Source organism: Variovorax rhizosphaerae (assembly GCF_037889975.1).
Classification (GTDB): Bacteria; Pseudomonadota; Gammaproteobacteria; order Burkholderiales; family Burkholderiaceae_C; genus Variovorax; species Variovorax rhizosphaerae.
This window is the reverse complement of the sequence record NZ_JBBKZT010000005.1, coordinates 340,336-397,650: the sequence shown is the minus strand read 5'-3', so window position 1 is coordinate 397,650 and position 57,315 is coordinate 340,336. Positions and strand designations below refer to the sequence as shown.

The window sequence follows — 57,315 nt, the reverse complement described above, 5'->3', positions numbered from 1 at the left end:
CCAGCTCCACACGGCGCACCAGCGCATCAGGCGCGGCCCAGCTCGCCGCGATGTCGTCGTAGCCGGCCGGCGAACCGGGGCGCCAGACGGGCTGGCCCAGTTGATTGAGCAACTGCGCACCCTGGGTGTTCGCCCGGAGTTCGCGACGGCCCAGGGCGCGCAGGGACGACAGTGTCCAGTCCCAAGGCGTCTTGAACTTGCCGGACCCCTCAGCCCAGGCCTCTGGCGATTCGACCAGCGCGCGGTACACGGTGGGCAAGTCGCCGCCGCTGCGCTGGAACGCGATTGCGAGGCGGTCGACGACGGCCCGCGGCGGATCGTCCGCAATGAAGTGGCGCGCCAGCTTGGTCGCCACATGCCGCGCCGTGGCCGGCGCGGCGGCAATGTCGCGCAGGATGGCGATGCCCTGTCCTTCGCCATCGTCGGCAAAGTTGCAGCCCAGCACCGTGCGCGAACCCGGCTCATGCACCGCGGGCCGGAACTGGAAGCCGGACGGCTGAGTGCCGCTCATGCCCATCGCTGCGACCGGTCCGCCCTGCCCCGCGACCGCCTGTCCCGCCAGGCTCCAGCCGGTCAGCGCCCGCGCCAGTTCGGTCACGTCGCCTTGCGTATAGCCGCTGCGTACGCCCATCGTGTGCAGTTCCAGGATCTCGCGCGCCAAGTTCTCGTTCAGGCCGCGCTGACGCTCGGGGTTGCGCAGGGCGAGGCGGCGGGCGGCGATGCTCTCGGGTCCGACCGACTGCGCCTGGTCGAGGTAGACCAGCATCGCGGGATGCCGCACCGCGGCGAGCAGCATGTCTTCGAAACGTCCCAGCACGTGCGGGCGGATCGCCTCGACCTCGTACGCGCCGGCCATGTCGAGCACCAGCGGCTTCTCGACGGAGATCGCGAAGTGATTGGCCCAGAAATGCACCAGCCGCTCGACGAAGGGTGTGGGTGTGTCGAGCGCACTCGACAGGCGCGCGTTGACGGCCGCGAGGTAACCGTCCCGTGCGCCGCGGCGCAACGCCTGCCGTGCGGCCAGCTTGTCGGCATCGGAGGCATCGCGAATCTCGCGCTGGCTGGCCTGGTAGCTGGCCAATAGCGCATTGGTGTGCTGTTGGGCCGACCAGGCGGCAGGCGATGGCTGGTAGCGGTCGAACTGGCCCAGCAACCAGCGGCGCGGATCGGCAGGCGCGGGCTCGTCCGGTCGGGCGCCGAGGCCGAAGCGGTTCAGGGCAATTGCGCCGGGGGTCATGGTCGATGCTTCCTCGTCAAGGCGCCAGGCCGGCTCCTTTGGACATCAGCTATCGACAACATTTGAACGGGCCAAGTTCCGGTAGCCGTCGCCATGCCCGCGCCGAGCCAATTCCCGGCCGCTTCAACGGCGGCGCAAATCGGCGAAGCGCCTTGTGGGCTACCTGCTGATGCGGATCATGTTCCACGACGCCGGCGCCAGCGTGGCTTGCACGCGATCTGTCGCCAGCGTCACGCCGGCCAACGGCGCGGGTGAGACGTTGTCGGGCTGGTCCTTCGTGTTGACGGCCTTCAGGTCGGCGTGGCGCAGTTCCAGCGCCTCGATCAGCACCGGCACGCCGAAGCCGCGCAGCGCGACATCGAGCGGCATCGGCTCCTCCAGGTGCCGGTTCAGCGCAAAGATCGTGATCGCGCCCGACGCGGGGTCTTCGACCGCGGCCATCTTGAGGTACGGCACGGCCGGCAGCGGAAAGTACAGGTCGGCCTTGCCGCGCGGGTCGTAGTAGTTGGCCGCATAGGTCGGCGAATCGATTTCCGCCCGCAGCACGCGCCCTCTTCCATAGTTGCTCATCTGCGCGAACGGATGAAAGATGGTCTGGCGCCAGGCCGGTCCACCGGTCTCGGTCATGATCGGCGCGATCACGTTGACCAGTTGCGCGAGGCAGGCCGTCTTCACGCGATCGGCATGGTTCAGCAGCGAGATGCACATGCCGCCGAAGGCCAGCGCATCCTGCATGTTGTAGATCTCCTCGAGGATCTCCGGCGCGACCGGCCAGCCGGGCTTCACCCGCACGTCGGCATTGCGGCGCGTGCGGTACCAGACGTTCCACTCGTCGAAGCTCAGCATGATGCGCTTGCTCGAATGGGCCCGCGCAGCCACCGAATCGGCGATCGCCACCACCTCCTCGATGAAGCCGTCCATGAGGTCCGGGCTCGCCAGCAGCGCGGCGGAATCGTCGGCGTAGTTGTTGACGTAGGTGTGCAGGGAGATGTACTCGACGTGCGAGAAGGTGTGCTGCAGCACCGTGTCTTCCCAGGCGCCGAAGGTCGGCATGTTGCGGCCCGACGATCCGCAGGCCGCGAGTTCGATGCGCGGGTCGATCCACTTCATCATCTTGGCCGCCTCGATCGCGATGCGGCCGTACTCCTCGGCCGTCTTCATCTCCATCTGCCACGGGCCGTCCATCTCGTTGCCGAGGCACCAGAACTTGACGTCGTGCGCTTGCTCCCAGCCATGCGCGCGCCGCAGGTCCGACCAGGCCGTGCCGCCCGGATGGTTGCAGTACTCGAGCAGGTTGCGCGCCGCATCGCCGCCGCGCGTGCCGAGGTTTACCGCCAGCATCGGCTCGATGTTCGCGAGCCGGCACCAGTCGATGAACTCGTTGGTACCGAAGGTGTTGGGCTCGGTCGACATCCAGGCCAGGTCGAGCCGGCGCGGGCGCTTCTCGGCGGGGCCGACGCCATCCTCCCAGTTGTAGCCGCTGACGAAGTTGCCGCCGGGGTAGCGCATGATCGTCGGCGCCAGTTCGCGCACCAGTTCCAGCACATCGTGGCGAAAGCCATGGGCGTCGGCCGTGGCATGGCCCGGCTCGTAGATGCCGCCGTAGACACAGCGGCCGAGGTGCTCGACGAAGGCGCCGAACAGGCGCGGATCGGTCTCGCCGATGACGGCTTCGGGGTTCAGGGCAACGGATACCTTGCGCATGGATGGGGCTCCTCGGGGGGTCAGGTTCAGGGGCCTGTGTCGGGCGACAGCACGGCGTTCTTCAATTCGATCGAATAGGGGTGTTGCGGGTTGTCGAGCGTGGCGCGCGCATCGCCCGCCTCCACCACCACGCCGCGCCGCATGATGACCACGCGGTCGCTGATGCTGTAGGCCGTGGCCAGGTCGTGCGTGATGTAGATGATCGACACGCCCATCTCGTCCCGCAGCTTGCGGAACAGGTTGACGATGGCGGTACGCAGCGAGGCATCGACCATCGACACCGGCTCGTCGGCGACCAGCAGGAGGGGCGATGCGATCAGGGCGCGAGCGATCGCCACGCGCTGCAACTGCCCGCCCGACATCTCGTGCGGGAAGCGCCCCTTCACCTCGGCCAGCGACAGGCCCACCTTGCGCAGCGCCGCGTCCGATGCCGCCTCCGCCGCCGTGTCATCGCGAGCGCCGGCAAAGTGGCGTGCGGTCATGAACAGGTAGCGGTCGAGGCGCTTGAGCGGATTGAAGGCCTCGAAAGGGTTCTGGAAGATCGGCTGCACCTGTCGCATGAAGTCCATGCGCTGGCCGCGGCCCTTGATGTCCGCGAGGTCCATGTCCTTGAAGCGGATGCTGCCGCCGCTGGCGCGCACCGTGCCCAGGATCATGCGTGCCAGCGTGGTCTTGCCGCTGCCGGACTCGCCGATGATCGCGAGGATCTCCGGACCGCTTCCGCCCACTGAGAAGCTCACGTCGTCGACCGCACGCGCGCTGCGGCCGAACAGCCCGCCCTTGGCATAGGTGCGCACGACATTGCGCAGTTCGAGCAAGGACGTCATCGAGAAACCTCCGCGCTGCGCGCTGCGGTGCGAGCTTGCTTGGGGCGGCCCGGCGCTGCGAACTCATGCCCCCACGCTCGGCACTGCGTGTCCTCGCTGCCCCCCGAGGGGGCGTGAGCTTGCTTGGGGCGGCCCGGCGCTGCGCTCATTCCACAGCCACCGGGTTGACGGCAAAGCACGCCACGCGATGCCCCGGCGCCACCTCGGCGAACGCAGGCACCTGCTGCCGGCACACATCCATCGCCAGCGGGCAGCGCGGATGAAAGCGGCAACCCTTGGGCGGATCGGCGAGGTTCGGTGGCGCACCTTCGAGCGCCTTGATGCTCGCGGTCTTGCCGATGCGCGGCAGGCTCGCGATCAGGTGCGTGGTGTAGGGATGGCGCGGCCGGCTGAAGACATCCTTCGTCGCGCCCTCCTCGATCAGCCGTCCCGCATACATCACGCCCAGCCGGTCGCACAGGTGCGCATGCACCGCCATGTCGTGCGTGACGAAGATCAGGGACGAACCCAGTTCGCGCTGCACCTCGCGGATCATCCCCAGCACGCTCTTCTGCACGATCACGTCGAGCGCCGTAGTGGGCTCGTCCGCGATGATCAGTTCGGGCTTGCACACGGTCGCCAGCGCAATCGCCAGACGCTGGCGCATGCCCCCAGACAGCTCGTGCGGGAACGCCTGCAACACCTCCGGCCCCAGCTTCACGCGGGCCAGGTGCTGCGTCACCGTCTCCATGAACGCCGGCATCGGTTGACCGATGTGGCGGAAAGCGAAATCGATGAACGAATGGCGCACGCGCCGCACCGGATTCAACACGCCCATCGAGCCCTGCATCACGTAGGACAGGTGCTTCCAGCGGATGGACTGCAGGGCTTGCGGGCCGGCCTTGTAGAGGTCCAGCGACTGCCCGGCGAAGTTGAAGACCACACTGCCGCCCTGCACCGTCAATGGCGGACGAATCGCGCCCGCAATGGTCTTGATCAAGGTGCTCTTGCCGCAACTCGATTCGCCTGCCAGGCCGTAGATTTCGTTCGGCATGACTTGCAGGCTCACATCGTCGACCGCGCGCACGTCCCGCTGCACGCCGAACTGCTGGGTCTGGTAGTACGCCCGCAACTGGTTGACGGCAACGACCGGCGTCATGGGGTCCCCCTGCCCAGGCGGCTGCGCGGGTCGATGAATTCGTTCATCGACACCGCCAGCAGGAACAGCCCGATGAAGGTCATCACCACCAGCGCCACCGGGAACGCGATCCACCACCACACGCCCGCCACCATGGCGGTGTGCTGGTTGGCCCAGTAGATCATCGAGCCGATGGTCGGCGTGTTGATGTCGGTGAAGCCCAGCACCGACAGCGTGACCTCCAGCCCGATCGACCAGTTGATGTTGTTCATCGTCGTTGAGAACACGATCGGCATGACGTAGGGCAGGTGCTCTTTCACGAGGATCTGCGGCATGCTCATGCCCGAGAAGATGCTGGTCTCGGTGAACTCGCGCGTGCGCAGGCTCATGGCCACGGCACGGATCAACCGGGCGTCGTACGCCCAGCCCAGGCAAGCCATCACACCGGCCAGCGCGGCCCACGACATCTTGTCGCGCATCACGAAGTAGAAGAGCACGAGGATCGGGAACAAGGGGATCACGATAAAGGTGTCGTTCACCGACATGAGCACCCGGTCCACCCAGCCGCCCGCATAGCCGGCGACAAGCCCGATCGTCAGCGACAGCAGCCGGCTGATCACCGCCACCAGCATCCCGAAGGCCAGCGTGTTGCGGATCGCGAAGGTCAGCAGCCAGAACACGTCCTGCCCGCGCGAGGTGGTGCCGAGCACATGCGGCCAGCCCGGCGGCATGTCCGGCGCAACGACGTAGCTGTCGATCGGCGAATACGGCGACACGAAGGACAGCGCGCCGATCACCACGACGAAGCCGAGCAGGAACACGCCGACCGCGAAGCCCCGGTTGTGTTTCAGCAGGTCACGAAGGATCTTCCACATATCAGTTTTCCACCACCCTATCGCGCGACCCGTGATGTATGAAACCCGGGCGAGCAATGCCTGTTCGTGGGCACCCGCGGAACCGGCTTTGCCGGGCCGCTGGGTGCGCCCCCTTGAGGGGGAGCGCCGCAGGCGCATTCGGGGGTGGGTTTCATTTCAGCTGACCTTCACGCGCGGATCAAGCAGCGGGTAGAGCATGTCGATGAGCAGCACCGACAGCGACACCGCCACGATCGACACCGAGGTCAACCCCAGCACCAGGCTGTAGTCCCCCGCATGCACCGCGTCGATCAGCAACGCGCCGATGCCGGGATAGCCGAACACCTGCTCGGTGATGATCGCGCCGTTGAAGATGCCGCCCAGCGACATCGCCAGCCCCGTCACCTGCGGCACCAGCGCATTGCGCATCACGTACGAGCGCAGGATACGGCTTTGCGGTACGCCGCCAAGCTCCGCGTACACCACGTAGTCCTCGCTCACGATGTTGGACACCAGCGAACGCATGCCCATGAACCAGCCACCCAGGCCCACCAGCACAAGCGACAACACGGGCAGCACCGAATGCTTGACCACGCTGGCAACGAAGTCGAGATTCCAGCCGCGCGCGAGGTTCATCTGCGCCCCACCCGTGATCGGCAGCACCGGCCAGACATAGCCGAACACGATGAGGATCAGCAGCGCCACGATGTAGTACGGGATCGGGTGGAAGCCCATCACCAGCAATCCGGTGACGCGCAGTGTGCGGTTGTCCCGCAGGTAGCCGGCGAGCCCGCCGAGCAAATTGCCCAGCACCCAGGTGATGGTGGTCGAGACCAGCAGCAGCCCGGCGGTCCATGGCAATGCGCGCCAGATCAGCGAGGACACCGGCGTCGGGAAAGCTGACAGCGAAGGCCCGAAGTCCAGCGTCACCACGCGCTTCCAGAACCCGATGTACTGCTCCCACGCCGTGCCCTTGAGCCCGTACAGCTCGCGCAGCGATTCGCGCATGAGGCCGATCGCTTCCGGACTGGTGCTGCCGAAAGCCGTGGCCGCCGCGATGCTCTGCTCGACCGGGTCGATCGGTGTGGCGTGCGTCACGATGTAGGCGATGTTCATCCCGATGAACACCACCAGCACGAACTGGCCGAAGCGGCGAATCAGGTACGCCGCGTAGGACTTCATGAAATGCCCGCCTGCTCGCTTACTGCTTCGGCTTCAGCTTGACCATCATGTACTTGGTGTTGGCCCAGTTGGGCACCGGGTCGGTGTAGGGCGCGGTCGCTGCGTTGGGGTAACCGGTCCAGTAGGTGTCGTCCATCACGGTGAAGACGTTGTACGACATGAGCGGGATCGATGGCATTTCCCGCACGGCGAGCTTGACGTAGTCGCGGCCGAGTTCGACGCCCTTGGGGTCGTCGAAGCCGACGCCGCGCACCTGCTCGATGATCTTGTCGAGCTCCGGATTCGTCCAGCGTTGCCAGTTGCGTGGCGGCTGCGGCTGGCCCGGCGGCGCGACGAACTGCGAGTGCCAGCTGTCGAGGAAGTACGACAGGTCGGGGTGCCCGCCCCATGTCTCCACGCTCCAGCTGATGATGGCGTCGAAGTCGCCGGCCGCGCGCCGGTCGGCCAGCGTGCCCTGCGCGACCACGGTGCCGGAGTCGATGCCGAACTGGCGCCACTGCTGCGCGACCATCGAGCCGGCGCGCGTCATCACGGGGCGAGATTCGCCTTCGACGGTGATCTTGACGCTGAAGGGTTTGCCGTCCGGCGTCATCCATTGGGCGCCGACCTTCTTGAAGCCGGCGCGTTCAAGCAGCTCCGTGGCGGCCTGCGGATCGGGCTTCCACCAGCCCATGCCGAAGGCCTTGGCCACTTCCTCCGGCTTCGTCGGGATCTGGTCGCCCAAGGTAGGCCGCAGCATGTCGGTGACCTGCTTGCCAATGCTCGGGTCGTAGGGCTTGATCTTGCGCTTGCCGGTGTCGATCTCGAAGGTCTTGAGCCATGGCTCGATCGGGCCGTGGTAGTACTCTGGATGCGTGCCGGTGGGCGGCACGCCGATGGCCGAGATGGTCGCCGCGCCGCGGTACGAGGCCATCGACACTGCCTTGATGTCGACCAGCAGTGCCAGCGCCCAGCGCACGTCGCGGTTCTTCAGGTACTCGTTCTGCGTGTTGAAGATCACCGCGGCCAGCGTCGGGTCCGGGTGCGCATACGGGAAGCCAGAGAACCAGCCGTGCGAGAACTTGGCCTGCTTGGCCATCGTGAACATGCCCTCGGGCGAGGTGTCGTGGATGATGTCGAGCTGGTGGTTCATCTGCGCGATCACGCGCTTGTCCGGCGGGCCGGCATCCACATAGGCCACGTACTTGGGACCGGGCTCGCCGAAGCGGGCGAGCGTGGTGCGCTTCCAGTCCTCGCGCTTCTGCCAGATGAACCACTTGCCGTTCGGGTCGAAGCTGTTGAGCGTGTACGCGCCCAGCGACACCGGCGGGTTGAACGCGAACTTGAGCGGGTCGCCGGCCTTCTCGAAGACGTGCTTGGGCATCATCCACATCGCGTTCCAGCGAACGGTGAACAAGGCATGGAAGCGCGAGTTGGGCTTCTTCAGCTTGAACACGACCGTGTACGGGTCGGGCGCGGAAATGCTCGCCACGTTGACCTGGATCGGCGCGCTCCAGCGCAGGCCCTTGGTGTCGAGGTGCGTCTGCACGGTGTAGACCACGTCGGCCGCGGTGAACTCGACGCCATCGCTCCAGAAGATGCCCTTGCGCAGCTTCACCGTCATCTCGGTGAAGTCCTTGTTGTAGATCGGCTTGTCGGAGGCCAGCGAGTTGTCCCAGACGCCGTCGATGCCGCGCTCGGGGTCGATGTACCAGAAGGCGTCCATCGCGAGCTGGTGCAGCCCGGTGGACTGGCCGCCCGCGTTGATGGCCCAGATGTTGAACCAGCCGGCGTTCTTGATCGTGCCCTCCGGGTTCTCGACGATCAGCGTCTCCTTGCGCGGGACGTTGGAAATCAGTTCCTGCGCTTGCGCCGTGCCGAACATCGGCAACGCGGACGCAGCAAGCAGCAGGCTCATCAGGATGCGCTTCATCGAACTTGTCTCCTCGTCAAGGACTCGTTTCGCGATCTTCTGCGGTCACCGTCGAGTCGGGCGGCAATGTAGTCATACTAAAAGACGATATTTGCAGCGGTGCATAGGGAAACTACCCGCGCCACACACGAATAAAGGCTTACTTAATCCGGCAATGAAGGTCACTCAGGGTCATCGCGATTACCGCCAGCCGCCCGATCGCAAAAGCATGCATGCGCGCATCGTGCGCGACCTCGGCATGCGCATCGTGGCGGGCGAATTCGCGCCCGATGAACGACTCCCGCAAGAGGCCGCGCTGCTGTCGGAATACGAGGTGAGCCGGCCCGTATTGCGCGAGGCGATCCGCGTGCTGGTGGCCAAGGGGCTGGTGTTGTCCAGGCAGCGGGCCGGGGCGATCGTGCGGCCGCGCGGCGAATGGCACCTGCTCGACCCCGACGTGCTGTACTGGTTGATCCAGAGCAAGCCGCAACCCGAGTTCGTGGAGACGCTGCTGACGGTGCGGCGCGTGTTCGAGCCTGCAGCCGCAGCGATTGCGGCCAGGGCCGCCAGCGACGAAGACCTGCGCAGCATCGCCGAGGCCTATGCACGCATGGAGGCGGCGCAAACTGCCGGGGACCTGCTGGAGCCTGACCTCGCCTTCCATCGCCGCATTGCCGAGGCCACGCACAACGACCTGCTGGCCTACATCGGCACCATGCTGTCGCTCGCGCTGCGCGAGTCGATCAAGCTCAGCAGCCGGTTGCCCAACACGCATGCGCTCTCGTTGCCGCGCCACAAGGCCATCCTCACGGCCTTGGAGAACCGCGATCCGCTGGCGGCGCAGCAGGCCACGCTGGTGCAATTGAAGGAGACACGCGAGGACCTGGACATGATCCTCGAATGGACAAATCAGGTCGCCACGAAGCGCGCGGCTGACTAAACTGCGCGCACCTCGACAGGATGGCAGGGCAACCGATGTACGCGCAAAGAACTCTCCAAGGGGCCTTTTTACTGGTGCTCGCGGCGGCGGTCTGCCTGCTGGGCGCCTGCGCCACCAAGTCGCCGCCGATCTCGCGGGACCAGATCGTTGCCATCCTCTCGAGCCCCGACCGCACCGGTCCGGACCGCATCAACGACCTGCGGCGCAAGCCCGACCAGATGCTCGCCTTCATCGGCGTGCGCCCCGGCATGGTGGCGCTCGACGTGAGTGCCGCCGGCGGCTACACCACCGAGTTGCTGGCGCGCGCGATCGGGCCGACGGGCGTGGTCTACGGGCAGATGCCGCAGCGCGACCCCAATCGGGCAACGCCCTCGCCCACCGCGCCGGAGGGCAATGCCAGCGGTGTGGCCCCGGCGCCAGCCCCTGCAGCTGCAGCCGCCGCACCGCGCCCTGCTTCCGCCGCCTCGCTGGCTGAGCGCAATGCCCGGCTGAAGGGCGCCAACATTCCTGCCGCGCCGATCATGGCCGTGCCACAGCGCTTCGAGGACCCCGCACCCTCCGCGGTGGCGAGCGGCGGACTCGACCTTGTCACGCTGATGTTCAACTACCACGACCTGGGCTTCATGGGCGTGGACCGGGCGCAGATGAACCGCGCCATCTTTCGCGCCTTGAAGTCGGGCGGGGTGTTCGTTATCGCGGACCACGCCGGGCGGCCGGGTACCGGCATCTCGGAATCGGGCACGCTGCATCGGGTCGAGGAATCGTTCCTTCGCGGCGAGGTCGAGGCCGCCGGGTTCAAGCTTGCGGCCGAAGGCAACTTCCTTCGCAACCCGAACGACCCGCGCGACAAGAACACGCCCGAGCCCTTGCAACCCAAGGACGAATTCGTCCTCAAGTTCATCAAGCCATGACCATCGAAATCCCGCGCGAGGCACGGCAGCAGGCCGTCGCCTCCATCGAACGCTACTTCAACGAGCACATGGAAGAGCGCATCGGCAACATCGCGGCCGGTGCACTGCTGGGTTTCTTCCTGGAGGAAGTCGGGCCGCTGATCTACAACCAGGCCGTCGCGGAAGTGCAGGAGCGCTTGCAGGCGCGCATCAGCGAGATCGACATCGAGGTGCACGAGGAACCGTTCCTGTACTGGCAGAAGTACGAGAAGGCGAAGAAGCCGAGGTAGGCGGGCCTATCGCACCTCGCCGGACAGCCAGCGCAACAGCAACGCGTTGATCTCCTCGGCCCGCTCGTACTGCGTCCAGTGGCCGGCGCCGTCGATCACCACGCCCTCGCGGTTGGCATGACCCTTGACCAGCGACGCCACCACCGGCCGCGGATCCGCCGTCACATCGAACTCACCCCACACCAGCAACTGCGGGCACGCGAGCACATCGAGCGCCGCCTGCAAGCCGCCTGACAGCGACACGTCCTTGCTGCGGAAGCGCGTGCCGTGGCAGGAGATGTCGTGGATCTCGAAGGCCAACGGATCGAAGGCCTTGTCATGCAGCATCAATGCGCCGAGGTTGTGTTGCAGCGCCGCGCGTTCCGCCTCGCGGTCCACGGACTTCTTCCAGTTGATCATCTCGATGCTCAGGCGCCGCAGCGTGGCATGGCCGCCGCTGCCGACCAGGAACAGGCGCTCGACCGCACCGCGTTTCACCGCGAACTTGGCAGCGGTCAAACCACCGAAGGAAAAACCGCCTAGACAGATCGGCGTACCGGCACCGATGAGCGAATCGAGCGTGCCGCCCAACGCCCTCAGCAGAGGATCGATCGCGGCCTCGCCGGGCGCGGGCTTTGGAGGCGTATCGGACTCGGCAAAGCCCGGCATGTCCGGCACCCAGACGGATCGTTCGGCCGCCAGCGCCTCCACGTTGCGCAGCCAGTGCATCCAGCTGCCATGGCCGCCATGCAGCAACACCAGCGGCGCCTTGCGCGTGTCGTTGCCGAAGCGCCGCCAACGCACCTGCACGCCTTCGTGCACCGGGTCATGGTGGGTGGAGAGTGCATCGATGCGCTCGATGGCAGCACGCGCGCCCGCGTTGGAATCCGGTGCGAAATTCATCATGGCAGCATGGGTTGGAGTTGTTTTTCGTGGTCGAAGAGTGGGTGCTTCAGCACACCAACGATGCCGCTGCCGCCGCCGGCCTTCATGCCGATGTACTGACTTGCCATCCAGGGTTCTCCTGAGTCCGCGCCGAATGCACCGCAGTGCCTCACTTCAGCGAGCCCGACGCTGCATGTCATTTCCTTGCCGTCGGCCCGCTGCACGATGGTCCGTTCTGCCAGGACGTCGCCTCTGCAACCCTGGGCACGTTTGGCCGAATCTATCCCGAATCTGCGACTCCTGCAGTCGGACCTTGCCGAAGATCCGATGGCGCAAGCGCCGGATGAGTGGGCTTGCCGCAAAGGCGGACACGCGGCAAAGTCACGCGCTCCATGTCTCACTGAAACGAAGTCACCATGCCAAAAGCCTATTGGGTCAGCGCATACCGCGCGGTCAAGGACAACGACAAGCTGGCCGCGTATGCCAAGCTGGCCGGCCCCGCCCTGGTTGCGAACGGCGCGCGTTTCCTGGCGCGCGGCGAACCTGCCAAGGTCTACGAACTCGGGCTGATGCAACGCACCGTGCTGATCGAGTTCGACAGCGTCGAACAGGCCATGGCCGCACACGACAGCCCGGAGTACAAGGAAGCACTGGACGCCTTGGGGGACGGTGCCGATCGCGAGATTCGCATCATCGAAGGCATCTGAGCCGGTCGACTATTCGATGACTTCCGACGCCCGCACCACCACCGCGGGCGGCACCGTGATGCCAAGCAGCCTGGCAGTCCGCAGATTCACGATCAGGTCGTACCTGTCGGGCTGGGCCATCGCCATCTCGGCTGGCTTCGCGCCCCTGAGCAGCTTGTCGGCGTAGACGGCGGCCTGTCGAAACAGTGCCGCGTAATCGGCGCTGAACGTGGCGAGCGCACCCAACTCGGCCGCGTGGCGATTCGGGCCGATGACCGGCAGGCGCGCGTCGCGTGCCAGTGCCATGATCTGGCCCGCGTTGTTCAGGAACACCGAGTCCGGGCCGTAGACGAGCACTTCGGCGCGTGCACTCTTCATCGCGCCGAATGCCGCGGGCAGTTCTTCCCCCGAGGAGATGGGGATGACCTGGAGCTGAAGGCCCAGCAGCCTGGCTGCCGTCTCGTTTTCGGTGACGTAGTCCGAATAGATGACGTTGGTCGGATTCCCGATCACAGCCACCCTGCGCGCCCCGGGCACGGCTTCGCGTGCGAGTTCCAGGAACTTGCCCCAGCTTGCAAGGGGTTGCGTCAGCCCGGTCAGGTTGCCGCCTGGCCGATTCAAGCTCGCGACCAGGCCGAACTTGACCGGATCCGCGACACCAATGACGAGGATTGGAATCCGGGAAGTCGCGGCCTTGGCAGCTTGCGCAGCGGTGGTGCCGGCGAGCACGATGATGAGGTCCACGTTGCGCGACACCAGGTCACGTGCAAGCTGGGGAAATCGTTCGTAGTGCTGCTCTGCCCAGACACTGTCCAGGGCGAGGTTGCGTCCGACGATCCAGCCAAGGTCGCTCAACCCTGCGATCAGAACCTGCATCTGGTCTCGCATTCCGGGAGGCGGGCGAAGATTGCCCAACGTCCCGATGATCCGCGCCTCTCCTTTTGCCGCGCGGGCGAGGGAGGGCGCAAGCACAAGAGGCAGGCAGGCCAGCAAAAGGCGACGCGTGCTCATCATTTCCCCCGAAGGACCGAGTGGGACAGGAAAGGCGTCTGCATCTTACGCAGACGGGAGAACGCATCAAGGCTTGACGCTCAAGGCATCGCCCAATGCTTCGAGGCTGTACGGCTTCAACAGCAGCCGGAACTCCGCGTTGCCCATCCCGGCCGCCGCTCCGGCATAGCCGGTCGTCAGAACGACGGGCAGCCCCGGGCGCCGCCGCCTGATCTCCCGGGCGAGCTCCAGGCCGCTGACGCTGCCCGCCATCATCACGTCCGAGAACACGATGTCGATGCTTCGCGCATTGGCCAGCGCGCCCAGCGCGGCCTCCGGGCTTGCGGCGTGGATGACGTTGAACCCGAGGTGAACCAGCATTTCGCGCGTGAGTGCCGCGACCTCCGGGTCATCTTCGACGAGAAGCAATTGACGGCCGCGGCCGTCACCGCAAAGAGGTGGCGCATTCCGTGCCTCCGCGGGCGCAGCCGGCCGCCGCAGCGAGCGAGGAAACCGCAGGGTCACCGTCGTACCCACCTGGAGCTGGCTGTCGATCCGGATCTGGCCGCCCGATTGGTGCGCGAAGCCATAGACCTGCGGCAAGCCCAATCCCGATCCCTTGCCGACTTCCTTGGTCGTGAAGAAGGGCTCGAACACACGGTCCAGGACCTCGGCCGGCATCCCGCTTCCCGTGTCGGAGACAGAAAGCTCAACGCAGGCGGCTTGGGCACCGTCGTTGGCCGCCTTCATCACGTTCCGGGCACGGATGGTGATGAGGCCGCCGTCGGGCATGGCGTCACGGGCGTTGGCGAACACGTTCAGCATCGCCAGCTCGAACTCCCCCGCATCGATCTCGACGGGCCACAGGTCGTTCCCGAACTGCATCTCGACGCGGGTGTTCTCCCGCAGCGAATGCTCCAGCATTTCGCGCATGCCCCGGAGGTGGACCGCCAGGTCGATCGACTCCGGATTGATGGGCTGGCGGCGCGTGAACGCCAGCAGCTGGTGCGTCAATCCGGTGCCCCGGGTCACGGCCCGGCGCATGGCCGCATGGACTCGCTCACGTTGCTGCGCCGTCATGTCGCGCTCCAGCATCTGCAAGCCGTTTGCAAACACCGCCAGCAGGTTGTTGAAGTCGTGCGCCACGCCGCCGGTCAGCCGTCCGAGGGACTCCAGCTTCTGCGATTGGCGAAGCGCTTCCTCGGTCTTCCGCAGGCGTTCCTGGTCGAGGATGCGTTCGGAGACGTCGTACACGAACTGGTACGCGCCGATGCGCTCGCCGCTGCTTTCGCGCAAGACGCTGTAGTGCATCTCGTAGAACCGGCGCTCCCTCTCCTGGTCGCCGAATTCGCCGATCTCCACGAACTCCTCGCCGGCCAGCGCGCGACTCCACACCGCCTTGACGGCGGCCTGGTGCGTGGGCTGCGAGGCCAGCAACTCCAGCATGCTGTCGCCCACCCTGGGCCGAACGCCGAAGATGCGCTGGAACTCGTCCGCGGCCGCCTTGTTGATGGCCAGCCAGCGATAGTCGAGGTCGGCCACCTGGACGAAGGCCTCGGTGCCTTCGACGATGTCGGCCAGCAGCTTGCGCTGTGCCAGCGCCTCGCTCACCCGGTGTTCGAGCGTCTCGTTGAGCTCCCGCAGCGCGTGCTCGGCCAGCACCCTGCGGGTCGTTTCCGAGACCGCGCAGAACATCCCGGCAACTTCGCCGCGCTCGTCGCGGACCGGTGAATAGGAGAAAGTGAACCACGCCTCTTCGTCGTAGCCCTTGCGATTCATCACGAGCGGCAGGTCCTCGCGATAGATCGACTGGCCCGCCAACGCGGCATCGATCAGGGGGCTGATGTCCGACCATATCTCCGACCAGATGTCCTGGAAGCGATTGCCCAGGGCGCGCGGATGCTTGGCGCCGAGGATCTCGGCATACGAATCGTTGTAGAGGAAGCCGAGTTCCTTGCCCCAAGCGACGAACATCGGGAACTGCGATTGGAGAAGGAGACCGACGACCGTGCGCAACGGATGCGGCCAAGTCTCCGGCCGGCCGAGCGGCGACTCCGACCAATCGTGCGAGCGCATCAATGCACCCACGTCGCCGCCTCCGTCCAGGAACTCGGCAGTACGGCTTTTCGCTGGCAAACCTGAATCGGACATCATGAGTTTTCTTCGCCGTCGCACGAAAGTACGCAGCGACCACGTCAACACTCCCGGTGAGAAGCGCGACTTTCTCCATCGTCTTTTCGCGACGGCGTGGCCACCCTCCGCCGGGGTGCCCCGGCATCAGGCACAAATGTATCCGACTGTGTTTGGCTCTCGCCAGGCCAGTCGTCAGGTCAGCAAGAGCGGCATGCCCGGATCGCCCTTCTGCATGGCGCGCTGGTAGGCCTCGCGCCCTGCAATGCGCTGCAGATACGCCAGGATGTTCGGATACGGCGTCAGGTCGTAGGGCATGAAGTACCGCATCGTCGTCAACGAGAAGACGGTCATGATGTCCGCCGCGGTGAAGTCCTTGCCGGCCAGGAACGGCACGTCGCCAAGCCGCCTGTCGATCAGCGCGAAGGCGCTTGCGAGCCGCCAACCCAGACGCGCTGCCATGGGATTGCCGGCCGGCACATCCAGTCGCCGAAGGATCATGTTGCGGCCCATGTTCGGCTGGAAATTCCCGTTGGCGTAGTGCCACCAGAAGATGAAGTCAGCGTAGTCGGGATGGTCCGGCCCGGGCATCAGCCGGCCATCGCCGTACTTCGCGATGATGTATTCCACGATGGCGCCGGACTCCGCCAGCAGAAGCTCGCCGTCGCTGATCACGGGGGCCGTGCCAAGCGGGTGCAACGCGACGAGTTCCGGCGGTGCCAGGGCGGTGACCGGATCGCGCACATGGTGCTTGAGTTCGTAGGTCAGGCCGAGCTCCTCGCAGAGCCAGACGATGCGCTCCGACTGCGACTTGCCGAGATGGTGGACGATGAGCACGTTGCCTCCTTGAAGCCAGGACGCCCGATCATCGCAGCTGTGCGTGCGTCAAGGCTATGCCTGCGTGCTACTGCGGATGGGGCTGAAGGGCGGGATGTCGACGATCGGCGGGATGAAGGCCTGTTTGCCGGGTGTGCAGGCGGCGCCGACCCTTGAAGTGAGATGTCTCCGCCGCGCACACCCAGGTGAACGGACCCAACAAGCATCGCCACCCCGGCAGTCTTCATCGCGTTCTTCCCGAAAACGACAGCATGTCCTCGATGCCTGCATCGTGGCGCATTGACGCATGCCCGCGAGATGCAGACAGGCCGGAAGAATCGCTGGCAGGTGATCTCGTGTTCATCACCACGGTAGTGCCCTGCCTCAGCTTTTCGGTGACGGTGGGATGAGGCATCGATGAAGCTGTTGGCGTTGGTGTCGAGGTCGCGCACGCCCTGGTTGACCACGCGGATGTCACCGGTGGTGGCGGGGTCGAGCACCACCACCTGCATCCGACTTGGCGTGCGCTCGTCCGTTGTCACTCGCGTGGCCTTCCGGACCAGGAGAGATCGGCGAGAACTTTTTCAGTGATCCCTCGGGACCAGCCTCGCCCTCCGTGTCGACCCGTCACCCGTCACCCGTCACCCGTCCTCAATCGAACACGATCACGCCCCGAGCGTTGCGCCCCTGCGCCAGGTCGTCAAAGGCTTGCGCTGCCTCGTCGATGCGGTAGCGCCGCGTGATCAGTTCGTCGAGCTTGAGCTTGCCCGCCTGGTACAGCGACAGCAGGCGCGGGAAGTCCCGGCGCGGGCTGGTCGAGCCGTAAAAGCTGCCGCGCAGGCATTTTTCTTCCATCGCAAAGCTGGCGGTCTTGAGCGTGGTGGAGTTGGCCGGGCCCGCAAGACCGACGACCACCGCCGTGCCGCCCTTGCGCACGCAGGCATAGGCTTGCGCGACGATCTCGCCGTGGCCAACGCATTCGAAGGCGTAGTCGGCGCCGCCGCCGGTCAGCTTGCGCAGTTCCTTCAGGACGTTCTCGCTCCTGGAGGCGTCGATGACATGCGTGGCGCCGAAGAGCCTGGCCATCTCCAGCTTGCTCGCGAGCATGTCGACGGCCACGATCATCGTGGCGCCGGCAATCTGGCAGCCCTGCAAGGTGCTCAGGCCGACGCCGCCGGCGCCGAAGACGACGCAGATCGATCCAGGTTCGACCTGGGCGGTGTTGCAGGCTGCGCCCCAGCCGGTCATGACGCCGCAGCCGATGAGGGCGCAGCGGTCCAGCGGAACGCCGGGTGTGATCTTGACGACGTTGTTCTCGTGCAGCGTCGCATATTCGGCCATCACGCCGCAGCCGCCCATCGCGTTCAGCGGCTTGCCGTTGGCGTCCCTGGTGCGCGGCACGCCGCCGGGCAGCGTCCAGGGGGTCGTGTTGCCCATGTCGCAGAGGTTGGGCTTGCCGCTGGTGCAGTAGCGGCACTTGCCGCAGGTGTTGACGAAGCTGCTGATGACGTGGTCGCCGATCTTCAGGTCGGTGACGCCCTCGCCCACCTGGCACACTACTCCCGCGCCCTCGTGGCCGAGGATGACGGGCGCCGGCAAAGGCAAGGTGCCGTTGGTGACCGACAGGTCGCTGTGGCAGACGCCACAAGCACCCACCTTGATCATGACTTCGTTCTTGCCCGGCGGGTCGACCAGGATGTCTTCGACATGGACCGTCACGCCGTCGGCGCGGAAGACAACGGCTTTGGAGCGCATTTGCATAACTTGGATTTCGCTTGGATCTGAATTTGAGTTGAGAGACGCGGGAGAAGGTGTGGAGCTCAACCCACCATGGTTTGCACGGCCGTGAACTCGAGCAGTCCCTCGATGCCGTTCTCGACACCGATGCCCGACTGCTTGCGGCCCGCGAAGGGCGACAGCGGATCGAGCAGTTGCACGCTGTTGATCCACACCGTGCCGGTCTCCAGCCGCGCGCCGATCGCTTTCGCCTGCGCCACATCGCCGGACCAGACCGAGCCGCCGAGGCCGAACTCGGAATCGTTGGCGCGCCGCACGACCTCGTCGACGTCCGAAAAGCGCAGCAGCGGCACGATCGGCCCGAAGGGCTCTTCGACCACCACGCGCGCATCGTCCGGCGGGTTGTCGACGACGGTCGGCGGGATGAAATAGCCGGGGCCTTCCGGCACGTCACCCCCGGCGAGGAAGCTGTGGCCCGCATCGCGCGTGGCGGCGATGAGTTCCTTCACGCGCTCGTACTGCGGGCGGTTCTGCACCGGGCCGAGCATCACGCCTTCCTGCGTACCAGCGCCCATCGGCGCAGCCTTGGCAGCGGCGGCAAACGCTTGCGCAAACGCTTCGTAGATCGCGTCATGCACGTAGATGCGCTTGGCCGCCACGCACACCTGCCCCGAGTTGAGGAAGGCGCCCATGAAGAGCTTGCGCGCAGTCTTCGGCACGTCCACGTCGGGCATGACGATGGCGGCGTCGTTGCCGCCGAGTTCCAGCGTCACATGCTTCAGGGTGGGCGCGGCGGAAGCCATTACACGGCGGCCGGTGGCGGTCGAGCCGGTGAAGGCAACCTTGGCGATGCCGGGGTGCGAAGTCATCCGAGGGCCGAGCGCGTCGCCGCCGCACAGCACATTGACCACGCCGGCCGGGAACAGGTCGGCCGCAAGCTCGCCCATGCGCAGCGTCGTGAGCGGGGTGAAGGGGGATGGCTTGACGATGACGGTGTTGCCCGCCATCAGCGCGGGCGCGAGCTTCCAGCAGGCCAGCATCAGCGGGAAGTTCCATGGCGCGATGGCGGCGACCACGCCGAGCGGCACGCGGCGGGTCGTCCAGGTCATGCCGGCCTTGTCGGTGCGCTCGGTCACGGGCAGTTCCATCTGCGCGAAGGCGCGCAACCATTGCACGCAGCCCAGCACTTCGGCCTTGGCCATGGCGAGAGGGCGTCCTTGTTCGCGCGTCAGCAGCAGGGCGAGTTCATCGGCATGTTCCTTGAGGCGGGCGGCAAGTGCCTCGACGCGCTCGCGGCGCTCCGCCTGGGTCGTGTGGCGCCAGCTTTCGAAAGCCGCCTGTGCGGCCTGCACGGTCGCGTCGAGAACCTGCTGCGTGCAGTCGGCCACGCGGGCGAGGACCTCCTCCGTGGCGGGGTCCAGCACGGACAACGTGCCGGCCAGGTCGAGCAGTTGGCCGTTGGAAAGAGGCCTGAAGGTCCGGGTCATGGTGGGCACCAGGTGTGTGTCAGAGCCACTACGTGGCGCGGGCTGTGGGGTGATGTTCATGAGTGGGATCGAGGATTGACGAAGACGCGCGCAGACAAACCCTGCGGCTGCTTTGCAGTGAAGCAGCGACGCGCCTGCGGCGAACCACCCGATTCGGGTGGATGGGTAAGCCCTCACCCCCCAGAACTGCCCGCCACCCGCCTGGGGTGGGGCGTCGCGGCGCCCTTCGCCCGACCATTCATACCCATACGCAGACATCACCGGGCTGGAGACAAACGGCATCGAGACATGGTTGCGTAACACCCCAAACGCAACCCATCCATGCAACAAGGATTCCTCGTGAAGAAGCCATTCCGCCTCGCCTCGGCCATCGCCGTCGCTGCCCTCGCCACCGTGTCGGCCTACGCAGGCAAGCCCCTCGCCCAGCAGCACAACCCCTACCTCGCGCAGTCGTACAACAACCAGACGCACTGGGACGACGCCGCCTCCGACAGCACCGACATTGCCGTACCGCGCGGTTTCTTCGAGATCACGCCGGAGTCGGTGCAACTGATCCCGAACGAGTCGGTGGGCCTGCCCTCGATGATGGACACCGTCGCCGGCCAGGACATCCAGTGGTGGTGGTCGGGCTTCGGCCTGCGCAAGGTCAAGACCATGGACGGCAAGCTGGTCGAGATCGCCCGCAGCGACATCCCGGTCAAGCTGCCCAACTACGCGCCCATCAGCGCCGACGAGCGCCGCGCCCAGGCCGCGGCGGTGCAGAAGTTCATCGAGGCCAAGGACGAGAAGGGCCTGCTCGAGTACCTGAAGTCGCAGCCCAACCGCGCGTCGTCGGCGTCCGCCGACCAGGTCGCCAACGGCGCCGTGTACGCGGTGCTGACGCGCGACGACGCCTTCATCGGCTGCAACGGCCGCACGGTGTTCCGCATCGACCAGGTCGATCCGAAGGACCCGAACTCCGGCATGAAACCGGCGCGCTTCACCACGCTGCCCGTGTCGCTGTTCGACAACGAACGCGCCCGTGCCAAGACGCATCTGCCGGGTGACATGTCCTTCGGCATGGGCATGAGCTTCAACGGCTTCATCGTCATCAACACGCTGGGCGGCAAGGTCATCACGCTGAACCGCGAGACGCTGGAGATCATCGACAGCTACACCACCCCCGGCGCCGACGAGTCCTTCATGAACAGCTTTGCCACCGGCCCCGAGGCCAATGGCGGCGCGGTGTATGTGGCTTCCAACACCACCATGTACCGCCTGGTGGTCGATGCCAAGGGCAAGATCCGCGACGACGAGGCCAGCGGCGCCTGGTCCGCGAAATACGACCGCGGCGTCCCCATGGGCGCGCCGAAGATCGGCGACGGCACCGGCTCCACGCCGACGCTGATGGGCTTTGCGCCAGAGGACGACAAGCTGGTCGTCATCACCGACGGCGCGAAGAAGATGCGCCTGGTCTCCTTCTGGCGCGACGGCATTCCGGCCGGCTGGAAGCAGAAGCCCGGCACGTCCTCGCCGCGCATCGCCGACCAGATCGAAGTCGACATGGGTCCAGGCCAGGACATCGTTCAGTCGGAGCAATCGGTGTCCATCTATGGCGACAAGGCCTTCGTGGTCAACAACATCCTGACCAAGGAAGAGCCTCAACTCAGCCGCGACAGCTTCTACGTCAACCTGGTCAATGGCGCCACGCGTCCCGGCCCGGTCGGTGCGGCCGGCTTCAAGTGGGACAACGCCAAGCATGCGTGGACGCAGAAGTGGTCGCGCAACGACGTGTCGTCGATCTCGGTGGTGCCGATGATCAGCGGTGGCAGCAACATGGCCATCGTCGACGGCTACTTCGCCGGCCGCTGGGGTGACCGCCATCACATCGGCATGGACCTGGACACCGGCAAGACGGTGATGTCGATCCGCGGCGGCGCCAATCCGATGTTCAACGGCATGTATGCGCCGGTGAAGATCGATTCGCAGGGCAACCTGCTCTATGGGATGGCCTTCGGCATGGTGCGCATGGACACATCGAAGATGAAGCGCATCGAACCCTGAAGGTGTGAAGCTTTCTACTGCGGCCACCGATCTCGGGCCTGCGGTGCTCACTGCACGCGAGTGCAGTTCCGCTCCTCGACCCGACCTCGATGCCCTCGCTACGAAATCTTCACACCTTCAACGCCTGTAAAGCCGGATTTGCCCGCCCCCCGAGCCGGGGGGTGAGGCGCAGCGCAGCCCTGCGCATCCTGTGTGCATGAAGACCCCTACCCCCCAGAAGCCATCCTCGTCCATGACCACCGAATCGAATCGCCTCGCCACGCGCGGCATGCCATTGACCCTGCGATCAGGGAAGCCGGACCGTGAAGTCCGCGCCTTCCTGCGCTGGTGCAACCTGGCGCCGGGGCAGATCACGGATCGCTCGGTGGGCACGCAGCGCAAGGTGTGGCGGCTGATGTCCCTGGCGATGGGCCGGCGGCCGCGCGTGGCTTCGGTGACCCAGCGCACCATCGCCGGCCCCGGCGGGCCGATCGAATTGCGGATCTTCTCCACCGGGCCTTCGCTGAAGCCGCGCCCTGCGTTCCTCTGGTGCCACGGCGGTGGCTTCATCGTCGGCGGGCTCGACTCGGCGGACTCGATCTGCCGCAGCATCGCGTTGGCCACCGGCTGCATCGTCATCGCCGTGGGCTACCGGCTCGCGCCCGAGCATCCGCTGACGGCCTGCCGCGAAGACTTCCTGGAAGCGCTGCACTGGGTCGCTGAGACCGGCCACACGATCGGCATCGACACGGCGCGGCTGGCCATCGGAGGCGACTCGGCCGGTGGCAACATCTGCGCCGCCGTGGCGCAGCACGTCACGCGCAATGGCGGGCCGAAGCTCAGCCTGCAGGTGCTGGCCTATCCGGCCACCGACCTGGTGGAGGAGTTCCCTTCGCTCGTCGAGAACGCCAAGGGCTATCTCATCACCGAGCAAGTGTTGCGTGGCGTGCTGTCGCACGTCGGCGAAGTGACCGATGCGCAAGATCCGTGGCTTTCGCCGCGTCGCCAGCCGGACCTGTCGGGCTTGCCGCCCGCGCTCGTCGTCAGCGCCGGCTTCGACCCGATCCGCGACGACGGCCTGGACTATGCCGCACGCCTGCGCGCCGCCGGCGTGCCGGTGAAGTTGCTGCACTACCCCGGCCAGATCCACGGCTTCCTCAACTTCGATTCGGTGATCAACGGCGGGCGTGACGCGCTCCAGCGCATCGCCGCCGCGTTGAACTTCGCCTTCCGCGGCGAACCGGCGACGGACTGCACCGTCGAGATCGCCGACGGTCCCGCCCACACGCTGGTCGCAGCGCTCAGGCCGCTGGGCGAACTGCTGATGACCTCGGTGATCGGCTGGGCCACGGCCGAGCGCGTCTGGCTGGCGCTGTTCGGTCGCCTTTCGCGGACCGCCGACATCGCAGCACGCAGCGTGGCCGAGTCGCGCTACGTGCCCGGCGCCTTCTTGCGCCGCAGTGCCGTCGCCCAAGGCAACGGCCTCGAAGCGCGCCAGACCTGGCCGCATGCCACGAGCCTGCATTGCATGCAGGCCCGCAAGCCCAATGAATCCTCGCCGCAGCGCGACATGCGCGACCGGCCCTCCCCGGAAAGATCCACATGAGCCCCAAGCAACTCCTCGACCCACTGGCGATGTGGCGCGAGGCCATCGACCGCCTCGAAGGCGGCATCAACGCCGTCGCCACGCGCAACATGGAGACCGAGAAGTTCTCCCAGGCGCTGGCCCTGGTGCTGCGCGCCGGCCTCGGCACGCAACACCTGTTCGACAAGAACCTGGCCAGGCTCTACGAGCGGCTGGGCCTGCCGAGCCGCAGCGAACTCGAGGCCGTCGCCGCGACCATGCGCCGCATCGAGGACAAGCTCGACCTGCTGTTGCCGGCGCCTGTTCCGGCGCATCGGCCGGCGCGCACCAAGCGTGCGCCGGTCGCCGCGCCAGCATTGGCGGCCCACGCCGCTTCGGCAGAGGCCAAGGTCGTGACACCCGGCGACCGTGCAGCGACCACTGCGCCATCGAGTCGACGCGCTCGCGTCTCCGCTGCAGGGAGCAACACATGAGCCAGCTGGCCACTCCCAACGCGAATGCCCCAGCGCGCAGCACAGAGGCTTCCCGAATGAACGTCGCCGCAAAGAGCGAACAAGCGTCCCTCACGCAGCGCCTGCGCACCGAGGTCGACCGCGCCATCCAGCGCAGCTTCAAGGGCCTCGAATACCTCGGCTCGCCGGCGCCGGCCGTCGGCACCACGCCACGCACCCTGGTGCACCGCCGCGGCACCCTCGGCCTGTACCACTACCACGCGCAGAGCAGCGAGGTCTACCGCGTCCCCCTGCTGCTGGTGATGGCCACCACCAACAAGAGCTACATCTTCGACCTGGCGCCGGGCCAGAGCCTGATCGAGTTCCTGCTCAAGCGCGGCTACGACGTCTATGTGATGGACTGGGACGCACCGACGCTCGACGAGAAGCGCCTGAAGTTCGAGGACTACACGCTCGACTTCATCCCCGACTGCCTCCGCCGGGTACAGGAACGCTCGGGCGAGCAGGACGTGACGCTGGTCGGCTATTGCATGGGCGGCGTGCTCGCGACCATCTATTCGGCCCTGCATCCGGACGGACCGGTGAAGAACCTGGTGTGCTTCACCACGCCGATCGACTGGTCGAAGATGACGCTGTTTCAGTCGATGGCCGACAAGCGCCACTTCGATGTGGACCGCCTGGTCGACACGCTGGGCAACGTGCCCTCGCGCGTGGTGATGGGCGCCTTCGAGGCGCACCGCCCCATCAGCAACGTCGCCGCACAGGTGCGCCTGTGGGACAACATGTGGAACGACCAGTACGTCAAGGGCTACCGCATGATGGACCGCTTCGGCGCCGAGACGCTGCCGCTCGCGGGCGAATACCTGCGCCAGACCGTCAAGCAACTGGTCTGGAAGAACGCACTGAACGACAACACCCTGCGCGTGGGCGGGCGCACCGTCGACATCCACGACATCCGCGTGCCGCTGCTGCATGTGACCGCGAAGTTCGATCACCTGGTGCCGCCCGAATGCGCCGCGCCGCTGGTGGCACAGGCGAGTTCCACCGACAAGACGGAAATCCAGTTGCCGGGCGGCCACGTCAGCCTGGTGGCCGGCCCCAACGCGGTCAAGCGCATGTGGCCCGCACTCGATCAATGGCTTTCAACGAGATCCGAATGATGAACGACACAAACACCCAGATTCGCGCGTACCCGCGCAAGCACCTGCTCGGCAACGCATCCGTCGAGGTCGACCTGCTCAAGCCGGCGGATGGCGCGCAGGTTGCTGCCTTCATCCAGAAGCTGCCGACACACGACCTCCTGTTCGCACGCCGCGACCTGAGCCACCCGAAGGTCGTGACCGCCTGGCTTGACGCGATTGCAGCAGGCAGCATCACCAGCCTGGCCGCACGCTCGAACGGCGAACTCATCGGCTGCACGGCCATCGTCGCCGACGTGCACTCGTGGTCGCGCCACGTGGCCGAGTTGCGCGTGATGACCTCGCCGCACTGGCGCGGCCGCGGCCTGGGTCGCCTGCTGATCCAGGAGTGCTTCGCGCTCGCCCTCGGCATGGGCCTCGAAAAACTCATCGTGCAGATGACGGTCGACCAGCGCTCGGCCATCGCCGTGTTCGAGGAGCTTGGCTTCCGCGCCGAAGCCGTGCTGCACGACCACGTGAAGGACCGCGACGGCACCACCTACGACCTGGCCATCCTGAGCCACAACATCGCCGAAGTGCAGGCCCGCTTCGAGGTCTATGGCGTGGCAGACGCCCTCAACAACTGATCCCATTTCTTTAAACACAACGGAGACAAATCATGCAAATCACCCAATCCCTGCGCCGCTCTGCGCAACTCTTCCCCCGCCGCACTTCCACCGTGTATGGCGACCGCCGCCGCACCTGGTCCGAGACGACCAACCGCGTCGCGCGCCTGGCCGGCGGCATCGCAGCGATGGGCGTGCAGCCCGGCGAACGCGTGATGATCCTGGCCTCGAACAGCGACCGCTACATCGAGACCGTCTATGCCGTGATCTGGGCCGGCTGCGTCGTCGTGCCCGCCAACACGCGCTGGGCGCCCGGCGAGCATGCCTACGCATTGCAGGACAGCGCGCCCACCCTGTTCCTGGTCGACCAGGACTTCGTCGAACTGGCCCGCAAGCTGCCCGGCTTCGACCCGCGCCGCACCGTCTACATGGGCGACGATGCCCAAGCCGGCCTCGTGTCCTATGAATCGCTGATCGCCGACCACGCGCCGCTGCCCGAGCGCGCCAGCCAGGGCGAGGCCATGGCCGCCATCATCTACACCGGCGGCACCACGGGCTTCCCCAAGGGTGTGATGTTGTCGCATGACAACCTGGTGCTGGCGACCGTCACCTTCGCGATGGAATGCCCGTACGAGCAGGACACCGTCTTCCTGCACGTGGCGCCGATGTTCCACCTGGCCGCGTTGAGCTCCATGTTCAGCTACACCTCGGCCGGCGCCACGCACGTGGTTGCGCCGCGCTTCGACCCTGCCCTGATCTGCAACATGATCGCGTCGGAGAAGGTCAACATGACGCTGATGGTGCCGACGATGATCGACTTCATCGACCGCTACCTGCAGGCCGTGCCCACCGACGTCAGCTCGCTGCGCAAGATGATCTACGGCGCCGCGCCGATCTCCGAAGCGCTGCTGCGCCGCGTGATGAAGTCGCTGCCGAACGTCCAGCTGTTCCAGGGCTATGGCCAGACCGAGATGTCGGGCGGCGTGGTGGTGCTGCGCCCCGAGTTCCATGCGGTCGAAGGCCCCAACGCGCGCCTGCTGCGTGCGGCCGGCCGCGCCAGCATGGCCGCGGAGATCCGCATCGTCGACGAGGAGATGAACGAAGTGCCGCGCGGCACCGTCGGCGAGATCGTGGCACGCGGTGCGACCGTGATGCTGGGCTACTGGAACAAGCCGGAGCAGACCCGTTCCGCCATCGTCGATGGTTGGCTGCGCAGCGGCGATGCGGGCTACATGGACGAGGAAGGCTTCGTCTTCATCGTCGACCGCCTGAAGGACATGATCGTCTCGGGTGGCGAGAACGTGTTCTCGGCCGAAGTCGAGAACGCGCTGGCGCGCCACCCCGCGGTGCTGGAATGCGCCGTGATCGGCATTCCGCATGAGAAGTGGGGCGAGGCGGTGCATGCGGAACTGCGCCTGCGCGATGGCTTCGAGGTGGACGAGGAAGCGCTGGGCACGCATTGCGCCGAGCTGATCGCGAGCTACAAGCGCCCGCGTTCCTTCAACTTCCGCACGGAGCCGCTGCCGCTGTCGGCAGCCGGGAAGATCCTCAAGAACGAGTTGCGCAAGCCCTATTGGGAAGGCCAGGCGCGCAGCATCGCCTGAACTGACGAGTACCCCCAGGGCAATTGCGCCGCACCTGGGGTGGCGGGGAGACGGGCCGATCTGCTGGCGCGATCTGAACGGCGTGCTGCGGCGTTGCCTACGGATGCCATGTCGACCTGGCCGTCGTCACGCGCTGGATCGCGGAGTCGTCGTCGTAGCTGAGCTTCGCTGAAAGCGACTCGGCAGTGCGCTTCAAGCGGGGTGCGAGCTTCGCGAGCCTCGCTTCCACGTTGCCTTCCACGGGCGCGCCAATGCACAGCGCCCCCACGACCCGCCAGCGGCTGCCGAACACCGGCACTGCGATGCTTGCCGATGCCTTCTTGGCCTCGCCGACCGTCACGTGGAAGCCGCGCGCGCGGATCTGGTCGTAGAGCTCGCCGCGCTGACCCATCGCGGCCAGCATCACCTTGCCGGCGGCGCCTTGGTCGAGTGGCATGGACTCGCCGACGCGTGCGTTGCTGTGCTGCGCATCGGGGAACATCACCTTGACCAGGCGCACGCGCCGGTCGCCCTCCTGCACGAAAAACGAGGCATCGTGCCCCGTGGCATCGGACAGCTTGCGCAACGCGGGCTCGATGTTCGCGCGGATGTCGAAGGACACCTGGTAGCGTGCCCCGAGCGAAGCCGTTGCCGGACCCAGCCGCCATTCGGCACGCTCGTTCTGCGCCACGTACCCGCTCGACGCCAGCGTCTTGAGCAGCCTGAGCGCGGTCGCCTTCGGCAACTTCACACGCCGGCCGATTTCGCTTAAACCCAGGTGCGGCTCTTCCACGGTGAAAACATCGAGGATGGCGAGCGCGCGCGACGCTGAGAGCACGGTCGAGTCAGGGTTAGTACGCATTCTTCGACTTCCATCGGTTCACCTGGTGGACCGAAATTGTAGTGATGGCCGGGCATCCCTAACCTTCGTTCCACAGCAACCAGACGTCAAGGAGACACACCATGAATCGGCGCCTCGCCATCTTCACAGCCCTTGGGATCGCCACCTCGGGACTCTTCGCTTCCTCCGCGTCGGCCGCCGCCGACTACCCCGACAAGCCCGTCCGCATGATCGTGCCCTACGCCGCCGGCGGTGGGGTCGACAACATTGCCCGCGTCGTCGCGACGCATTTGGGCGCGAGGCTCAAGCAGCCGGTCATCATCGACAACCGGCCCGGCGCCAACGCCAACATCGGCGCGGACGCCGTCGCCAAGGCCGCGCCGGATGGCTACACGCTGCTGATGGGCGCGACCTTCCTGGCCTTCAACCGGGCAACGATGAAGGTCATTCCATACGACGCCTCGCAGGACCTGGTCCCGGTGGCCCGCACAGGCAAGGCGCCTTTCGTGCTCGTGGTGCCCGCATCCTCGCCATTCAAGACGGTGGCGGAGCTGGTCGAGTACATGAAGGCCAATCCGGACAAGGCCTCCTACGGCGCGGTGGGCGCGGGCTCGCCGACCAACCTGATCTTCCCCAAGAACACCGGCACCAACCCGGTCCAGGTGCTCTACAAGGGCGGCGCGGCCGCCATGCCCGACCTCATCGCCGGACGCCTGACCTACATGATCCAGACGACCAGCGAAGTCCTGCCGAGCATCGCGAGCGGCAAGCTGCGCGCACTGGCCGTGTCGGGCAGCACGCGCTTCGGACACCTGCCCGCGGTGCCCACGATGAAGGAAGCCGGCGTGAAGGACCTCGAAGGCACGGGCTGGTGGGGACTCTTCGCGCCGGCAAAGACACCGCCGGCCGTGGTCCAGCGCCTCTCGGACGAGATCCAGGTGGTGATGAAGCAAGCCGACGTGGCCGCGGCGCTCGACAAGCTGGGCATCGAGCCCGCACCCATGCCGGCCGCCACCTTCGCGCCGTTCTTCGAAGCGGAACTCAAGAGCTATGTCGAGGTCGCCCGCCAGTTCAACCTGACGGCCGAATGACGCGCACGCGGATCAAGGAGAGTTTCATGCAACCCGGTTTTCAGGTTCTCAAGCGCCGGCATGCCGTCGGCAAGGAATGGGTCGACCCGTTCAGGTCGATCCCCGTGGCGAACATCAGCGATTCCATGTCGCGACTCAACTCCGGCAGCGCCAGGCTGCGGCCGATGCACGCGGGCGGCGTGCTGTGCGGGCCCGCTGTGACGGTCAAGAGCGCACCAGGCGACAACCTCATGACGCACATGGCGTTGAACATGGCGGTCGAAGGCGATGTGATCGTGGTCGACGCCGGCGGCGACCTCACCAACGCGATCATCGGCGAGCGGATGCTGGCCTACTGCATTGCGAAGAAGTTCGCGGGCATCGTCATTCACGGTGCGGTGCGCGATTCGGGCTGGATCCGGAAGCAGCACTTCCCGGTGTATGCCTGTGGCGTGACGCACCAGGGGCCGTACAAGAACGGGCCAGGGGAGATCAACACGCCCATTTCGATCGGCGGCATGGTCGTCTGCCCGGGCGATCTCGTGGTCGGCGACGAGGACGGCCTGGTCTGCGTGCCTCGCGCTTCCGTCGAGGCATTGCACGCCAAGGCGGCTGCGAAGTTCAAGCATGAAAGCGAGACCTTCGCCGCCATCGGCCAGGGCGACAACAACGCCGCCGGCTATCGCGCGCAACTCACCAGGCTCGGCTGCTTCTTCGAGGCCTGAGCAAGGCCACCCGCATCAAACCCATCCACCCAGAGACCCATCATGATCATCGACTGCCACGGTCACTACACGACAGCGCCAGCGGCGCTCAAGGACTATCGCGCCCGCCAGACAGCCGCATTCGAATCCGGCCACGCGCTGGCGCCGGACTTCGCCATCAGCGACGACGAGATCCGCGAATCGCTCGAGCAGAACCAGTTGCGCATCCAGCGCGAGCGTGGCGTGGACGTCACCCTGTTCTCGCCCATAGCAGGCGCCATGGCACACCACGTCGGCGACGCCACGACCAGCCAACACTGGACCCGGGCGTGCAATGACCTGATCCATCGCGCGGTGGAGATGTTCCCCGACGAGCTGGTCGGTGTGTGCCAGCTGCCCCAGTCGCCCGGCGTGAGCCCGGCGAACTGCATCGACGAACTCACGCGCTGCGTGGAGGAACTCGGCTTCGTCGGCTGCAACGTGAACCCCGACCCGACCGACGGCTTCTGGACCGACCCGCCGATGACGCAGCGCCACTGGTATCCGCTGTTCGAGAAGATGGTGGAGCTCGACGTGCCGGCCATGGTGCATGTGAGCTGTTCCTGCAACCCCAACTTTCACCACACCGGCGCGCACTACCTCAACGGCGACACGACGGCCTTCATGCAGTTCCTGCTGTCGGACATCTTCAAGGACTTCCCGGAGTTGCGCTTCGTGATCCCGCACGGCGGCGGCGCGGTGCCGTACCACTGGGGGCGCTATCGCGGGCTGGCCGACCAGCTCAAACGGCCGCCGCTGGAGGAGATGATGCGCAACGTGTTCTTCGACACCTGCGTCTACCACCGGCCGGGCGTGGAGTTGCTGCTGGAAGTGGTGCCGCCGGACAACGTGCTGTTCGCGTCCGAGATCGTGGGTGCGGTGAAGGGCATCGACCCACGCACCGGCTACCACTATGACGACACCAAGCGCTACATCGATGCGGTCGAATGGCTCACGCCGGAGCATCGTGCCAAGGTGCTCGGCGGCAATGCGCTGCGCGTCTACCCTCGGCTGGCCGAGCGCCTCAAGGCCCGACAAGGCCTGGCGATCGCGTAGTGGGTCTACAGGAACAACCAAGGAGACAAGCCACATGAACTTCAATCGTCCGACCGTCGCGGCGAGAGTCCTCGCAACATGCAGCCTCGCTTCCATGCTCGCGCTGGGCGGCTGCGCAACATCGAGCGGTTCGCCGTCGGCACGCATCAATCCGACCGACCCGCAGCCGACCTGCACCATGTGCCCGGGCACCTACATTTCGTTTTTCGAGATGGATGCCTATGCGCAGAAGGCCCTGAAGGAGAAGCTGGTTGATCAGCAGGTGCGGGCCGTCGATATCGGCAAGGCCAACGTCGGCATCGGGCGCGTGCATCGCGGCAAGCTGGACAAGCCGTCGCCCAACTCCGTGGCGGAGCACGACCATGTGAGCGAGGTCTATCACGTGATCTCGGGCTCCGCAACGCTGGTGCTGGGCCCTGACATCCTCAACAGGGAGAGGCGCCCCGCCACGATGCCGACCGTCGTGCTGCAGAACGGCCCTGGCAACAACGGCTCCGAGGTTCGCAATGGCGTCGCGTACGACATCAAGGCAGGCGACGTGGTTGTCATCCCGGCAGGGACCGGCCATTGGTTCACGAAGATCGATGACCACATCGACTACCTCATGGTCCGCATCGACCCCGACAAGGTGACGCCCACCAAGAGCGAAGCGCAGTCGAAGGAGTATTTGTCCAAACCCGCGCGGCGTGGCGAATGATCCGGCTACAGAATGGCAATCCCCAACGGAGGACCACCCCCATGATGTTCATCGAACGACTCCAAGCGGCTTGCACGCGGCAGCACCTGGGATCCGTGCTGGCGAGCTTGCCAGTGGCCTTGATGATGGGCGCCGCGTCGCTCCTGTTGTCCGCCTGCGCATCGACGGGCGTCGGCAGTGCGCCCGCGGCCACGCGGTACGCCGTGGATCCCTACTGGCCGAAGCCGCTGCCCGACAAGTGGCTGTTCGGCGCCGTGGCGGGCGTGGCCGTCGACAAGCACGACCACATCTGGATCATCCATCGGCCGGGCAGCTTCACCGATGACGAGAAGGCCGCGTCGTTCAATCCCCCGCGCGCCGCCTGCTGCATTCCCGCACCGTCGGTCGTCGAGTTCGACGCCGATGGCAAGGTCCTCCGCTCCTGGGGCATGGCGGGCGCCGGCTTCGATTTCCCCAAGCGCGAGCACGGCATCTACGTCGACCCGCAAGACAATGTCTGGATCGCCGGCAACGCCGACCAGGACCATCAGGTGCTCAAGTTCACGGCGGACGGCAAGTTCCTGCTGCAGATCGGCAAGGCGGGCCAGACCGGCGGCAGCAACGACATGAAGCTGCTCGGCAAGCCAGCGCACATGGAAGTCGATGCGGCGGCCAACGAGTTGTACGTGGCGGACGGCTACGGCAACCGGCGTGTCATCGTGTTCGACGCAACCACCGGTGCCTACAAGCGTCATTGGGGCGCCTATGGAAGCAAGCCGGACGACACCAAGACGACCTACGACCCGGCCGCGCCGCCGTCGAAGCAGTTCGGAAGCCCGGTGCATTGCGTGCGTCTCGCGAAGGACGGCATGGTGTATGTCTGCGACCGCGAGAACAACCGCATCCAGGTGTTTCGCAAGTCCGGCGAGTTCGTGCGCGAGTTCTTCCTGGCCAAGGACACCCGGCTGATCGGGTCCGTCTGGGACATGGTGTTGTCGCCGGACCCGAAGCAGACCTGGATGTACGTGGCGGACGGCGCGAACAACCAGGTGCATGTGCTGTCGCGCGAGACGGGTGCCGAGGTGTCCGCGTTCGGGCGCAATGGGCGGATGGCCGGGCAGTTCCATTGGGTGCACAACATCGCGATCGATTCGAAGGGGAACATCTATACGGCCGAGGTGGACACAGGCAAGCGCTTGCAACGGTTCACGCCCGTTCCCTGAAATGGAACCCACCCCCGAATACGCCTGCGGCGCCCGGGCGGCCGCCAGAGGCGGCTGCTCTTGCAGGCCGTCCAAGCCTGCGCAGGCAGGCTTGGAGCCGCGGCCTTCAGCCCCTCAAGGGGGCGCACCCAGCGGCCCGGCAGAGCCGGTTCCGCGGGTGCCCACGAACAGGCATTGCTCGCACTGGTTTCATGCGTCGCGGGTCACGCGATAGCGTTGTGGAAAACTGAGATGAAGGGTGTGAGCCACTTCAATCGATGCACACGGCGATGGCGCGTTCTGGCCCCTGCAGGTGGCCGAGGTCGGCATCCGTTGCTTCGTGCCGCACCGGGCTGCGACCCCACGGCGTGCAGCATCGCCTGAGGTCGACTGTCGGGCGTGGCGAGCGAAGACGCTTCTTCTCTCGCCAAGCCGTCAGCCCTTCGGCATCAGCTTCTCGACCACCTGGTCGATGCTGAAGCTCGCGGCGCGGGCGCGCGGCGGAAACTCCTTGAAGCTCTCCAGCCACTGCGCGATCACCGGCGGCGCGCTGTACAGCAGGAAGTTCTGTTCCATGAACCAGTCGTTGTACTTGATGCTTTCTTCGCCACGCTCGAAGGGGTCGGCGCGAAGGTCGTAGAACTTGGGCACGCGCATCGGCGACAGCGGCTCGCGCCATGCATTGATGCCCTGGCTGCGCTGTTCGGAAAAGACGATCTTGTACTTGCCCATGCGGATCGCCATCATGTCGCCGTCGTCGCTCCAGTAGAGGAAGGCGGTGCGCGGGGACGTCTTTTCCTTGCCGGAGAGGAAGGGCAGGAGGTTGTAGCCGTCCAGGTGCACCTTGAAGGTCTTCTCGCCGACCGGGTGGCCTTTCTTCAGCTTCTCGACCAGGTCCGTCTCGCCATTGGCCGCCGCGAAGGTCGGGATGAAGTCCTGCAGCGAGCAGATGTCGTTGATCACCGAACCGGGCTCGATCACGCCGGGCCAACGCATCACGCACGGGATGCGCCAGCCGCCTTCCCAGTTGGTGTCCTTCTCGCCGCGGAACGGCGTTGCGCCGCCATCGGGCCAGGTGCAGACCTCCGCGCCGTTGTCGGTGGTGAAGACGACGATGGTGCTGTCGGCCACGCCCAGGTCATCGACCTTCTTCAGCAGCTCGCCCACATAGCCGTCCAGCTCGACCATGCCGTCGGGGTAGAGGCCGAAGCCGCTCTTGCCGCGCGACGACTCCTTCAGGTGCGTGAACACGTGCATGCGCGTCGGATTGAAGTAGCAGAACCAGGGGCCGCCCTCCTTCGTCTTGCGCTCCATGAAGTCCAGGGCCGCGCCGAGGAATTCCTCGTCCACCGTCTCCATGCGCTTGCGCGTCAGAGGGCCGGTGTTCTCGATGACCTGCTTGCCGACCTTGCCGAACTGCTCGTCGACGGTGGTGTCGTCCTTGTCGCTGGCCTTGCACTTCATCACGCCGCGCGGGCCGAACTTCTTGCGGAAGGCCGGGTCCTTGGGGTAGTTCTCGTACTCGGGTTCTTCCTCGGCGTTGAGGTGGTACAGGTTGCCGAAGAACTCGTCGAAGCCGTGCACCGTGGGCAGGTGCTCGTTGCGGTCGCCGAGGTGGTTCTTGCCGAACTGGCCGGTGGCATAGCCGTAGGCCTTGAGGAACTGCGCGACCGAGGGGTCCTCCGCACCCAGGCCGAGCGTGGCGCCCGGCATGCCGACCTTGGTGAGGCCGGTGCGGATCGGCGTCTGACCCGTGATGAAAGCGGCCCGCCCCGCCGTGCAGCTCTGCTGGCCATAGAAGTCGGTGAACAACGCGCCCTGCCGCGCGATCCGGTCGATGTTGGGCGTGCGATAGCCCATCACACCGAGGTTGTAGGCGCTCACGTTGAACCAGCCGATGTCGTCGGCCATGATGAACAGGATGTTGGGCTTGCCTTGGTCGGCCATTGCAGGTGTCCTTTATTGACGGCGCCGGCGCATTCCGGTGCACCGACCATCATCCCGCGCGCTTGTGGGGCGGGGAATTGCACCTTGGGGCAGCGCGGCGCGCCAGCCGACGAACGGCAGGCGCGCCTTCTGCCGTGCGCCATTCGTCGCCCCAATCAGGGCCTGCCCGCCCACCCGATTCGGGGGGGAGGCCGCGCCGCCCGAACCCTCATCCTGCGTCAAGGAGGCTCTGATCAAGTCAGCCGCGAGAGGGCGCGACCCTGGTCGGGATGGGATGCAAGGCGCAAACCACAGCCATGGCCGAAGCTATGGCGAGGATTTGCAACGCCGCAGGCCGCCCGGGCAGAGGATGTGCGATCCGCGGATGACTTGATCAGAGCCTCCCCTATCAACGAGGAGACGCATGAAACTGAAGATCGCCGCTTTTTCCGTCGCACTCGGCCTGTGTGCCGCTGCGTCCGCCCAGACCCAGGGCGTCAGCAAGTCTGAGATCGTGGTCGGCACGATTCAGGATGTCTCGGGCCCCGCGGCAGGCTTCGGCAAGCAGGCGCGCGCGGGCATGCAGCTGCGCATCGACGAACTCAACGAGCAGGGTGGCGTGCACGGCCGTAGGGTGCGGCTGGTGGTCGAGGATTCGGCATACGACCCGCGCAAGGCCATCCTGGCGGCACAGAAGCTCATCAACCAGGACCGCATCTTCGTGATGGCCGCGCACATCGGCACCGCCCACAACCTGGCCGTGCTGCCGCTGCAGCAGGAGAAGAACATCGTCAACTTCCTGCCGCTGACGGGCGCACGCGAGATGTACGAGCCGCTCAACCGCCTGCGCTATGCGCTGAGCGTGCCCTACTTCGACCAGCTGCAGGTGACGGTGCCGAAGCTGATGAAGGACAAGGGCCTGAAGCAGCCCTGCGCGCTCTACCAGGATGACGAAGCCGGCCTGGAGATGCTGCGCGGTGCCGAGGCAGGCCTCAAGACCCTCGGCATGCAGATGGCCGAGAAGACTTCGTACAAGCGCGGCGCGACGGACTTCAGCTCGCAGGTGGCACGGCTCAAGGCCGCCAACTGCGACCTGGTCGTGCTGGGCACGATCATCCGCGAGACCGTGGGCACCATCGCCGAGGCGCGCAAGACCGGCTTCAACCCGGTCTTCATCGCGACCACCGCCGCCTACACCGACCTGGTCCCCAAGCTCGGCGGCAAGCCGATGGACGGCCTCTATGCCGCGATGACCTCGCAGCATCCGTACCTCGACGACGCGTCGCCGCCGCTGCGCTTCTGGGCCAACAAGTACAAGACGCGCTTCAACGAAGACCCGACCGTGGTCTCGGTCTACGGCTACACGGTCATGGACCTGTTCGTGAAGGCCGCCGGGAAGGCCGGCCCGGACCTCACGACCGACAGCTTCATCAAGGCCATGGACACGCTCAGCGTCCCGGCCGACATGTTCGGCACCGACGCGCTGAGCTTCTCCGCCACCAAGCGCCTGGGCAGCGACGCCACGCGGTTGTCGCAGCTGGAGGATGGGCGGTGGAAGGTGGTGTCGGGCTACGCGCGCGCGGCGCGTTGAGGGGCCCTCCCGAGGAACGTCTGGCGCCGCTACCGCCAGGCGTTGCCGACCTGCATGTACCTGGTACCGACCTCCGGGGCCGGGCATGGCAGCGAATGGGCAAGGCCCTGCACGCCGCCGCCCAGCCCAGTACCGCTGATGCCCTAGAACGAAAGTTCGACGTTGGCGCGGCCGATGCCGCCGCGATAGCGCCAGTGGTCGTCGTCGAAGCCGGCAATTGATCGTGCGTGCAGCGCCGCGTGCACTAATGGGCATCTGAAAGGAATGTCAACGTGTATAAATCAGGCCTTCCATTGATCACCCAGGGAGGCCCGATGCAATCGAACCCAGATGTCCCCGCGCGGCCGGGCGCGGCAGGTACATGAGCCATTCACCCGTCACCCTGTCCACCGTCAACCTCGACAACTGCGACAAGGAACCGATCCACACCCCCGGCTTCATCCAGCCGCACGGCGTGCTGCTCGCACTGGACCGGGACGGCGTCCTGACGCATGCCAGCCGCAACGCGCGCGCACTGCTGCCGGTACTCCCGCCCCTGGGCGAACGCCTGTTGCCAACCCAGCTGGCGGACGACCCCGCCCTGCACGACGCGCTGGCGCAGGTGGGGCAACAGGTCGGCACGGAGGACGAGGTGCCGGTGCGGGCCGTCGAGGCGGCCTTCGACGGCGTCGTGCATGACGTGGTGATCCACGGTTTTGCCGGGCGCCTGATCATCGAGTTCGAGAAGCGCCGGCCCGGACAGGGTGCACTGGCTTCCTTCGCGCTGCTAGCGCACCGCAGCATGAGCCGCATGCGCGGGCGCCGGGACATCGTCGCCATGATGGAAGAGGCGGTCGGCGCCGTGCGCGAGCTCACCGGCTTCGACCGCGTGATGGCCTACCGCTTCGCGCACGACGACAGCGGCGAGGTGATCGCCGAGTCCTGCGACGGCAGCTTCGAGCCCTACCTCGGCCGGCGCTTCCCCGCCTCCGACATTCCGGCGCAGGCGCGCCGGCTGTACACCATCAACACGCTGCGGCTGATCGCCGACGTCAGCGACACGCAGGTGCCTGTGGATGCCTTTGCCTCCGCAGACGGTGGCGATCAGGCGCCACTCGACCTAAGCCATTCGGTACTGCGCAGCGTCTCGCCGATCCACATCGAGTACCTGAAAAACATCGGCGTGGCGGCTTCGATGAGCGTGTCCATCGTGGTCGGCGGCCGGCTGTGGGGCCTGATCGCCTGCCACCATGCCACCGCGCACCGCGTGCCCTATGCGATCCGGATGGCCTGCGACGTGCTGTCGCAGATTCTGTCGTCATCGGTGCAGGCGGCACTGGAGAAAGCGGGCGCGGCACGGCAGTCGGCGGCGGCCGTCGTGCGTTCGCGGCTGGTCGACATCGTGTCGCAAGGCGTCGAAGGCCGCGAAGGCGGCGCAGGCGTGCAGGCGCTGGAGTCGGTAGCGCGGCAGGCGATCGCGGCCGACGCGTTGTTGCTGTCGCATGCGGGCAAGCGCCTGCAAAGTGAGGCGCTCCCCGACGAGGCCGCCTCACGGCTCCTGCGTTGGCTGGACGCGCAGAAGGACGACTTCATCGCACTCAGCGAGGGCACGCTGTTCCCGCCGCTGCGTCCTGACGGCGCGAGGCCATTCTGCGGGCTGCTGGCCATGCGCTTCGACCGACTGCACCACGGCTGGCTGGTGCTGCTGCGTCACGAGCAGGTCGAGACCATCACCTGGAGCGGGCCGGCGGACAAGGTGGCGCGCGTGGGCCCGCTCGGCGCGCGGCTGACGCCGAACGGATCGCTCGCGGAATGGCGCCAGATGGTGGAAGGCACGGCGGTACCGTGGGATGCCATCGATCTCCAGATTGCACGCCAGCTGCTGGATGAACTGAGCCGCGCCACGGCCGCGCGCAGCGCCGAGATGGAACGCGCCCGCTCGCAATTGCTCGCCGTGCTCAGCCACGACCTGCGCGACCCGCTGCAGTCGATCAGCATGGCCGCCCGCATCCTGGAACACGGCACGTCGAGCGCCAACATGGGCCAGCGCATCGCCGCATCCACCGGGCGCATGGAACGCCTGATCTCGCAGGTGATGGACATGAGCCGCCTGCACGGCGGGCTGGGCCTGGGGCTGGTGCTGCGTCCGGCCGACCTGTCCGGCATCGTGCGCGGGCTGATCGAGGAAGCCTCGCTGGCCTACCCCAGCGCGCTCATCCACGCGCAGTTGCCGCCGGCGCTGAGCGTGCAGATGGATGCGGATCGCATGGCACAAGCCGTCGGCAACCTCATCGGCAATGCCCGTCACCACGGTGTGCCAGGCAAGCCGGTCGAGGTGCATTTGCAAGCCGTGGACGGCACTGCGGTGCTGACGGTGTCGAACGCGTCAGGCCCCATTCCGCCGGAGACGGAAGCCGTGCTGTTCGAGGCGCTCAAGGAGCGTTCGCGCGGCAATGTGCGCAACCCCAATGGACTGGGACTGGGCCTCTACATCGCGAGCGAGATCGTGAAGGGCCATCGCGGCAGGATCAGCTACCGGCACGAGGATGGGCGGGTGGTCTTCCGCGTGGAATTGCCGGTCGCCGGCGCCTGAAGGTCTCATGATCTTCGGCAAGGGCGTAACACGCAGCTGCGTGAGGAAAATCAGAGCATGGCGATGACTTGCGTCATGTGGTCCTTGGCCATTGCAAACTCGCTGCCATGCGTGAGGATCACCGGGCTCCTGGTTGGCGGATTCGCTTCGAACTTTGTCTTCAGTGAGTGGGAAATCCTCACATAGCCATTGCGAATACGCTGATTGCCGAAAGTCGGGATCTGTCGATTGGCTTCATCGTTTTCCTTGATCAACTGAGCCTTGAGGGCAGCTCTTGCAGCATCGGCCGGCGATAGAGACGGCGCGACCGACGCAGTCCTGCCAGGCGTTACCGCAAGGGCCGGCCTGCCGGGGCTGTAGGGATTCACGGCTGCGCCCGTGGCCGGCTGCCCGGCTGCCTGCGCCCCAGTCGACGGAACCTGCGCGGCAGTTGCGCCTGGCGCGAGCGCTGCACCGACCAGATTCGGAGGGCCGAAAATGATGTAGCTCATCTCTTGCGCCCTCGCTGAAGAGCATGTCGAGTAATAAGCCGTGTTGGACATGCTGGTGTAGAAGAGGATTCTGAACATTGCCTTGAGGCCATCCGCATTGCACGAGAAGACCCCGAAGTTCGGATCGAACAGGTAGAAGGAGTCCGCATCGGTGCGCACGGCCTTGCGCTGCCACACAGCCACGGCATGGCCGCTTTGCGCAACTCGCCCGAACCCGAACTTGGTGACCGCACCGGGCTGGAGGCCTGTGGTCTCCAGGTCCGACAACCAGACATCCCCGGGCGGGTAGGTGGCCATCTTGCTGGTGATCATCGTCAACTGGGTAAAGGACTTGCCTTTTGGTTGCTGGGCTTCAAGCTGGGACGCCTTTGCCGCCCATGAACTTGGCCTTACTGCGCTGACCGCGCCCCCCTCCCAATCAAGGGTGTTGTTTGCGATCCAGGCATTTCCCATTCGCGCCACCGAGTTGTATGCGCGCTCCTTGCTCTCCGCCAAGGTGCGACCATCCTTCGTGCCTCGGCCCGCGCGCATGGCGTCGTATCCGTAAGTCACGAAGTTCTCCCGCCCCGGCTGGCTGAGCAGCACGCGGCGCGCCCAATCCAGGCACACGCCTGCGCAGTAGCCAGAGCCCAGCGACTGGCCTCCGACACCCGCAACGATGTTCCCCCCACGCACGCCCAATTCCTCCTGAAATTTGGTCTGATTGAATGACCCGATCGTTGCGCCGTGCTGCGCGAGCAATGCAGCGATTTCGGCCGGTGTTTTCAGACTGTAGTTAGGCATGACATCCTTCCAGTTTGGATCGCTGCAAAACTTGACTGGATGCCGACCCTTGGCCCCAGCAACCCTTGGCGATTTTCGAGTGCACAAGCGGCGAAGTCCACCAGACCCAAGCCATATGACTGCTCCGCCGCAGCGTCGGAACTCTCGGCTTGCGTTCTCGGATCTGCCACCAGGCCAGGCCGATCCGTCACGCACGTGGCCCGCAAGGCGTTGCGCTTCGCCTCGGAACGATCACGCAGGGCATACGGCCCCAAACACACGTTCGGCATCGAAAACCTCTTGCTCCCGTGTGCACCATGCTGTGTGAGTCAGCTCGGCGCATTCGGCTGGCTGGTGGGATGGAGACTGCTTGCAGGCAACGCGCCCAGGCACGTCGACCACGAACAATTCGTGCAGGCACAGTGCGAGACACGGTCCTCGGGGCACTGCGCGACTGGCCGCGCGGGCGAGGAGGACAAGGCGACACCGGCAACGCCCGGCCCGCCCGCGGGTGTTCATTTCCTATTCGCGCAAGAAGGGCCGCCGACGGATCAATGCGCCGCCGGTGCCACGCGGCTCGTTGGCTTGTCCACCGGCAAGATGCTTGATGGTGCGTTGACGGGACATCGCGCCGCAGTCACTGCACCGGCGTTCAATCCCGATGCCCCGCTGGCGTCGGACGACATGGGGGGCCACATCGCGTTCTGGGACGACCCGGTCAACGCATGCCGCTGAACGCGCCGCCGCCCTGCCCGGCCGCAGTGCCGGGGCTGGGCCGGGACGCGTCCCGGACACTGTTCAGCGCCAGGTGCGAGGGTGCCATGGAGAGCGCGCTCTCCATGGCGCGCTGCGGCGCCGAGGCCCGCGCGGCCGCCGCCGCGCGGACTTCCATCAGACATTGCCTCAGGAGTGCCATGGTTTGCCTCCCCTTGCTGCTTACAACGCGCCCGCGAACTCGGGCACCGCGGCGAACAGGTCCGCCTCCAGCCCGTAGTCCGCCACGCTGAAGATCGGCGCTTCCGGATCCTTGTTGATCGCCACGATCACCTTCGAATCCTTCATGCCGGCCAGGTGCTGGATCGCGCCGCTGATGCCGGCGGCGATGTAGAGCGAGGGTGCGACGACCTTGCCGGTCTGGCCGACCTGCAGGTCGTTGGGCGCATAGCCCGCATCCACCGCGGCGCGGCTCGCGCCCATGGCGGCGCCGAGCTTGTCGGCCAGCGGCGTGAGCACTTCGTTGAACTTCTCGCTGGAGCCGAGCGCGCGGCCACCGGAGACCACGATCTTCGCGGCCGTGAGTTCGGGGCGGTCGTTCTTCGTGACTTCGCGGCCGACCAGTGTCGATGCGCCGGTGTCGGCGATGGCCGTGATGCTTTCGATGTCTGCGCTGCCGCCCGTGGCGACCGCTGCATCGAAGCCGGTGCCGCGCACCGTGATGACCTTCACCGCATCCACGCTTTGCACCGTCGCGACCGCGTTGCCCGCGTAGATCGGACGCTCGAAGGTATCGGGCGACACCACGCGCGAGATCTCCGACACCTGCGCGACGTCCAGCTTCGCGGCCACGCGCGGCGCCACGTTCTTGCCGTGCGCCGCCGCGGGGAACAGCAGGTGGCTGTAGTCACCGGCCACCGCGAGCACTTGCGCCGCGACGTTCTCGACGAGTTGCTCGGCAAACTGCGGGCCGTCGGCATGCAGCACTTTGGCGACGCCGGCGATCTGCGCAGCGGCCTGTGCAGCGCCCGCGGCGTTGTGCCCCGACACCAGCACATGGACCTGGCCGCCGCAGCTGCCGGCAGCGGTCACAGTGTTGAGGGTGGCGCTCTTCAGTGCGCCATGGTCGTGTTCGGCAATGACAAGTACGGTCATGATCAGATCACCTTCGCTTCGTTCTTCAGCTTGTCGATGAGGGTGGCGACGTCGGGCACCTTGATGCCGGCGCCGCGCTTGGCGGGCTCGGCCACCTTCAGGGTCTTGAGGCGCGGCGACACGTCGACGCCAAGGTCTTCGGGCTTGACGGTGGCCAACGGCTTCTTCTTCGCCTTCATGATGTTGGGCAGCGTGACGTAGCGCGGCTCGTTCAGGCGCAGATCGGTCGTGATGATCAGCGGCAGCGCGGACTTCACCGTCTCCAGGCCGCCGTCGACTTCACGCGTCACGGTGGCGAATCCATCGGCGATTTCCACCTTCGATGCGAAGGTCGCTTGCGGCACGTTCAGCAGCGCGGCCAGCATCTGGCCGGTCTGGTTGCAGTCGTCGTCGATGGCTTGCTTGCCGAGGATGACGAGGTCCGGCTTCTCCTGGTCGACCAGCGCCTTCAGCAGCTTGGCCACGGCCAGCGGTTGCAGCTCTTCCGCGGTCTCGACCAGCACGCCGCGGTCGGCGCCGATGGCCATCGCGGTGCGCAGCGTTTCCTGGCATTGCGCCACGCCGCAGGACACTGCCACCACTTCGGTCAGCACGCCCTTCTCCTTCAGTCGCACGGCCTCCTCGACGGCGATCTCGTCGAAGGGGTTCATGCTCATCTTCACGTTGGCGATGTTCACGCCCGTGCCGTCGGCCTTCACTTGCGCCTTGACGTTTGCGTCGAGAACGCGCTTGACTGCTACCAATGCCTTCACGCTGCTTGCTCCTGTTGAATGGTCGAGTAATCGGGATTCGGCTTCACGCCGTCGGGACGCAGGCCCAGGCCCTGGCGCTGCAGGCGGGCGATGGTGTCGGCGTCGAAGCCCCAGTCGCCCAGCGCCTCGCGGCCGTGTTCGCCGCGATCCGGCGCGCTCCTCGGCAATGCCGAGGGCGTGGCCGAGAAGCGCGGCGCCGGGCCGGGCTGCACCACACCGCCCACTTCGATGAAGCTGCCGCGTGCGCGATGCTGCGCATGGTTCGGCGCCTCGCCGAAGCCGAGCACCGGCGCGACGCAGGCATCGCTGCCTTCGAACACGTCGCACCACTGGGCACGCGTGCGGCTCGCGAAGACCATCTCGAAGGCGGCGCGCAGTTGCGGCCAGCCCTTGCGGTCGTGCTGCGAGGGCAGGCCCGCATCGGCCAGGCCGAGCTTGTCGATCAATTCGGCATAGAAGCGGCCTTCGACCGCGCCGACCGTCATGTAGTGGCCGTCGCTGGTCGCGTAGGTGTCGTACCAGGGCGCGCCGCTGTCGAGCCAGTTGGTGCCGCGCTCTTCCTTCCAGTTGCCGGAAGCGATCATTCCCCAGAACACCGCGCCCAGTTGCGCCGCGCCTTCGATCATGGCCGCATCGACCACCTGGCCGACGCCGCCGCGCTGCACGTTGAGCAGCGCCGCGAGCACGCCCATGGCCAGCAGCATGCCGCCACCGCCGTAGTCGCCGACGAGGTTCAGCGGCACAGCAGGCTTTCCACCGGCGGGGCCGATGCCCGAGAGCACGCCCGACAGTGCGATGTAGTTCAGGTCATGCCCGGCGCGATCGGCCAGCGGGCCGGTCTGGCCCCAGCCGGTCATGCGGCCGTAGACCAGTTTCGGATTGCGCTTCAATGCCACGTCGGGGCCGAGGCCGAGACGCTCCATCGCGCCGGGACGGAAGCCCTCGATGACCACGTCGGCGCGCTCGATCAGCTCCAGCGCCGTGGCAACGGCCTCAGGCTTCTTCAGGTCCAGCGTGACCGAGCGGCGCCCACGGCCCGTGATGTCGATGCGAGGGCCGCTTGCCTTGGGCCCGAGGTCCGAATGCGCCACCGGGCGATCAATGCGGATCACGTCCGCGCCCATGTCGGCCAGCAGCATGGTGCCGAACGGGCCGGGACCGATGGCCTCGAACTCCAGGACGCGAATGCCGGACAAAACACCCATTTGGAAATCTCCACGTTGGTTCAGGAAGGGCCCGGCGCACGCTCCAGGGCGTTGCAGGGTCGATGGAGACAAGTAGATCAGGCCGGACCGCCCGTTGAGCCCACCCCCATTGGGGGGGTCGCCCATGCACCTGCACAACGGGCCGATGCTGCTGCACAATGCCCCGCTGCACCGGCCGAGGGTCGGTGTCACCCGACCTCATGCCACCCCGCCCGCCCTCTTCCCGCACCTCGAAAGCCCCGCCGCAAGCCCCCTCGGATGGGCCTGCGCCGCGCGCTGCCGCAGCCCCGGCCGAGCAGCGGTCAGGCGTCGGCGTCGTCGGGCGCGAGCGGCTGCTGCCGCGGCTGGTGGAGGCGCGGCGCCTGCGCTGCATCGTCGTCACCGGCCCGGCCGGATCGGGCAAGTCGACCCTGGTCGCGGCCTGGCGACAGGCGATCGTGCCGCTGGGCTTTGATGTCGCGTGGTTCACGGCGACGGCGCAGGACGGTGTCCCCGCACGATTCATCGACGGCCTGCTGGCCAGCATCGCGCGCGTCGACCCCGCCCTGGTGCAGGAGGCGGCCCGGCTGGGCAGCGCCAGCCTCGATGCGCAGGAAGACGCCGATGCCTTCGAGCGACTCGCCATCTCGCTGATCCGCGGCATCGCAGCGCATCCGCGCGACCTGGCGCTGGTGATCGACGACCTTCATCACCTGCAGCACCCGGCGATCCACGAGGCCCTGCAATGGCTGCTGGACCACGCCCCGCCCAACCTTCACCTGGTGCTCGCCGCGCGCGGCAGCCAGGCGCTCTCGCTCGACCGCCTGCGCAGCCAATCGCAGACGCTGGAGTTCAACGGGCGCGACCTGCGCTTCACGCTGGCGGAGACCGGCCAGTTCCTGAAGGCCCAGCTCGGCGACATCGACGCACGCACCGTCCGGACGCTGCACGAGCTGAGCGACGGCTGGGTGGCGGGCCTGCGCATCTTCACCGCCGACTGGAAGAAGAAGCAGCTTGAAGCCGGCCGCCCCGCGCAGGGCGAGCCCTTTGCGCGCGTGCCGACGCGCGATGCGCAAGCCTTCACGCAGTTCTTCGAGGACGAGGTGTTGTCGCGCCTGTCGCCCGACGAGCTCGACACACTCGTCCGCGTGGCGGCGTGCAGGCGTTGTTGCGCCTCGCTGTGCGCCGCGCTCGTGGACGCGCCGGAGGCCACGGCGAGCATGACCGCCCTGCTGGCCCGGCTGCACCGCGACGACATGTTCGTCGGCCCCGTCGAAGGGCAGACGCAGGAGACCTGGTACCGCCTGCATCCGCTGCTGCGCGAGACGCTGCTGGCGCGATTCGCCGCACTCGACGAGGCCACGCGCCGCGCGGTGCACGAGCGCGCATTCGCATGGTTTCGCGAAGCGGGGCTGTTCGAGGATGCGGTTCGCCATGCGGTGCGCTCGGGCCAGCCGGACCAGGCCGCGGCACTGGTCGACCAATGCGCGCACTCGCTGATCGTGCGCGGCGAGCGACGGGAGCTGATCGGGCTGCTGCGGCAGTTGCCACCGAAGCAGATCAACCAGGGCGTGAAGCTGCGCCTGCTCACGGCGCGCATGCAGTTGTTCGAGCGCGACCTGGTCGCCTGCGCCAGGACGCTCGACAGCGTCGCCCCCGATGTGCCCCCCGACGACCTCGCCAATCAGTTCGTACTGACCGCCCTGCGCGCGGCACTGGCCGTGCAAGGAGACGATCTCGACGGCGCACTGGCCATGCTGCCGCAACTGCTCGACACGCCGCAGGATGCCGATGCCCTGACCATCGGCGGCCGCACCAACATCCTTTCGTGGCTCTACACGCAGCAGGGCGACTACGAGAAGGCCCGGCGCGTGGTGCTCGATGCACCGCCGCTGATGGTCGACGGCGCGCCCCTGCTCGCCACTGCCGCTGGCAGCCTGCAGGGCCGCAACCTGGTCGGGATGAGCTATGCGATGGAAGGCAAGATGACGCAGGCCGAGCGCATCTTCCGCGCCGTGGCCGCGGAAGCGGAGCAAGGCGGCAAGTCCTGCGCCGACGCGTACTACTTGGCGATCGGCTTGCTGAGCGACGTGCTCTACGAACTCAACGATGCCCGGCAGGCCCGCGCCCTGCTAGAAGGCAAGCTCGACATGCTGGATCGCATCGCGATTCCCGACGCCCTGCTGCGCGTGTACCGCGTGCTCGCCGCAGCGAACTGGCAGGCCGGCAGCCAGGCGGAAGCCTTCGCGCAACTGGAGCGGCTGGAAGCCTACGCCATGCAGCACAAGCTCGACCGCGTGCTGGCCCACAGCCTGGGCGACCAGTTGCACCTGCGACTGCTGACCGGCGAATTGATGGCCGCCGAAGCGCTGCTCGCGCGGCTCGACGCCGTCCACGCACGGCATGCCTCGTCGACTTTGCACATGCCGTGGGAGATCAGCGAGGTCACGCAGCGCGCGCACATCCGGCTGGCTTCGACGATGGGCGATATCGATGGTGCGGCGACGCAACTGGCCAGCCTCATCGCGCAATGCGAGGCCCGTGGCCGCCAGCGCACAGTCGCCCATCTGCTGATGAAGAGCGCGGCCATCGACGCACAACGAGGGCGCGATGCATCGGCGCGGGAGAAGCTGATCGATGCCCTGCGCCGCGGCCATCGGCTGGGCCTGCTGCGCAGCCTGGTCGATGCCGACCCGACGGCGCGCCAGATGATGAGCGAGCTGACACAGGCCGAGGCGCTCGACCCGGTGCTGGCCTTCTACGTCGAGCGCCTGCTCGCCGCGCGCACGCCGCGTGACGCGCCAGCAGCCACGCCCAAGGCCGGCGAACGCGGCACCATGCCGGCGGAATTGAAAGCCTTCAGCGAGCGCGAGATCGAGATGCTGCGCCTGCTCGCGCAGGCCATGCCCAACAAGAAGATCGCGCGTGCGCTGGGCCTGTCTCCGGAGACGGTGAAGTGGTACCTGAGCCGCATCTACGGCAAGTTGCGCGTGGCCGGCCGGGACGAGGCGGTGGCGCGGGTGCGGGACTTTGGCTGGGACATGGAAGCGCCACGAGACAACTTCCGCGAAGGATGAAACCGGGGCGAACAATGCCTGTTCGTGGGCACCCGCGGAACCGGCTTTGCCGGGCCGCTGGGTGCGCCCCCTTGAGGGCTGAGGGCCGCGGCTCCAAGCCTGCCTGCGCAGGCTTGGACGGCCCGCAAGAGCAGCCGCCTCTGGCGGCCGCCCGGAGCGCCGCAGGCGCATTCGGGGGTGGGTTCATTTTCGCGAAACCGCCCACATGATCGCGGCGGCGACCAGGTTGCCGCCGATACTCGCAACGATCACCAGCGAATAGCTGTGCGTGGCGTCGAAGATGTAGCCCGCAGCGGTCGGCCCCACGAGCGTCCCAACGGCCACGCCGGTGTACAGCACGCCGATGATGGCGCCGATGTTCTTGCCACCGAAGTAGTCCGCCACCAGGGCAGGCAGCAGCGCGACGCAACCGCCGTAGAAGACGCCGAAAACCAGCGCGAACACCGCCAGTCCCGGCAGCCCCGTGGACACGAGCCAGACCACCAAGGACGCGGCCATCCCGGCATACATGAGGATCAGCGCCGGTTCGCGCCCCATGCGGTCGGCCACGTTGCCCAGGAGGAAGCGCCCCGCCGTGCTTCCGACACCGATGGCACCGAGCAGCAGCACCGCCGATGCCTGCGCAATGCCATGGTCGAGCGCGTACGGCACGAGATGCACGAAGGGCACGAACAGCCCGAAGGAAGCGAGCATGCAAGCGACATACAGGGCGATGAAGCGCGGCGTCTTCATCGCCTCCATCAAGCCGAAGCCCACCGCTGGCGAAGCCGCCGCACCGATCGGAGGTGTGACGGGCGCCAGGTCGCCATCGGGCAACAAGCCGCGGTCGCGCGGATCATCGGCCACGAGCAGCGCCATGCCCACGCCGACCACCGCCGCGCCAACACCGAGGCCCAGGTACGCCGTGCGCCATCCCCAGTGGTCGATGAGGAACGAGGCCAGCGGCGGCATCACCAGCGTGCCGACGCCGATGCCGCTGACCGCCAACCCCGAGGCGAAGCCACGCCGCCGGACGAACCAGCGCTGGATCGTGCCGAGCGCAGGCACATAGGCCAACCCAACCCCCACGCCGATGCCGATGGCATACGCCGCATAGACCTCGCCCAGTGTGCGCGCCATGCCCGCCAGCGCCATGCCGGCCCCGGTCAGCACCATGCCGGCCACCAGCAGTGGCCGCGCGCCCCACCGGTCCGCCAGCGGACCGCTGAGCACGCCCAGCGCAAAGTAGAGAAAGCCGGCCAGCGAAAAGACCAGCGACACCGAGCCGCGCGAGGCCGCGAACTCGGCCTGCAGTGAACTGAGGAACGCGCTGAAGGTGTAGGCACTGCCGAAGCCGACGAAGGTGGTCGCGAAAGCCGACGCGACGACGATCCAGCCGTAGAAAAGCGCGGGGCACCCGGTCCGGCCCGCCACTGTCGCGTTCCTGGTGCTCATGTGTCTCCTGTCCTGAGGTGGACGCAGATTGTGCTGGGCAATCCCGGCACGCGCATGAGGATCCGCCCGCGCTCAGCGCGTCAGGTTGGCATCCAGGAACTCGATCAGGTCGCGCGTCGCGACGTCGCGTTGCCCGGGGTTGCTCCACAGGGACGCGCCCTTCTTCACGCAGGTCTTGCGCAACGCGTCGAGGAGCGACGGGTCGGTGCTCGCATAGGTCTTCCCGTCGTAGCTTTGCCGGCCATCGGGCTCGAGCAACACCACGCAGTCCATGAAGTTCTCCGCCATGCTTTCCCGATGGAGGCGCGTGTGGGCAGGATTGCCGTCGAAGGCATGCGAGGCGCCTGGGTAGACCTTCACATCGATCTTGCCGCCGGCACCGGCGAAATCGGCGGCGAGCGCCTGACAGGGCTTCACGCCCGTGTAGTCGTCCTTTTCGCCGAGGGCCATGAAGACCGGGCTCGCGGGCAAGGGTTCCCGTGAGCGGACGGTGGATGAGGGGTAGAACGGTGCCGCGGCGGCGAAGCGCTCCTTCTCCGCCGGCAGGAAGTTGCGGTCCGCCGCATACAAGGCCACGGTGCTTCCCTTGGAGAATCCGGCAACGGCGATGCGCCGCGGCGGAACGTTTTGCTCGATGAGGAAGCGGCGCGCGGCGAAGGCATCGCGCGTCATCTGGAGCGTACTGATCCTGGACTGGTCTTCGACAGTGCTGCCGATCCCGCGCGGCCCGAACGAGTCCAGGGCCAGCGCCACATAGCCCGCCGCGCTCAGCGCCCGCGCGTAGTGGCCCTCCCGGTGATCGCTCCACCCGCCCGATCCATGGACCAGGACCACGGCGCCCTTGGCATCGCCGGCAGGCTTGTAGAGCACGCCGCGCAGGGCCATCGACGCGCCCGCGCCGTCCAATGAATTGAAGCTCACAGGGACACCACCCTGCGGCTGGGCGTGCACGGCTACGCAAGCCATGAAGTAACAAGCGCATGCGACGGTGCCGGTACGCAGCCAGTGCAAAAACCCATCCATCACGTCCATCGAGGTCTCCTTCAACTTGTCGAGTCACTGTAGTCGGCGGGGCTTCAACGCTGCAAGCGCGCGATCGACCCCCCATCCGGGGTGGGGCCACCCACCCGCCCGGCGAATACCTTAGGGCCCAGAGACAAGTTCCTCCAGGAGACAACCCCATGAATGTGACCCGCAACGTCTTCCGAGACGACCATGAGATGTACCGCGAGACGGTGCGCCGCTTCATCCAGCGCGAATGCCTGCCGCGCCAGAACGCCTGGGACGAGGCCGGCAAGGTCGATCGCGAGACCTGGCTGAAGGCCGGCAAGGAAGGCCTGCTGTGCGCCTCGCTTCCCGAGGAATACGGCGGTGGTGGCGGCGACTTCGGCCATGCGGCTGTGGCCAGCGAAGAGTTCGCGCGCTCCGGCGTCAGCGGCCCGTCCTTCGGGATGCACTCGGACATCATCGCGCCCTACATCCTGCGCGCCGGCACCGAGGAGCAGAAGCAGAAGTGGCTGCCCAAGGCGGCATCGGGCGAGATCATCCTGGCCATTGCCATGACCGAACCCGGCACCGGCAGCGACCTGAAGGCGGTCAAGACCACCGCCGTGCGCGATGGCGACGACTACGTCATCAACGGCAGCAAGACCTTCATCAGCAACGGCCTGACCGCCGACCTGATCATCGTGGTCTGCAAGACGGACCCGAAGGCCGGCGCCAAGGGCATCAGCCTGATCGCGGTCGAAGCGAGCCGCGAAGGCTTCCGCCGTGGGCGCAAGCTTGAGAAGGTCGGCCAGTACGCACAGGACACGGCCGAACTCTTCTTCGACAACGTGCGCGTGCCGGTGGCCAATCGCCTCGGCGAAAAGGGCAAGGGCTTCAGCTACCTGATGGGCGAACTGCCGCAGGAGCGCTTCACCATCGCCATCGGCGCGGCTGCGCGACTGGAGCGCGCGCTGGAGAACACCATCGCCTACGTCAAGGACCGCAAGGCCTTCGACGGCACGGTGTGGGACTTCCAGAACACCAAGTTCAAGCTGGCCGACATCAAGGCGCAGGCCGTGGCGGTGCGCACCCTGATCGACCACTACATCGGCGAGCACACGCGCCGCCGCCTCACGCTGGAGGAAGCGGCCATTGCCAAGCTCTTCGCGACCGAGGCGCTGGGCAAGGCGCTCGACGAGATGGTGCAACTGCATGGCGGATACGGCTACATGCTGGAGTACCCGATCGCCCGCGACTTCGTGGACTCGCGCGTCACGCGGATCTACGGCGGGACCAGCGAGGTCATGCGTGAGCTGATCTCTCGAAAGCTCTGAATACCAACTCAAGGAAGAACATGACAAACAAGGTTTTCGTTGCCGGCGTCGGCATGAACCAGTTCAAGAAGCCGGGCATGAGCGAGCCCTATGACGTGATGGGCGAGCAGGCCATCCGCGCGGCGCTGGCCGATGCAGGCCTGGACTTCTCCGACATCCAGCAGGCCTATGCGGGCTATGTGTACGGCGACTCGACCTGCGGGCAGAAGGCCGTGTATCGCGTCGGCATGACGGGCATCCCGGTGCTCAACGTGAACAACAACTGCGCCACCGGTTCGTCGGCCCTGTACCTCGCGCGCCAGGCCGTGCAAAGCGGCGCGGTCGATTGCGCCCTCGCCTTCGGCTTCGAGCAGATGAACCCGGGCGCGCTGAAGTCGCGCTGGGATGACCGTGCACCGGCACTGGAGCGTGCCGCCAAGGTCGTCGACGAACTGGTCGGCCACCCCGAAATTCCCTCGGCCATTCGCCAGTTCGCCGGCGCCGGTCGCGCGCACATGCAGAAGTACGGCACCAAGCTGGAGACCTTTGCGAAGGTCCGCGCCAAGGCCAGCCGCCATGCCGCCAACAACCCGCTCGCCGTGTTCCGCAATGTCGTGACCACCGAAGACGTGATGAACGCGCCCATGCTGTGGGAGGGCGTCATCACGCGCCTGATGGCCTGCCCGCCGACCTGCGGCGGTGCCGCGGCCATCGTGGTGTCGGAAGCCTTCGCCCGCAAGCGCGGCCTGCGCACCGACGTGCTCATCGCCGGCCAGTCGCTCGCGACCGACCTGCCCAGCACGTACGACGCCATGGACATGATTCGCGTCGTCGGCTTCGACATGACGGCGCTGGCCGCGAAGCAAGCCTATGAGCAGGCCGGCGTCGGCCCCAAGGACGTCGACGTGATCGAACTGCACGACTGCTTCGCGCAGAACGAACTCATCACCTACGAAGGCCTGGGCCTCTGCGGTGAAGGCGAAGGCGAGAAGCTGGTCAATGACGGCGACAACACCTACGGCGGCCGCTGGGTCACCAACCCGTCGGGCGGCTTGCTGTCCAAGGGCCATCCGCTGGGTGCCACCGGCCTCGCGCAGTGCTACGAGCTCACACACCAGTTACGTGGCACAGCGGACCAGCGCCAGGTCGCGAACGCGAAGGTCGCGCTGCAACACAACCTCGGCCTCGGCGGCGCCGGCGTCGTGACCATCTACAAGAGGGCTTGAACCATGATCGACAAGAAGCACATCGGCATGAAGCTGCCGGTCTACACGGCCAAGGCCGAAGCGGGCCAGCTCCGCTTCTTCGCCAAGTCCATCGGCGAGACCAACCCGATCTACATCGACGAAGCCGCCGCGCGCGACGCGGGCCATCCCGGTCTGCCGCTGCCGCCGACCTTCCTCTTCTCGCTCGAGTTCCAGATCCCCTCGAACGCCTGGCGCGACGAGCTCGGCATCATCACCTCGCGCATCCTGCACGGCGAGGAGAACTTCAGCTACCACCGCATGGCATACGCCGGCGACACGCTGCAATTCGAGACGCACATCGCCGACATCTACGAGAAGAAGGGCGGCGCCCTGAGCTTCGTGGTGCGCGAGTCGAAGGTCAGCAACCAGCGTGGCGAACACGTCGCGGACCTGCGCAGCGTGCTGGTCCACAAGAACGCATGAGCGAAGGAGTACGCACCATGAGCCAGAGACAAGCCCCCTTCAATGTCGCCGTCGGCGACACGCTGCCCGTACTGGAACTGCCGGCCATCAACCGCACCACGCTGGCCCTGTTCGCCGGCGCATCGGGCGACCACAACCAGATCCACATCGACACCGACTACGCCCGCAAGGCCGGCATGGTCGACGTGTTCGCGCACGGCATGTTGTCGATGGCCTACCTCGGCCGCCTGCTCACGCAATGGGTCGACCAGCGCCAGATTCGCGGCTTCGGCGTGCGCTTCACCGGCATCACGCACCTGGGCCACAAGATTACTTGCAGCGGTCGCGTGGTCGAGCGCTTCGAGGCTGACGGCGAGCAGCGCGTGAAGCTCGAAATCGAAACGCGTAACCAGTACGGCGATACGAAGATCGTCGGCGATGCCGTCATCGCCCTTTAAACACTTTTTCACTCGGAGAGATACATCATGGGAACACTCGACGGCAAAGTCGCCCTCGTCACCGGTTCGGGCCGCGGCATCGGCCAGGCCATCGCACTGAAGCTCGCCAGCCAGGGCGCGCGCATCGTCATCAATGACCTCGACGCCGATCCGGCGAACGAGACGGTCGAACTGCTGCGCAAACAAGGCACGGACGCCGTGGCCTGCGTCGGCAACGTCAGCGCGCCGGACTTCGCCGAGCGCTTCATCAAGACCGCGGTCGACAACTACAAGGGCATCGACATCATCGTCAACAACGCCGGCTTCACCTGGGACGACGTGGTCCAGCGCATGACCGACGAGCAGTGGTACGGCATCCTCGACTGCCACCTGACCGCACCCTTCCGCATCCTCCGCGCCGCCTATCCGGTCATCAAGGCACAGGCCATGGCCGACCAGGAAAAGGGCATCGAGAACTACCGCAAGGTGGTCAACATCTCGTCGACCTCGGCACTCAACGGCAACGCCGGCCAGATGAACTACTCGTCGGCCAAGGCCGGCGTGATCGGCATGACGCGTGCGCTGAGCCGTGAATGGGGCCGCTTCAACGTCAACGTCAACGCGGTGGCTTTCGGCCTGATCCACACCCGCATGACCAACGCCGATGCCAAGGCCGGCGCGACCATCAACATCGAAGGCAAGGACATCCGCGTGGGCCTGAACCCCGAGCTGTTGAAGTCGCATGCGGCGCGCAACCCGCTGGGCCGTGGCGGCACACCGGAAGAAGCGGCTGGCGCGGTCTACCTGTTCTGCACGCCCGAGTCGAACTACATCACCGGCCAGGTCGTGGCGGTGGCGGGCTCGCCGCAGTAACTGCGGACAGAGAAAGGACAAGCCCTGGGGAGCAGCATTCGCCACCAAGGACTTGCCTAGCGGCCCCATCTCTCGCGTAGCCCGCGACGCATGCGACCACGGGCCTTGCCTGTTCGTGGGCACCCGCGGAACCGGCTTTGCCGGGCCGCTGGGTGCGCCCCCTGAGGGGGAGCGCCGCAGGCGCATTCGGGGGTGGGATTTACTTTTTCCGGAGACAGACAAACATGACCACCCTCGCCGCCGAAGCCCTCGCACCCGCCCCCGTGCGCTACCGGCCGGTGCCCTACGAGATCCGCAAGGCCGTCTGCGAACGGCGTGCGGACGGCACGCTGATCCTGCGTTCGCCGCTCACGCCCAAGCCCACCGGACGCACCGGCTTTGCCGGCTTCATCCCGCACTGGGCGAGCAAGCGTGGCGACCTGCCGGCCTTCTGCGAACGCGATGCGCAGAGCGGCGAATGGAAGCGCCTCAGCTGGCGCCAGATGTGGCAACAGGTGCAGACCGTGGGCGCGGCCCTGCTCGACATGGGCCTGGGCCAAGGCAAGCCGCTGGTCATCCTGTCATCCAACTCGCTCGAACAACTCGTGCTGCTGATGGCGGCGGAGTACGTGGGTGTGCCGGTGGCGCCGGTGTCGCCGGCGTATTCGCTGCTGAGCAAGGACTTCGCGCGCCTCAAGGGCGTCTGCGAACTCGTTCCGCCAGCCGCCCTCTTCGTGCAGGACGTGGCGACCTACCAGCCTGCGATCGCGGCACTCGGCTGCAGCGGCGTGCCGGTGATCGCCGTGAGCGGTGCCACCGCGGGCCAGCATGCCTGGAAGGCATTGGCGAACGGTGAGCTCACGCCACAGCGGCGCGACCGGGTCGCCACCGCCCACACGGCGATCCAGCCCGCAGACGTTTCCAAGATCCTCTTCACCTCCGGCTCCACGGGCGTCCCCAAAGGCGTGCCGGTGAGCTACAGCAACCTGCAAGCCTGCGCGGCCAACCTCGCGAATATGTTCGAGAAGCTGGCCGAAGGCAAGGAGCCACCCGTCTTCCTCGACTGGCTCCCGTGGCATCACGCCCTCGGCGGCGTGCTGAACCTCGGCCGCTCGGCGCTGCTCGGCGCCACGCACTACATCGACGACGGCAAGCCACTGCCCGGCCTGTTCGAGCGCACCGTGCGCAACCTGCGCGAGATCTCGCCCACCGTGCTGACCAGCGTGCCCTCCGCCTGGACGATGCTCGCCACCGAACTGGAGCGCGACCCGCAACTCGCACGCAGCCTCTTCGCCCGCGTCATCAACTTCGGCTACGGCGGCGCGAGCCTGCCCAAGGACGTCAACGAACGCATCCAGCGCGTGGCAGAGCGCACCGTCGGCGAGCGCATCGTGTTCGGCACCGGACTGGCATCGACCGAGACCACCGGCGTCGGCACCTACCGCACCTGGGTCAGCGACGACCTGGCCAACATCGGCGCGCCGCCGCCCGGCACCGAAGTCAAGCTGCTGCCGCTCGACGGCGACCGCTACGAGATTCGCGTGCGCGGCGCCCATAACTTCAGCGGCTACATCGGACGACCCGACCTCACCGCCGCCGCCTTCGACGAAGAAGGCTTCTTCAAGCTCGGCGACGCCGTGCGCCTCGTCGACATGGACGACCCGGCCAAGGGCATGCGCTTCGATGGCCGCGTGGCGGAAGACTTCAAGCTGGTCAACGGCACCTGGGTGCGCACCGGCTCGATCCGCCTGGGCCTCATCGAGCGCTGCGCACCGCTCATCACCGATGCCGTGATCTGCGGGCATGACCAGAACTATGTGGCCGCGCTGGCTTGGCCCAACGTGGCGGCCTGCCAGCGGCTGCTGCCGGAACTCGCGGGACTCAGTGCGGCCGAGCTGTCGACTCACCCGGCCCTCGTCGCCGCGCTGGGCGAGCGCCTGCGCAAGGACAACGGCAGCGCCAGCCTGCGCGTCGAGCGCCTGCTGCTGATGGCCGAGCCGCCCTCGATGGACGCCAATGAGATCGCTGACAAGGGCTACGTCAACCAGTCCACCACGCGCTCGCGCCGGGCCCATCTGGTGGACGAACTGTTCGCCGCCCAACCCGGCTCGCACGTTGCCACCACGCGCTGAACGAATCATCAAGAACGGAGACAAGCAACCATGCGCCAATCCATCGGCAAGACTTTCATCGGCAAAACTTTCATCGGCAAGGCTTTCATCGCCAAGGCCTTCATCGCCATCGCCGCACTCGCCTGCGGCACGCACGCCCTGGCCCAGGACTACCCGACGCGCACCATCACCATCGTCGTGCCCGCGCCACCGGCGGGCGCGACCGACGTGCTGGCCCGCGTGCTGGCCGACGAACTGGGCAAGAGCTTGAAGCAGACCGTCATCGTGGACAACAAGCCGGGCGCCTCCGGCATGCTCGGCGCGTCGGCCGTGGCGCGGGCGCAGCCGGACGGCTACACGATTCTCCTGTCGCACTCCTCGCCGATCTCCTACGCGCAGTACATGTTCACCAAGGTGCCGTACGACGTGCGCCGCGACTTCGCCTTCATCACCGAGCTCTGCTCCGCCAGCCTGGTGTTCGCGGTCAACAAGGACGTGCCGGCACGCAACATGAAGGAGTTCGTGGCCTGGGCGCAAGCCAACAAGGGCAAGGTCAACTACGGCTCCTTCGGCGTGGGCTCATCCAGCCACCTGCTGAATGCGCACCTGAGCGAATCGCGCAAGCTCGACATGACCCACGTGGCCTACAAGGGCGAGGCGCCGATGATCCAGGACATGATCGCCGGGCAGATCCCCATGAGCATCGGCACGCTGGGCACCATGGCGCCGCACATCGCGAGCGGCAGCGTGCGGCCGCTGGCCATCATCGGAGACAAGCGCCTGGCCGAACTGCCCAACGTGCCGACGATGGCGGAGTCGGGCTTCAACGACGAGGAATTCAAGCTCCTGGGCGGGGTGGTGGTGATGGCGCCTGCCAAGACGCCGCCGGCCGTGCTGGCACGGCTGGAGAAGGAGACGCGAGCGGCCGTGCAGACCGTCGCGATGAAGGCGCGCTTCCAGGCCTTCGGACTGGTCGGCATCGGCAACAGCTCGGTGGAGTTCCGCAAGAACTTCGATGCGACCGGGCCGATGATCGAGCGGCTGGTGCAAGTCTCGGGCGCAAAAGTGGACTGAGCCGGCGTCAAGACTCGTTGGAGATGCGCATCATCGCCGCACGATCGCGCACCACCAGTCCACCCGATTCGAGCCGGATGACCTCTTCGCGCTCCATCGCCTTGAGCTCCTGGTTCACTCGCTGGCGCGACGCACCCAATAGTTGCGCCAGTTCTTCCTGCGCAAGATGCAGCCCGATGCGCATCTGGCTGGCATCCTCCAGGCTCGGCACGCCGTAGCTGCGCACCAGGTGGATCAGTTGCCTGGCCAGGCGCGCGCGCAGTGGCAGCGTGTTGAGGTCCTCCACCAGCCCGAAGAGCTGCCGGATACGCCGGGCCTGCAAGCGCGTCAAGGCTTCGTACAGCTCCGCATGCGTTGACAGGATCTTCTGGAAATCCGCGCGCGCGACGCAGAGCACGGTGGTGTCGCCATGCGCGAAGGTGTCGTGCGGCCGACGGTCGCCATCGAACATCTCCACGTCGCCGAACCAGCTGCCGGGCTCCATGTAGGTCAGCGTGATCTGCTTGCCGGTCACCGTCGTCGAACTGGCACGGACGGCCCCTTTGGCGCAGCCGAACCACTGCTCGGCCGGATCGCCCCGCGCCGCGATGAGTTCACCATCCTCGAAGCGCCGGACCA

Annotated in this window: 48 protein-coding genes (2 of these 48 cut by a window edge); 26 read left to right on the top strand and 22 right to left on the bottom strand. The window is 66.6% G+C overall.

What is annotated here, in order from left to right; all coding sequences use genetic code 11:
* The 7 genes from WKW82_RS13310 to WKW82_RS13280 all read right to left on the bottom strand — a co-directional run.
* A protein-coding gene (locus tag WKW82_RS13310) for a DUF1800 domain-containing protein (RefSeq protein ID WP_340342756.1) crosses the window boundary here: on the bottom strand, positions 1–1,237 show its 5' portion. Its footprint begins 173 nt before the window's first position; only the first 1,237 of its 1,410 coding nucleotides appear in the window; its start codon is at positions 1,235–1,237; its stop codon lies off the left edge, out of view.
* A gap of 159 nt (positions 1,238–1,396) precedes the next feature.
* Complete coding sequence (gene arfA, locus WKW82_RS13305; RefSeq protein WP_340342755.1) at positions 1,397–2,941, bottom strand: arabinosylfuranosidase ArfA; 1,545 nt, start codon at positions 2,939–2,941, stop codon at positions 1,397–1,399.
* A gap of 26 nt (positions 2,942–2,967) precedes the next feature.
* Positions 2,968–3,768: an ABC transporter ATP-binding protein gene (locus tag WKW82_RS13300; protein ID WP_340342754.1), complete on the bottom strand. Its 801-nt coding sequence runs from the start codon at positions 3,766–3,768 to the stop codon at positions 2,968–2,970.
* Between the two features lie 145 nt (positions 3,769–3,913).
* Positions 3,914–4,906, bottom strand: coding sequence for an ABC transporter ATP-binding protein (locus WKW82_RS13295; protein ID WP_340342753.1), 993 nt, complete (start codon positions 4,904–4,906; stop codon positions 3,914–3,916).
* Positions 4,903–5,760, bottom strand: a complete 858-nt coding sequence (locus tag WKW82_RS13290) for an ABC transporter permease (protein ID WP_340342752.1) — start codon at positions 5,758–5,760, stop codon at positions 4,903–4,905. The genes WKW82_RS13295 and WKW82_RS13290 overlap by 4 nt, the downstream gene beginning before the upstream one ends.
* Before the next feature lie 156 nt (positions 5,761–5,916).
* The gene (locus WKW82_RS13285) at positions 5,917–6,921 is read right to left on the bottom strand and encodes an ABC transporter permease (protein WP_340342751.1); all 1,005 of its coding nucleotides are present in this window, start codon (positions 6,919–6,921) and stop codon (positions 5,917–5,919) included.
* A gap of 19 nt (positions 6,922–6,940) precedes the next feature.
* Positions 6,941–8,833 carry an ABC transporter substrate-binding protein gene (locus tag WKW82_RS13280; protein ID WP_340342750.1) on the bottom strand — a complete coding sequence of 631 codons (1,893 nt, stop codon included), beginning with the start codon at positions 8,831–8,833 and terminating at the stop codon, positions 6,941–6,943.
* Between the two features lie 154 nt (positions 8,834–8,987).
* Between WKW82_RS13280 and WKW82_RS13275 the strand changes: the two genes are divergently transcribed.
* From WKW82_RS13275 to WKW82_RS13265, 3 genes are read left to right on the top strand one after another with little or no spacing between them, the layout of a single operon-like run.
* Positions 8,988–9,752: a FadR/GntR family transcriptional regulator gene (locus tag WKW82_RS13275; RefSeq protein WP_422823469.1), complete on the top strand. Its 765-nt coding sequence runs from the start codon at positions 8,988–8,990 to the stop codon at positions 9,750–9,752.
* A gap of 35 nt (positions 9,753–9,787) precedes the next feature.
* Positions 9,788–10,663, top strand: a complete 876-nt coding sequence (locus WKW82_RS13270; RefSeq protein WP_340342748.1) for a class I SAM-dependent methyltransferase — start codon at positions 9,788–9,790, stop codon at positions 10,661–10,663.
* On the top strand, positions 10,660–10,932 hold the full coding sequence (locus WKW82_RS13265) for a DUF2164 domain-containing protein (RefSeq protein ID WP_340342747.1): 273 nt from the start codon (positions 10,660–10,662) through the stop codon (positions 10,930–10,932). The genes WKW82_RS13270 and WKW82_RS13265 overlap by 4 nt, the downstream gene beginning before the upstream one ends.
* 6 nt (positions 10,933–10,938) lie before the next feature.
* On the opposite strand, the gene WKW82_RS13260 is transcribed toward WKW82_RS13265, so the two are convergent.
* On the bottom strand, positions 10,939–11,817 hold the full coding sequence (locus tag WKW82_RS13260; RefSeq protein WP_340342746.1) for an alpha/beta fold hydrolase: 879 nt from the start codon (positions 11,815–11,817) through the stop codon (positions 10,939–10,941).
* A gap of 395 nt (positions 11,818–12,212) precedes the next feature.
* On the opposite strand from WKW82_RS13260, the gene WKW82_RS13255 reads away from it, so the two are divergent.
* On the top strand, positions 12,213–12,503 hold the full coding sequence (locus WKW82_RS13255) for a DUF1330 domain-containing protein (RefSeq protein WP_340342745.1): 291 nt from the start codon (positions 12,213–12,215) through the stop codon (positions 12,501–12,503).
* Between the two features lie 9 nt (positions 12,504–12,512).
* Here WKW82_RS13255 and WKW82_RS13250 read toward each other — a convergent pair whose 3' ends face one another.
* From WKW82_RS13250 to WKW82_RS13230, 5 genes are all read right to left on the bottom strand, one after another.
* Positions 12,513–13,370, bottom strand: a complete 858-nt coding sequence (locus WKW82_RS13250; RefSeq protein WP_340342744.1) for an ABC transporter substrate-binding protein — start codon at positions 13,368–13,370, stop codon at positions 12,513–12,515.
* Between the two features lie 189 nt (positions 13,371–13,559).
* Positions 13,560–15,626 carry a PAS domain-containing protein gene (locus tag WKW82_RS13245; protein WP_340342743.1) on the bottom strand — a complete coding sequence of 689 codons (2,067 nt, stop codon included), beginning with the start codon at positions 15,624–15,626 and terminating at the stop codon, positions 13,560–13,562.
* Positions 15,627–15,797: 171 nt separating this feature from the next.
* Positions 15,798–16,439 (bottom strand): glutathione S-transferase family protein, encoded by a 642-nt coding sequence (locus WKW82_RS13240; RefSeq protein WP_340342742.1) that lies wholly within the window; start codon positions 16,437–16,439, stop codon positions 15,798–15,800.
* Positions 16,440–17,069: 630 nt separating this feature from the next.
* Complete coding sequence (locus WKW82_RS13235; RefSeq protein WP_340342741.1) at positions 17,070–18,179, bottom strand: Zn-dependent alcohol dehydrogenase; 1,110 nt, start codon at positions 18,177–18,179, stop codon at positions 17,070–17,072.
* 59 nt (positions 18,180–18,238) lie between these two features.
* Entirely contained in the window at positions 18,239–19,642 is a 1,404-nt protein-coding gene (locus tag WKW82_RS13230) for an aldehyde dehydrogenase family protein (RefSeq protein ID WP_340342740.1), read from the bottom strand.
* 339 nt (positions 19,643–19,981) lie between these two features.
* On the opposite strand from WKW82_RS13230, the gene WKW82_RS13225 reads away from it, so the two are divergent.
* The 6 genes from WKW82_RS13225 (at position 19,982) to WKW82_RS13200 (ending at position 27,049) form a co-directional block, all read left to right on the top strand.
* The gene (locus tag WKW82_RS13225; protein WP_340342739.1) at positions 19,982–21,685 is read left to right on the top strand and encodes a hypothetical protein; all 1,704 of its coding nucleotides are present in this window, start codon (positions 19,982–19,984) and stop codon (positions 21,683–21,685) included.
* 232 nt (positions 21,686–21,917) lie between these two features.
* On the top strand, positions 21,918–23,270 hold the full coding sequence (locus WKW82_RS13220; protein ID WP_340342738.1) for an alpha/beta hydrolase: 1,353 nt from the start codon (positions 21,918–21,920) through the stop codon (positions 23,268–23,270).
* Positions 23,267–23,722 carry a hypothetical protein gene (locus WKW82_RS13215; RefSeq protein ID WP_340342737.1) on the top strand — a complete coding sequence of 152 codons (456 nt, stop codon included), beginning with the start codon at positions 23,267–23,269 and terminating at the stop codon, positions 23,720–23,722. The genes WKW82_RS13220 and WKW82_RS13215 overlap by 4 nt, the downstream gene beginning before the upstream one ends.
* Before the next feature lie 56 nt (positions 23,723–23,778).
* Positions 23,779–24,861 carry an alpha/beta fold hydrolase gene (locus WKW82_RS13210; protein ID WP_340342736.1) on the top strand — a complete coding sequence of 361 codons (1,083 nt, stop codon included), beginning with the start codon at positions 23,779–23,781 and terminating at the stop codon, positions 24,859–24,861.
* Entirely contained in the window at positions 24,861–25,466 is a 606-nt protein-coding gene (locus tag WKW82_RS13205; RefSeq protein ID WP_340342735.1) for a GNAT family N-acetyltransferase, read from the top strand. The genes WKW82_RS13210 and WKW82_RS13205 overlap by 1 nt, the downstream gene beginning before the upstream one ends.
* A 32-nt stretch (positions 25,467–25,498) precedes the next feature.
* On the top strand, positions 25,499–27,049 hold the full coding sequence (locus WKW82_RS13200) for a long-chain-fatty-acid--CoA ligase (protein WP_340342734.1): 1,551 nt from the start codon (positions 25,499–25,501) through the stop codon (positions 27,047–27,049).
* Between the two features lie 97 nt (positions 27,050–27,146).
* Here the strand turns inward: WKW82_RS13200 and WKW82_RS13195 are convergent, their stop codons facing one another.
* Positions 27,147–27,890 carry an IclR family transcriptional regulator gene (locus WKW82_RS13195; protein WP_340342733.1) on the bottom strand — a complete coding sequence of 248 codons (744 nt, stop codon included), beginning with the start codon at positions 27,888–27,890 and terminating at the stop codon, positions 27,147–27,149.
* A gap of 101 nt (positions 27,891–27,991) precedes the next feature.
* Here WKW82_RS13195 and WKW82_RS13190 point away from each other — a divergent pair, with 101 nt between their 5' ends.
* The 5 genes from WKW82_RS13190 to WKW82_RS13170 are packed head-to-tail and all read left to right on the top strand — an operon-like array spanning position 27,992 to position 32,637.
* Positions 27,992–28,960: a Bug family tripartite tricarboxylate transporter substrate binding protein gene (locus WKW82_RS13190; protein ID WP_340342732.1), complete on the top strand. Its 969-nt coding sequence runs from the start codon at positions 27,992–27,994 to the stop codon at positions 28,958–28,960.
* A gap of 26 nt (positions 28,961–28,986) precedes the next feature.
* Positions 28,987–29,664 carry an RraA family protein gene (locus tag WKW82_RS13185; protein WP_340342731.1) on the top strand — a complete coding sequence of 226 codons (678 nt, stop codon included), beginning with the start codon at positions 28,987–28,989 and terminating at the stop codon, positions 29,662–29,664.
* Between the two features lie 42 nt (positions 29,665–29,706).
* Complete coding sequence (locus WKW82_RS13180) at positions 29,707–30,738, top strand: amidohydrolase family protein (protein WP_340342730.1); 1,032 nt, start codon at positions 29,707–29,709, stop codon at positions 30,736–30,738.
* Positions 30,739–30,772: 34 nt separating this feature from the next.
* On the top strand, positions 30,773–31,435 hold the full coding sequence (locus WKW82_RS13175; RefSeq protein ID WP_340342729.1) for a cupin domain-containing protein: 663 nt from the start codon (positions 30,773–30,775) through the stop codon (positions 31,433–31,435).
* Between the two features lie 41 nt (positions 31,436–31,476).
* On the top strand, positions 31,477–32,637 hold the full coding sequence (locus WKW82_RS13170; protein WP_340342728.1) for a peptidyl-alpha-hydroxyglycine alpha-amidating lyase family protein: 1,161 nt from the start codon (positions 31,477–31,479) through the stop codon (positions 32,635–32,637).
* A 414-nt stretch (positions 32,638–33,051) separates the two neighbouring features.
* Here the strand turns inward: WKW82_RS13170 and WKW82_RS13165 are convergent, their stop codons facing one another.
* On the bottom strand, positions 33,052–34,563 hold the full coding sequence (locus tag WKW82_RS13165) for an arylsulfatase (RefSeq protein WP_340342727.1): 1,512 nt from the start codon (positions 34,561–34,563) through the stop codon (positions 33,052–33,054).
* A 403-nt stretch (positions 34,564–34,966) separates the two neighbouring features.
* Here WKW82_RS13165 and WKW82_RS13160 point away from each other — a divergent pair, with 403 nt between their 5' ends.
* Both WKW82_RS13160 and WKW82_RS13155 read left to right on the top strand, forming a co-directional pair.
* Positions 34,967–36,133: an ABC transporter substrate-binding protein gene (locus tag WKW82_RS13160; protein WP_340342726.1), complete on the top strand. Its 1,167-nt coding sequence runs from the start codon at positions 34,967–34,969 to the stop codon at positions 36,131–36,133.
* Between the two features lie 361 nt (positions 36,134–36,494).
* Complete coding sequence (locus tag WKW82_RS13155) at positions 36,495–38,705, top strand: ATP-binding protein (protein ID WP_340342725.1); 2,211 nt, start codon at positions 36,495–36,497, stop codon at positions 38,703–38,705.
* Between the two features lie 50 nt (positions 38,706–38,755).
* On the opposite strand, the gene WKW82_RS13150 is transcribed toward WKW82_RS13155, so the two are convergent.
* The gene (locus tag WKW82_RS13150) at positions 38,756–39,979 is read right to left on the bottom strand and encodes a YopT-type cysteine protease domain-containing protein (RefSeq protein ID WP_340342724.1); all 1,224 of its coding nucleotides are present in this window, start codon (positions 39,977–39,979) and stop codon (positions 38,756–38,758) included.
* Between the two features lie 195 nt (positions 39,980–40,174).
* Between WKW82_RS13150 and WKW82_RS13145 the strand changes: the two genes are divergently transcribed.
* Positions 40,175–40,693: a WD40 repeat domain-containing protein gene (locus WKW82_RS13145; RefSeq protein WP_340342723.1), complete on the top strand. Its 519-nt coding sequence runs from the start codon at positions 40,175–40,177 to the stop codon at positions 40,691–40,693.
* A 201-nt stretch (positions 40,694–40,894) separates the two neighbouring features.
* Here WKW82_RS13145 and WKW82_RS13140 read toward each other — a convergent pair whose 3' ends face one another.
* Genes WKW82_RS13140 through WKW82_RS13130 form a run of 3 tightly spaced genes read right to left on the bottom strand, consistent with a single transcriptional unit; the run spans position 40,895 to position 43,784 of the window.
* Entirely contained in the window at positions 40,895–41,827 is a 933-nt protein-coding gene (locus tag WKW82_RS13140; RefSeq protein WP_340342722.1) for an electron transfer flavoprotein subunit alpha/FixB family protein, read from the bottom strand.
* A gap of 2 nt (positions 41,828–41,829) precedes the next feature.
* Entirely contained in the window at positions 41,830–42,579 is a 750-nt protein-coding gene (locus WKW82_RS13135) for an electron transfer flavoprotein subunit beta/FixA family protein (RefSeq protein WP_340342721.1), read from the bottom strand.
* Positions 42,576–43,784, bottom strand: a complete 1,209-nt coding sequence (locus tag WKW82_RS13130) for a CaiB/BaiF CoA transferase family protein (RefSeq protein ID WP_340342720.1) — start codon at positions 43,782–43,784, stop codon at positions 42,576–42,578. Before WKW82_RS13130 ends, WKW82_RS13135 begins: the two co-directional genes overlap by 4 nt.
* A gap of 200 nt (positions 43,785–43,984) precedes the next feature.
* Between WKW82_RS13130 and WKW82_RS13125 the strand changes: the two genes are divergently transcribed.
* Positions 43,985–46,840 (top strand): winged helix-turn-helix domain-containing protein, encoded by a 2,856-nt coding sequence (locus tag WKW82_RS13125; RefSeq protein ID WP_340342719.1) that lies wholly within the window; start codon positions 43,985–43,987, stop codon positions 46,838–46,840.
* A gap of 183 nt (positions 46,841–47,023) precedes the next feature.
* Here WKW82_RS13125 and WKW82_RS13120 read toward each other — a convergent pair whose 3' ends face one another.
* Both WKW82_RS13120 and WKW82_RS13115 read right to left on the bottom strand, forming a co-directional pair.
* On the bottom strand, positions 47,024–48,274 hold the full coding sequence (locus WKW82_RS13120; protein WP_340342718.1) for an MFS transporter: 1,251 nt from the start codon (positions 48,272–48,274) through the stop codon (positions 47,024–47,026).
* A gap of 72 nt (positions 48,275–48,346) precedes the next feature.
* Positions 48,347–49,306, bottom strand: coding sequence for a dienelactone hydrolase family protein (locus tag WKW82_RS13115; protein ID WP_340342717.1), 960 nt, complete (start codon positions 49,304–49,306; stop codon positions 48,347–48,349).
* A 149-nt stretch (positions 49,307–49,455) separates the two neighbouring features.
* Here WKW82_RS13115 and WKW82_RS13110 point away from each other — a divergent pair, with 149 nt between their 5' ends.
* From WKW82_RS13110 to WKW82_RS13080, 7 genes are all read left to right on the top strand, one after another.
* The gene (locus WKW82_RS13110) at positions 49,456–50,595 is read left to right on the top strand and encodes an acyl-CoA dehydrogenase family protein (protein WP_340342716.1); all 1,140 of its coding nucleotides are present in this window, start codon (positions 49,456–49,458) and stop codon (positions 50,593–50,595) included.
* Between the two features lie 20 nt (positions 50,596–50,615).
* Positions 50,616–51,800, top strand: coding sequence for a lipid-transfer protein (locus tag WKW82_RS13105; RefSeq protein ID WP_340342715.1), 1,185 nt, complete (start codon positions 50,616–50,618; stop codon positions 51,798–51,800).
* 3 nt (positions 51,801–51,803) lie between these two features.
* Positions 51,804–52,244 carry a MaoC family dehydratase N-terminal domain-containing protein gene (locus tag WKW82_RS13100; protein ID WP_340342714.1) on the top strand — a complete coding sequence of 147 codons (441 nt, stop codon included), beginning with the start codon at positions 51,804–51,806 and terminating at the stop codon, positions 52,242–52,244.
* Positions 52,245–52,261: 17 nt separating this feature from the next.
* Positions 52,262–52,681, top strand: a complete 420-nt coding sequence (locus tag WKW82_RS13095) for a MaoC family dehydratase (protein WP_340342713.1) — start codon at positions 52,262–52,264, stop codon at positions 52,679–52,681.
* Between the two features lie 27 nt (positions 52,682–52,708).
* Complete coding sequence (locus WKW82_RS13090) at positions 52,709–53,533, top strand: SDR family NAD(P)-dependent oxidoreductase (protein ID WP_340342712.1); 825 nt, start codon at positions 52,709–52,711, stop codon at positions 53,531–53,533.
* A 224-nt stretch (positions 53,534–53,757) separates the two neighbouring features.
* On the top strand, positions 53,758–55,644 hold the full coding sequence (locus WKW82_RS13085) for a feruloyl-CoA synthase (protein ID WP_340342711.1): 1,887 nt from the start codon (positions 53,758–53,760) through the stop codon (positions 55,642–55,644).
* A 30-nt stretch (positions 55,645–55,674) separates the two neighbouring features.
* Entirely contained in the window at positions 55,675–56,697 is a 1,023-nt protein-coding gene (locus WKW82_RS13080; RefSeq protein WP_340342710.1) for a Bug family tripartite tricarboxylate transporter substrate binding protein, read from the top strand.
* 7 nt (positions 56,698–56,704) lie between these two features.
* Here the strand turns inward: WKW82_RS13080 and WKW82_RS13075 are convergent, their stop codons facing one another.
* On the bottom strand, positions 56,705–57,315 hold the 3' portion of the coding sequence (locus WKW82_RS13075; RefSeq protein WP_340342709.1) for a Crp/Fnr family transcriptional regulator. Its footprint extends 109 nt past the window's final position; only the last 611 of its 720 coding nucleotides appear in the window; its start codon lies off the right edge, out of view — the gene reads right to left on this strand; the stop codon is at positions 56,705–56,707.

What these genes read in the sequence shown, in the direction of transcription:
- arfA (WP_340342755.1), bottom strand. Translation starts at nt 2,941, where the DNA reads ATGCGCAAGGTATCCGTTGCCCTGAACCCCGAAGCCGTCATCGGCGAG.
- WKW82_RS13300 (WP_340342754.1), bottom strand. Translation starts at nt 3,768, where the DNA reads ATGACGTCCTTGCTCGAACTGCGCAATGTCGTGCGCACCTATGCCAAG.
- WKW82_RS13295 (WP_340342753.1), bottom strand. Translation starts at nt 4,906, where the DNA reads ATGACGCCGGTCGTTGCCGTCAACCAGTTGCGGGCGTACTACCAGACC.
- WKW82_RS13290 (WP_340342752.1), bottom strand. Translation starts at nt 5,760, where the DNA reads ATGTGGAAGATCCTTCGTGACCTGCTGAAACACAACCGGGGCTTCGCG.
- WKW82_RS13285 (WP_340342751.1), bottom strand. Translation starts at nt 6,921, where the DNA reads ATGAAGTCCTACGCGGCGTACCTGATTCGCCGCTTCGGCCAGTTCGTG.
- WKW82_RS13280 (WP_340342750.1), bottom strand. Translation starts at nt 8,833, where the DNA reads ATGAAGCGCATCCTGATGAGCCTGCTGCTTGCTGCGTCCGCGTTGCCG.
- WKW82_RS13275 (WP_422823469.1), top strand. Translation starts at nt 8,988, where the DNA reads ATGAAGGTCACTCAGGGTCATCGCGATTACCGCCAGCCGCCCGATCGC.
- WKW82_RS13270 (WP_340342748.1), top strand. Translation starts at nt 9,788, where the DNA reads ATGTACGCGCAAAGAACTCTCCAAGGGGCCTTTTTACTGGTGCTCGCG.
- WKW82_RS13265 (WP_340342747.1), top strand. Translation starts at nt 10,660, where the DNA reads ATGACCATCGAAATCCCGCGCGAGGCACGGCAGCAGGCCGTCGCCTCC.
- WKW82_RS13260 (WP_340342746.1), bottom strand. Translation starts at nt 11,817, where the DNA reads ATGATGAATTTCGCACCGGATTCCAACGCGGGCGCGCGTGCTGCCATC.
- WKW82_RS13255 (WP_340342745.1), top strand. Translation starts at nt 12,213, where the DNA reads ATGCCAAAAGCCTATTGGGTCAGCGCATACCGCGCGGTCAAGGACAAC.
- WKW82_RS13250 (WP_340342744.1), bottom strand. Translation starts at nt 13,370, where the DNA reads ATGCGAGACCAGATGCAGGTTCTGATCGCAGGGTTGAGCGACCTTGGC.
- WKW82_RS13245 (WP_340342743.1), bottom strand. Translation starts at nt 15,626, where the DNA reads ATGATGTCCGATTCAGGTTTGCCAGCGAAAAGCCGTACTGCCGAGTTC.
- WKW82_RS13235 (WP_340342741.1), bottom strand. Translation starts at nt 18,179, where the DNA reads ATGCAAATGCGCTCCAAAGCCGTTGTCTTCCGCGCCGACGGCGTGACG.
- WKW82_RS13230 (WP_340342740.1), bottom strand. Translation starts at nt 19,642, where the DNA reads ATGACCCGGACCTTCAGGCCTCTTTCCAACGGCCAACTGCTCGACCTG.
- WKW82_RS13220 (WP_340342738.1), top strand. Translation starts at nt 21,918, where the DNA reads ATGACCACCGAATCGAATCGCCTCGCCACGCGCGGCATGCCATTGACC.
- WKW82_RS13215 (WP_340342737.1), top strand. Translation starts at nt 23,267, where the DNA reads ATGAGCCCCAAGCAACTCCTCGACCCACTGGCGATGTGGCGCGAGGCC.
- WKW82_RS13210 (WP_340342736.1), top strand. Translation starts at nt 23,779, where the DNA reads ATGAACGTCGCCGCAAAGAGCGAACAAGCGTCCCTCACGCAGCGCCTG.
- WKW82_RS13205 (WP_340342735.1), top strand. Translation starts at nt 24,861, where the DNA reads ATGAACGACACAAACACCCAGATTCGCGCGTACCCGCGCAAGCACCTG.
- WKW82_RS13200 (WP_340342734.1), top strand. Translation starts at nt 25,499, where the DNA reads ATGCAAATCACCCAATCCCTGCGCCGCTCTGCGCAACTCTTCCCCCGC.
- WKW82_RS13195 (WP_340342733.1), bottom strand. Translation starts at nt 27,890, where the DNA reads ATGCGTACTAACCCTGACTCGACCGTGCTCTCAGCGTCGCGCGCGCTC.
- WKW82_RS13190 (WP_340342732.1), top strand. Translation starts at nt 27,992, where the DNA reads ATGAATCGGCGCCTCGCCATCTTCACAGCCCTTGGGATCGCCACCTCG.
- WKW82_RS13185 (WP_340342731.1), top strand. Translation starts at nt 28,987, where the DNA reads ATGCAACCCGGTTTTCAGGTTCTCAAGCGCCGGCATGCCGTCGGCAAG.
- WKW82_RS13180 (WP_340342730.1), top strand. Translation starts at nt 29,707, where the DNA reads ATGATCATCGACTGCCACGGTCACTACACGACAGCGCCAGCGGCGCTC.
- WKW82_RS13175 (WP_340342729.1), top strand. Translation starts at nt 30,773, where the DNA reads ATGAACTTCAATCGTCCGACCGTCGCGGCGAGAGTCCTCGCAACATGC.
- WKW82_RS13170 (WP_340342728.1), top strand. Translation starts at nt 31,477, where the DNA reads ATGATGTTCATCGAACGACTCCAAGCGGCTTGCACGCGGCAGCACCTG.
- WKW82_RS13165 (WP_340342727.1), bottom strand. Translation starts at nt 34,563, where the DNA reads ATGGCCGACCAAGGCAAGCCCAACATCCTGTTCATCATGGCCGACGAC.
- WKW82_RS13160 (WP_340342726.1), top strand. Translation starts at nt 34,967, where the DNA reads ATGAAACTGAAGATCGCCGCTTTTTCCGTCGCACTCGGCCTGTGTGCC.
- WKW82_RS13155 (WP_340342725.1), top strand. Translation starts at nt 36,495, where the DNA reads ATGAGCCATTCACCCGTCACCCTGTCCACCGTCAACCTCGACAACTGC.
- WKW82_RS13150 (WP_340342724.1), bottom strand. Translation starts at nt 39,979, where the DNA reads ATGCCTAACTACAGTCTGAAAACACCGGCCGAAATCGCTGCATTGCTC.
- WKW82_RS13140 (WP_340342722.1), bottom strand. Translation starts at nt 41,827, where the DNA reads ATGACCGTACTTGTCATTGCCGAACACGACCATGGCGCACTGAAGAGC.
- WKW82_RS13130 (WP_340342720.1), bottom strand. Translation starts at nt 43,784, where the DNA reads ATGGGTGTTTTGTCCGGCATTCGCGTCCTGGAGTTCGAGGCCATCGGT.
- WKW82_RS13125 (WP_340342719.1), top strand. Translation starts at nt 43,985, where the DNA reads ATGCCACCCCGCCCGCCCTCTTCCCGCACCTCGAAAGCCCCGCCGCAA.
- WKW82_RS13120 (WP_340342718.1), bottom strand. Translation starts at nt 48,274, where the DNA reads ATGAGCACCAGGAACGCGACAGTGGCGGGCCGGACCGGGTGCCCCGCG.
- WKW82_RS13115 (WP_340342717.1), bottom strand. Translation starts at nt 49,306, where the DNA reads ATGGACGTGATGGATGGGTTTTTGCACTGGCTGCGTACCGGCACCGTC.
- WKW82_RS13110 (WP_340342716.1), top strand. Translation starts at nt 49,456, where the DNA reads ATGAATGTGACCCGCAACGTCTTCCGAGACGACCATGAGATGTACCGC.
- WKW82_RS13105 (WP_340342715.1), top strand. Translation starts at nt 50,616, where the DNA reads ATGACAAACAAGGTTTTCGTTGCCGGCGTCGGCATGAACCAGTTCAAG.
- WKW82_RS13100 (WP_340342714.1), top strand. Translation starts at nt 51,804, where the DNA reads ATGATCGACAAGAAGCACATCGGCATGAAGCTGCCGGTCTACACGGCC.
- WKW82_RS13095 (WP_340342713.1), top strand. Translation starts at nt 52,262, where the DNA reads ATGAGCCAGAGACAAGCCCCCTTCAATGTCGCCGTCGGCGACACGCTG.
- WKW82_RS13090 (WP_340342712.1), top strand. Translation starts at nt 52,709, where the DNA reads ATGGGAACACTCGACGGCAAAGTCGCCCTCGTCACCGGTTCGGGCCGC.
- WKW82_RS13085 (WP_340342711.1), top strand. Translation starts at nt 53,758, where the DNA reads ATGACCACCCTCGCCGCCGAAGCCCTCGCACCCGCCCCCGTGCGCTAC.
- WKW82_RS13080 (WP_340342710.1), top strand. Translation starts at nt 55,675, where the DNA reads ATGCGCCAATCCATCGGCAAGACTTTCATCGGCAAAACTTTCATCGGC.